This is a genomic window from Streptomyces sp. NPDC059009, from assembly GCF_042740175.1.
Lineage (GTDB): Bacteria > Actinomycetota > Actinomycetes > Streptomycetales > Streptomycetaceae > Streptomyces.
The window spans coordinates 1-52500 of sequence record NZ_JBHYJB010000061.1 but is presented as its reverse complement, the minus strand read 5'-3'; the positions used below and the strand labels follow the sequence as shown (position 1 = coordinate 52500).

Below are 52500 nucleotides of genomic sequence, written 5' to 3'. Positions count from 1 at the left end.
CGGCCGTGAGGGTCAGGGCGGCGGCCGCGATCGGGGCGGCGATCAGACGTGAGCGCTTGCGAAGCATGTACGTACTCCCAAAGTCGTTACTGACGTGCCGTGCTGAGCACCGCAATCGGAATCTCCGCATCGGCACGGATCCGAGCTTGCGGGGTGCGGGGTTCCGATTGCCAGGAAAGTCCGGCAGTTGGGGACACTGGAACGCAAAATGGGCCTCTGACCAGGGGAAACGTAGGCTGCCTGGAACGCGAGGGTGGGACGCTCCGGGCAACTCAGGCAAGCGCCGGGACGGCGTCAAGGGCCGCGGAGGGCACAGTCCGACGCCCCGGACGATCACCAAAGGGCAGTCATGGGGGCGTTCACTTCCGTTGACAGGCAGACCCGGGGCAGCGGGTCCTGCGTACCTCAAGTCAGGTCTTCCGCGCCCGGGCACCCGGCAGGGACGGGTGTGTCATGGATGTGGGCGTGATCGATCTGCCCCGGATCGAGAAGCGAAGCCCGGCCGGGATCGAGAAGCGAAGCCCGACCGGGGTCGAGAAGTGAAGCGCCCACCGACGACACCGGACCTCCCCGGCGCCGCCCGCCCCACGCAAGATCGCGAGTGAGACAGATGACGGTCATGGAAACCCCTCAGGAGCCCGCCTCAAGCATCGACGGCATCTACACCACGTCCCTGGGCCGAGGCGCCCTGCCCAAGAGCAGCTTCCCCGCCGCCCCGGCCGACCCCACCGCCGTCTACCAGCTGATCCACGACGAGTTGGAACTCGACGGGAACGCCTCCCAGAACCTCGCCACCTTCTGCACCACCTGGAGCGAACCCCAGGCGCGGGCGCTGATGGACGAGAGCCTCGGCAAGAACATGATCGACAAGGACGAGTACCCGCAGACCGCCGAGATCGAGCAGCGCTGTGTGCGGATGCTCGCCGACCTGTGGCACGGCCCCGACCCCGAGCATGCGCTCGGCTGCTCCACCACCGGCTCCAGCGAGGCGTGCATGCTGGGCGGCCTGGCCATGAAGTGGCGCTGGCGCAAGGCCCGGCAGGCCGCGGGGCTGCCCACCGACAAGCCGAACATCGTCTGCGGCCCGGTCCAGATCTGCTGGAAGAAGTTCGCCCGCTACTTCGACGTCGAGCTGCGCGAGGTGCCGCTGCTGCCGGGCGCCACCGGCCTGCGCCCCGAGCAACTGCGCTGCCACGTCGACGAGAACACCATCGGCGTCGTCGCCATCCTCGGCGTCACCTTCACCTGCGACTACGAGCCCGTCGCCGCCCTCGCCGCCGAACTCGACGCCATCGAAAAGGACATGGGTCTCGACATCCCCCTCCACGTCGACGCGGCCAGCGGCGGCTTCATCGCGCCGTTCGTCCAGCCCGACCTGGTCTGGGACTTCCGGGTCCCGCGCGTCGCCTCCATCAACACATCGGGTCACAAGTACGGCATGGCCCCGCTCGGCGTCGGCTGGGTGGTGTGGCGCGAGCCCGAGCTCCTGCCCGAGGAACTCGTCTTCCACGTCGACTACCTGGGCGGCGACATGCCGACGTTCGCCCTCAACTTCTCCCGCCCCGGCGGCGAGATCATCGCCCAGTACTACCTCTTCCTGCGCCTGGGCCGCGAAGGCTACCGCCGCACCCAGCAGAACTGCCTGGACACCGCCGCCTACCTCGGCGAAGAGGTCGCAAAGATGGGGCCGTTCACGCTCCTGTACGACGGCCACGGCGGGCTGCCCGGCATCTCGTACACCCTCACCGACCCCGCGCACACGCCGTTCACGCTCTACGACCTCTCGGCCAAGCTGCGCGAGCGCGGCTGGCAGGTGGCCGCGTACCCCCTGCCCACGGGCCGCAAGGACACCGTCATCCACCGCCTCCTGGTGCGCCGCGAGATCAGCCGCGACAAGGCGTCCCTGTTCCTCGACGACATGCGGCGCGCGGTCGCCCGGCTGACCGAGACGCCCCATCGGGCCGCCGCGCCGGTCTCCTTCCACCACTGAGCACCTGGAGATCCGCCATGACGTCATCCGACGGGGCGCCCGGTGCGCCCAGCACGCCGCCGACTCCCGCCAGAACCCGCACGGTTGTGGCCAAGGCCGGCCGGGCCCGGGGGCTGACCGTCCCCGCGGTCGGCCTGATGACGGCCGCGTCCGTCATCACCAGCCTCCGCGGCCTGCCCATGATGGCCAAGGAGGAGATGACGATGTTCGTGTACATCGGCTTCGCCACCCTCCTCTTCCTCCTGCCCGCGGCCCTCGTCTCCGCCGAACTCGGCGGCGCGTTCGCCGGCCGAAAGGGCGGGGTCTACGACTGGGTCGGCGACGCGTTCGGCAAGCGCTCCGGCTTCGTCGCCGTCTGGCTCCAGTGGGTCCAGAACGTCGTCTGGTACCCCACCGGCCTCGGCTTCGCCGCGGCCGCCGTCGCCTTCGCCGTCCGCGACCCGGCCCTCGCCTCGAACCACGTCTTCGTCGGCCTGTTCTGCATCGGCGCGTACTGGCTCGCCACCCTCGTGGCGCTCAGCGGCACCGGCGCCCTCATCAAGATCGCCAAGCGCGGGTTCGTGCTCGGCACGGCCCTGCCCGGCCTGCTGCTGCTCGGTCTCTTCGGCTACTGGATCGCCACCGGCCACCCCATCGGCTGGGAGCACACGACGGCGGCCGCCGTCACGAGCCACGGCCACCCGAGCTTCTTCCCCGCCCTGACCGGACTGAGCACGCTCGCCTTCCTCGCCGGGATCCTGCTGCTCTTCGCGGGAGGTGAGTCGCAGGCCGTGCACGTCTCCGACATGCAGGACCCGGGGCGCGGCTACCCGAAGGCGATGTGGCTCGCCGCGGGGCTCGCTTTCACCATCTTCACGGCCGGGTCGCTCGCGGTCGCGGGCATCCTCCCGTACGGGAAGATCACCCTCACCTCGGGTGTCTTCGACGCCTTCCAGCTGGTCCTCGGCACCGCGCTGCACGTCGGCTGGCTCGTCCCGGTGATCGCCGCCCTGATCGGCTACGGCGCCCTGAGCGGAGCCCTCGCCTGGATCGGGGGCCCCAGCAAGGCGCTCCTGTCCACCGCCCACGACGGCCTGCTGCCGCCCGCCCTGAGGCGCACCAACAAGAAGGGCGCCCAGCGCAACATCCTGCTGACGCAGGGCGTGATCGTCACCCTGATCTCCTCGATCTACCTGGTGACGCCGAACGTGTCCGCCGCGTTCTTCCTGATCTCGGCCATGACGGTGAGCCTCTACATCGTGATGTACCTGATGCTGTACGCGGCGGTCATCCGGCTCCGCTACACCCAGCCCCACCTGCCGCGCAGCTTCCGCATCCCCGGCGGCAAGCCCGGCATCTGGCTGGTCGCGGGCACCGGCTTCGCCGCCGTGGCCTTCGCCCTGCTGCTCTCCTTCGTGCCACCGGCCCAACTGCCCGTGGGCAGCCCCGCGATGTACATCGGCCTGGTCGCCGCCGGCCTCCTGGTCTTCACCGGCGCCCCCGTCTTCATCAGCGCCCTGGCCAAGCCGTCCTGGAGCGACACTCCGCGGGTACGGGACTTCCCGCCCGGGCACGCGGAGGCGACGACAGCCGAGCCTGCGCCCGCATCTGCACCGGCCCGGCACAGGTGGCCGCATCTGCGCCACCACCACTCGCACTGAGCCACTGATCCACCGAGCACAACGGTGAGGGCGGGACCGGGACGACATCCTGGCCCCGCCCTCACTGCACGCGTTACGAGTAACGCGTAACGCGTAACGCGTTACGAGTCACGCGTTGCGAGTTCCGGGCTCCACGAAGGGGCGGAGCAGCAGGCGCACCGGCCGGCTCGACAGCAGCAGCGCCAGGCCGAGCGCGAAGAGCGCGAGAACCGGGGCGGCCGAGGCGCCCAACCGGCCCGCCAGGCCGTCGAGGTCGAGGCGCTCGGCGGTCTGGATCACGAGCCCGTGGGCGAGGAACGGGAACATGGTGACCGCTCCGAGCGCCGTGTACCGCGTGCGGCGGTCGGGCACGAGCGCGAAGAACGCCGCGACGAGCAGGCCGGACAGCGCGAAGAGGACGACCCGCAGCCCGAGATAGGCGGGCATGCTGCTGCCGAGCTCCTCGTAGCTGTACTGCATGTTGAACCAGTCCGGGTCGACCCCGGGAGCCAGCCAGTACGCGCCCGCGAGCGCGGCGAGCAGCACCCCGCCCGCGACGCCGCGCAGGGCCGGCGTGCGCAGCCGGGCGAGGTGCTCCGGGCGCAGCCGCAGGCCGAGGACGAACCACGGCAGGAACATCAGGACGCGCGGCAGCGCCAGGTCGTACGACATCTGGGTGGTCCCCGCAGCGAGGGACACGGCGACGGCGAGGAGCAGGGGACGGCGCACCGCCGTCCACAGCGGCACGCTGACCCGCCACAGGCACAGGGCGGGCAGGAACCACAGGACGTACGTCGGCTGGATGGGGTGGATCTGGAAGGGGCCGCCCGAGATCCAGAGGTCGAGAGCCTGGTAGGCGGTCTGGAACAGCAGATACGGCAGCAGGACCTTGGTCAGCAGCGCGCGCATCTGCGGGCCCGTGCCGCAAAAGTGCCGTGCGAAATAGCCGCAGATGACGATGAACGCCGGCATGTGGAAGAGATACACGACCGTGTAGGCGGCCTTCACCGCCGGAATCTGCGCCTGCAGCGGAGACCAGCTGTGCCCCGCCACCACGAGGACGATGAGCAGGAACTTGGCGTTGTCGAAGAAGGGGTCGCGGGCCTGGGACCGCTCGGCGGGAGTGCCGGTCGTCGTGGGGGTCGGCCGGGAGCGGGTGGCGGGCGCGGTCGAGGTCATCCGGGCACCCTACGCAGTACCCCCGCCGTGACCTGCCGGCCGAAAGTCCCGCACGCCCCGGGCCTTTCGTCCCTCGTGCCGAGAGCAACGAACAGTTGAGCGCTCGGCATGGCGATTCAGCCATCCCGGATGCGGTGCGGAGCACCTGGCGTGCGCCCGGAATCGCCGGGTCCAGGTAGTGATCTTCGCTGGCAGTCCGTGTCTGACCCATCTAACGCGCAGCGAAATCCGTTGTGCGCCCAGGGGTGGCGGAAAGTGCGGCGTGGAGAGGGCGGTCATGTGTCGCTGCGGTTAAAACCGACCTCGCGGTTTGTTACGGTCGCTGGAGGTGATCCGCAGATGACCGGAATCAACCCCTCCGGACCGACGGCCAGTTCAGCGACAAGGGAGCCACGGCATGACCACTCAGTCCAGCATCACGATTTGGGCGGACCCCGAACCGGCGGGCACCTCACTCAGAGAGTCCGACGGGTACGACGGGCCTGAGCGGGGCGCTCACTCCGACACCGAACTCGCCGAGCTGCTGGACGCGGAGGCGAACCACCCGACGCCCGCGCCGGCCGCTGCCGCGCCGTCGCGGCACGCGGACTCCGCCCGGCTCGAGCAGGTGGAACGCCTCGCCGTGGCGCGCGCCACCAAGCTGTTCGGCGCGCGCTATGCGAATGTGCGGCCCCATTCCTGCGCGGCGGCCCACCGTGCGGTCCTGGCCGCGCTGCTGTCGGAGGGAGAGACGGTCCTCGGACCGCACCCGGAGGCCGGCGGCCGAGCGGCGCACGCGACACCGGCACGCGGGACTTCGACGCACGGGACATCGGCAGCCGCGACAGCGACGCACGCAGCGCCGTCGGCGGCGACCGGCCGCGAGCGCCGCACCCTGTACTACGGCCTCGACCGGACCGGCCGCGTCGACTACGCGCAGGTCGAGGAGGTGGCGCGGCGCCACCGTCCCCGGGTGATCGTCGCCGAGGCGGGCGCCTATCCGCGGCGGCTCGACTTCGCGCGGCTGCGCGCGATCGCGGACGCCGCAGGCGCGTATCTGCTCGTCGACATCTCCCACGTCGCCGGTCTGGTGGCGGCGGGGGAGCACCCGAGTCCGGTCGACACCGCCCACATCACGACCACGAACACGCACCAGCAACTGGGCGGTCCCCGCGGCGGCCTGATCCTCAGCGGCCGCGACCACCGCGCCGCCGGTCCCGACGGGTGCACACCGCTGGAGCGGCTGCTGCACCGCGCGGTGCGCGCACAGGCGCACGGCGCGCCGAGCCTCGCGGCGATCACCGCCAAGGAGCGGGCGTTCGCCCTGGCCGCCCGGCCGGAATTCCGGCGCACCGCGCGCCTGATCGTCGAGAACGCCCGGGCGCTCGCCTGGGAACTGGCCGGACTCGGCTACCGCGTACTGGCCGGCGGCACCGACGACCACATGGTGCTGGTCGACATCGTGGGCTCCGGACTGACGGGTGCCGTGGCCGAACGGGCCCTTTCGGAATGCGGGATTCTGGCGCACCGCTACCGCATTCCGGGTGACCTTCCCGGCGACGTTCCGGGCGACGCCATGGCCCCGTCGGTGGCCGTCGGACTGCGGCTCGGCACCAACGCTCTCGCGCAACGCGGCATGGGGCCCGAGGAGATGGCGGAATGCGCCCGCCTCCTGCACACCGTGCTCCAGTCCACCAAGGGCGCCGGCACCGCGGAACACCGCGTTCCGCCGGCGCTCGTGACCAGGGTCCGCGAGGACGTCGCCCGTCTCTGCGCCCGCCACCCGCTGCCCCACCAGCGCACCATCCGTACACCCGCCTTACCGAACGGAGCCCCGCGGTGACCCCCACGACCACCTGGCCACACGTACTGCTGCCCACGGACCGCCCCCGCCGCCCCGACGTCGCCTACGCGCGCACGGCCGTGGTGCGCGCCGCCCTCGACGTGCCGTCGCCCGCGACGGCCGCCGAGCGCGAGCGGCTGCTGCTCGCGGGGTTCGCGGCCCTGCTGTTCCGCTACACCGGGCAGGAACGGATCTCCTTCGCCCACAAGGCGTCCCGGCCGGCTGACGGCGCCCACCCCCTGGGGGCCGCCAACCCGCCCATGACACACGTCCGTTGCCTCGTACACGGCGAGACGACGCTCACCGACCTGGAACCGGCCGCCGAACCCACCACCAGCGACGAGGCGACCGGCCACTGCGAGCTGCACCTCGTCCTCGCCGACCTCGACACCCCCACCCCGGCCGTCGAACTGCACTACACACCCGAGCTGTACGACCGCACGACGCTGCTCCGGCTCCTCGGCCACCACCGCACCCTGGTCGCCGACGCCCTGAGCGCGCCCCGCCGGACCGTCGCACACCTGCGCCTCCTCGGCGACGACGAGCTGCGCCGACAGCTGCTCGACTGGAACGACACCGCCACCGATCTGCCCCACGACAGGTGCCTGCACGCGGCGTTCGAGGCCCGCGTGCGCGAGACGCCCGACGCCGTGGCCGTGGTGCGCGGCACCCGCCGCTGGACCTACGCGGACATCAACACCCGCGCCAACCGGCTCGCCCACCGCCTGCGTTCCCTCGGAGTCGGCCCGGACGTGCGCGTGGGCCTGTGCCTCGACCGCTCCGCCGACCTGCTCGTCGCGGTCCTCGGCATCCTCAAGGCGGGCGGCGCCTATGTGCCACTGGACCCGGCCTACCCGGCCCGGCGCATCGCCACCATGGTCGAAGGCACCTCCTGCGCGGTCATGGTGAGCCGCACGGACCTGCTCGCGCACCTGCCCCACGCCGGAGCCGACGGCGACCGGCCCCTCGTCCTGCTCGACCGCGACGCCGACGCCCTGGCCGCACAGCCCGCCCACGACCCGGCGCCCACCGCCGGTCCCGAGAACCTCTGCTACATCATCCACACCTCGGGCTCCACCGGCGCCCCCAAGCCGATCGCGCTGCGCCACCGCGGCGTGCTGAACAACATCGCCGACCTCAACTCCCGCTTCGGCGTGGGGCTGTGCGATGCCGCGCTCGCCCTGTCGTCACCCAGCTTCGACATGTCGGTGTACGAGTTCCTGGGGATGACCACGGCCGGCGGCACCGTCGTCCTGCCCGACCCCGAGCGCGCCAAGGACCCGGCGCACTGGGCCGAGCTGCTCGCCGACCACGCCGTCACCGTGTGGAACTCCGCACCCGCACTGCTCGGACTGCTCGTCGACCAGCTGGAGCAGACCGGCGCAGAGCCCCTGGCCTGCCTGCGGCTCGCGCTGCTCGGCGGCGACTGGGTGCCTGTCACGCTGCCGGACCGGCTGCGCGCCTTCGCGCCCGACCTGCGCTGCATCGTCATGGGCGGCGCCACCGAGGCGTCCATCCACTCCACGCTGTACGAGGTGCGCGACACGGATCCGGACGCGCCGAGCATCCCGTACGGCAGGCCCATGGCCAACCAGCGCACCTACATCCTGGACGCGGCGCTGCAGCCCGTACCGCCCGGTGTGGCGGGGGAGTTGTACCTCGCGGGCACCGGCCTCGCCCGCGGCTACCTGGACCAGCCCGAGCGGACCGACGAGCGCTTTCACATCTGGTCGCACGGCGGCCTCGTCAGCGACGAGCGCGTGTACCGCACCGGCGACCTGGCCCGGTACGGCCCGGACGGGCTGATCGAGCTCCTGGGCCGCGCCGACTTCCAGGTGAAGATCAACGGCCTGCGGGTCGAACTGGGCGAGATCGAGGCCGTGTTGCGCTCCCGGCCCGACGTCCGGCAGGTGGCCGTCGCCGCCCACGAGGCCCGCACCCTGGTCGCCTACCTCGTGCCGAGCGACCCCGACGCGGGCCTCGACCTCGACGCCGCCCGCGCCCTGGCCGCCGAGCGCCTGCCCGAATTCATGGTCCCGGCCGCCCTGGTGCCGCTGCCGGAACTGCCGTTGACGCCCAACGGCAAGCTGGACCGCACGAACCTGCCCGCCCCCGTCTTCACCGCCACCACGGCCCACCGCGCGCCGACCACCGCCGTCGAGCGTGTTCTCGCCGACGTCTGGGCGGACGTGCTCGGCCGCCAACGCGTCGGCGTGGACGACGACTTCCTGGCCGTCGGCGGTGACAGCATCCGCGCCATCCAGGTCGTCACGCGCGCCCGCACCCACGGCCTGCGGATCACCCCCGGGCAGCTGCTGCACAGCCGCACCATCGCCGCCCTCGCCCCGCTCGCCACCGAGGCCGACGCGACGGCGCCCCTGACGCTCCCCGAGCCGGCCGAGCAGGACCTCGCCGCCTTCCGCCGCCCGTACCCGAACCTCGAAGAGATCTGGCCGCTGACGCCGCTGCAGTCCGGGATGCTCTTCGAGTCGATGCTCCAGGACACCGGCCACGACGCCTACCAGATGCAGACCGTGTTCCATCTGGAAGGCCCGGTGGATCCGGCGCGGATGCGCGCCGCCGCACAGGCGCTGCTCGAACGGCACGCCAACCTGCGGGCCGCCTTCGTCCCGGACACGGCCGGCAACCTCGCCCAGCTGATCCTCGCCGACGTCGAACTCCCCTGGCAGGAAAGGGATCTGCGCCACCTCGACGAGGCCGCGCGCACGGCGGCGTACGACCGCTTCCTCGCCGAGGACCAGGCGGACCGCCTCGACCCGGCCCGGGCACCGCTGCTGCGCATGACCCTCGTCAGGACCGGGCCCGAGCGCGCCGAACTCGTCCTGACCATCCACCACGTCCTCATCGACGGCTGGTCCGAGCAGATCCTCGCGCGCGACCTGGCACGGCTGTACGGGGCCGCGGACAACGCAGCCGCACCCGCTGAATCCGCTGCACCCGCCGCGCCCGCTCACGGCTACCGGGACTTCCTCGCCTGGCTGCACCACCAGGACCACGACGCGACGCTGCGCGTCTGGGCCGAGGAACTCGACGGCGTGAGCGAGCCCACCACCCTCGCCCCCGCCGCCCCGGCCCGCGGGGACCGCGCCGCCGCCCGATCGATCGAGATCGAGCTGACGGCCGCCGAGACCCGACGCCTCGCCGAGCGCGCGACCGACCTCGGCGTCACCCAGAACACCCTGGTCCAGGGCGCCTGGGCGGTCCTGCTCGGCGGGCTGACCGGCCGGCACGACGTGGTGTTCGGGACCACCGTCTCCGGGCGGCCCGCCGGGCTTCCCGGCGTGGAATCGATGGTCGGCCTCTTCATCAACACCCTGCCGGTACGGGTCCGTTCGGCGCCCGGCGACACCCTCGCCGACGTCCTGAAGGACCTGCAGCGCCGACAGGCCGCCCTGCTCGACCACCACCACGCGGGCCTGGGCGCCATCCACCGAGCCGTCGGCGTGGACGCCCTGTTCGACACGCTGGTCGCCTTCCAGTCCTACCCCTCCGGCGTCGAGGACCGGCCTGCGGAGGCGGCCGGGTGCGCGATCACCGGAGTCGACTCGCCGAACGTCACCCACTACCCGGTGACCCTCGTGGCCACACCCGCCGCCGACACCCTGCACCTGCGCTTCGACCACGCCCCGGACCTGATCGACCGCGCCGCCATCGACGCCGTCGCCCGGCGCTACCTCCGCGTCCTGACCGCCATCGCGGACCACCCCGAACTGCCCCTGGCCGAGCTCGACCTGCTCGACGCCGAGGAACGCCGACGCATCCTCGTCGACTGGAACACCCAGGGCGACCCCGTGCCCCCGGCCACCCTGCCCGCCCTGTTCACCGCCCAGGCGGCACGCACACCCGACGCCGTGGCCGTGGAGGGACCGCGGTCCCGGCTCACGTACGCGCAACTGGACGTCCTCACCGACCAGTTGGCGGCCCGTCTGAACCGTCGCGGCATCGGCGCCGAACAGACCGTGGCGCTCCTGCTCGGCCGGTCCGTCGAGTCGGTGATCGGCTCGCTCGCGGTGATGAAGGCAGGCGCCGCCTATCTGCCGATCGACCCCAACTACCCCGCCGAGCGCATCGCGTTCGTCCTCACCGACGCCCGCCCCGCCGCCGTGCTCACCACGCGCCGCCACCTGGCGGACGTGCCCGACGCCGACGCCGCAGCCATGACGCCGCTGCTGCTCGACGAGACGCCACCGGCCGGAGAGGGCGGCGCACAGGGGACGGACGGGACGGAGGTGAAGGGGACCGGTCCGGCATCCGTGGACGCACCCGCGTATCTCATCTACACCTCCGGATCGACCGGCAGGCCCAAGGGAGTTGTGGTCACCCACCGGGGCATCGCCGCCTTCGCGGCCGCCGAGCGCGAGCGGTTCGCGGTGACGCCGCAGAGCCGAGTCCTGCAGTTCTCCTCGCCCAGCTTCGACGCCTCGGTGCTGGAGCTGTGCATGGCGCTGACCTCGGGCGCGGCGCTGATCGCCCCGGACGACGGGCCGCTCGCCGACGAGGCGCTCGCAGAAGTGATCCAGGCCCGAAGGGTGACCCATGCGCTGATCCCGCCGACGGTCCTCGCCGGAGTCCCCGACGCCCGGCTGCCCGGCCTCGCCTCCCTGATCGTGGGCGGCGACGCCACCTCGGCGGACCTGGTCGAGCGCTGGGCGGCCGGGCGGCGCATGGTCAACGCGTACGGGCCGACCGAGGCGACCGTCGCCGTCACCATGAGCGACCCCCTCGACCCGGGCGACGGCACACCCCCGATCGGCAGGCCCGTCCCGGGCACGCGCGCCTACGTCCTGGACGGCGGCCTGCGGCCCGTGCCGCCGGGCGTGGCAGGGGAGTTGTACGTGGCCGGGGCCCAACTCGCCCGTGGCTACCTGCGGCGCGCGCCCCTGACCGCCGAGCGGTTCGTGCCCTGCCCGTTCGGGGCGCCGGGCGAGCGGATGTACCGGACCGGGGACGTGGTGCGCTGGACGTCCGAGGGCGCCCTGGAGTACCTGGGGCGGGCCGACGACCAGGTGAAGATCCGCGGGTTCCGCATCGAACTCGGCGAGATCGAGGCCGTGCTGGCCCGGCACCCGCAGGTCGAGCAGGCGACCGTCGTCGTCCGTGAGGACCGTCCCGGAGACAAGCGCCTCGCCGCGTACGTGGTCACCGCGCGGCCGGTCGCGGGTACGGAGCTGCGCGCCCATCTCGCGGCCACACTGCCCGACCACATGGTCCCGGCGGCGATCGTCTCCCTCGACGCCCTGCCGCTGACCCCGCACGGCAAGCTGGACCGGCGCGCCCTCCCGGTGCCCGACTTCAGCGCGGCGGCGGGCGGCCGCAAGCCCACCACGGCGCAGGAGAGGGAGCTGTGCGCCCTGTTCGCCGAGGTCCTCGGCGTCGACGAAGTGGGCCTGGACGACAGCTTCTTCGAGCTCGGCGGCCACTCGCTCCTCGCCACCCGGCTGATCGCGCGCATCCGGGCCCGCCTCGACGCGGAGCTGAACGTGCGAGCCGTCTTCAAGCACCCCACGGTGGCGGGGCTCACCGGCCAACTCGCCCACGCACGCAGGCCCCGGCGGCCGTCCCTGCGGGCCCGGCGGGCCGGCTAGCAGCACAGCCCCTAGAGCTGGGCGGCCGCTCCACGGGAGCGGCCGCCCTGACCTTGAACGATCCCTGGAACCTAGCGTCGACGGCACGTGAACGTCCCGTCGTAGAGAGGCAGTTGTGATGTCAGTCCAACCAGTGCAGCCGAGAGTCGGCATGCTTCCCTCGCTGACCGGAATGCGTTTCATCGGGGCGTTCCTCGTCTTCGCCCTCCACGCCACCCAGTTCCCCTACATCAGGGGGTCGACAGGAGACTTCCTCGGCGACGTGTTCGCCAACTCCGGCTACTACGGCGTGACGTTCTTCTTCCTGCTGAGCGGTTTCGTGCTGACCTGGGTGGCCAGGCCCGGCGACCGGGCCACGAGCATCTGGCGGCGCAGGGTGGTGAAGGTCTTCCCGAACCACCTGGTCACCCTCGGGCTCACCGCGGTCCTGATGCTGATCGCGTCGGACGTCTTCACGCTCAAGGCGACGCTGGCCAATGTCTTCCTCGTCCAGTCGTGGTTCAGCGACGTGGGGACGTCGCGGACGATGAACACGGTCAGCTGGTCGCTCTCCTGCGAGCTCTTCTTCTACCTCAGCTTCCCGGCGCTGCTCTGGCTCGTGAACCGGGTGCCGTTCCGTCGCCTCTGGGTACTCGCGGGCGGCGTCGCCGCACTCACGTGGGTCGCGCCACTGGTGGGCCAGTACCTGATCAACGGCCCCGCGCTGGGCGTCCCGCCGTACGGCTCGCTCTCCTACGAGCAGATCTGGTTCGTCTATCTCTTCCCGCCGGTGCGGGCCCTGGAGTTCGTCCTCGGCATGGTGATCGCCCGGCTGGTGATGGCCGGAGCGTGGCCTCGCCTCGGACTGGTGCCCGCCGGTCTGATCGCCGTGGGCGGCTACGTGGTCACCCTGCAGCTCCCGTACCTGTTCGGTCTGGGCGGCGGGTCCGTCGTCTGGCTCGTGCCGCTGGTGGCCGCCGGGGCGCTCGCCGATACGCGGGGCGATGCCTCACCGTTCCGCCATCGGGCCCTGGTGTGGCTCGGCGAACGGTCCTTCGCCTTCTACATGGTGCACGCCGTGGTCCTCATGTACTGCTACCGGTGGATCGCGGTCCACTACGAGATGTCGCCGGTCGCCGGGGCCGGGCTGGTCCTCGCCATCTTCGTGTTCTGTCTCGCGCTCTCCCACGCGCTGTTCACGTGGGTGGAGATGCCCTTGGTCCGCCGGTTCAGCCGACCCCGGGCGAAGAACACCGTGCGGGCTGCCCCGGAGAGTGTTCTGGTCTCGGTGAAGGGGGACGACTGAACCCTGATGAGCACGATCACCAAAGGCAGTTGAGTGCGGACGTATGAGTGCACGAGTGCATGAGTGGCTGTGAGCGAGGGCCCTCACGTCGTTCCCTGGCGTGGGGGCCCTCGCCAGGTCAGCGGCCGGTCGAACCGTCGATCAGCTCGCGCAGGATGTCGGCGTGGCCCGCGTGCCGCCCGGTCTCCTCGATCATGTGGGTGAGGGCCCACCGGACGCTGGGGGCGGGTCGGGCCGACTCCGGCCGGGGGACGGGGGCCCCGGGATCGCCGCACGTGTCGAGCACGACGTTCGCGCGCTCGACCGCGTCCTGGTAGCGGGCCACGACCTCGGCCACGCTGTCCGCAGCCGCGGCCGCGAACGTCCCCTGCCAGTCGGCGACGTCCTCCCCGAGGAACATCGAACGCTCCACGAACGTCAGGTGGTTGAGCAGGCCGAGCAGGTTCGTCCCCGACGGCACGGCGGCTGTGCGCACCTGCGGTTCGGGTGCGCCGTCGACCTTCGCGGCCATCGAGGTCCGGAGGTAGTCGAGGAATCCGCGCAGGACCTCGAGCTCGTCGTTCGCGGTCCGGGGCGGAGGGGTGTCGCGGCGGCGGTTGCGGCGGGTGGTGCTGGGCACGGTGAGCTCCTTCGTTGCCGACGGCGGTGCGGGCCGCCGTGTCATCCGGTGCGGCGGACGAGCAGGACGTGATCGGTGACCTCGGTGGTGCGCCCGTCCGGCCCGTTGGCGATCCGGCGGGGCGCGTCGGCCCGCTCGACCGTCCAGGTCCGCGGGTCCAGGTCCATGCCGGCGGCGACCTCCTGGGGGCTCGGGTAGCGGGTCCCGGGATCCTGGTTCCACGACCACGGCGCGGTCGAGCCGTGGTCGACGACCAGCAGCCGCCCGCCCCGGCGCAGCGCAGATGCGGCCGAGCGCAGGACGGACGTCCGGTCCAGGTCGCAGGGGGTGTGCAGATAGTGGGCGCAGATCAAGTCGAAGCTGCCGGCGGGAAAGGACTGGTGCACGTCGTGCCGCACGCCGACGACGCGGTCGCCGAGGCCCCGTGCACGGGCACGATCGTCGCCCCGTCCGACCGCCACAGCCGAGATGTCCACGGCGGTGACGCGCCACCCCTGACCGGCGAGCCACAGCGCGTCGCCGCCCTCACCGCAACCGAGGTCCAATGCGTCGCCCGGCTCCAGGCCCGTCACCGTCTCGGTGAGCCGAGCGTTGGGGGACGGCCCGTCGGGGGACGTCGCGTCGGCCCCGGGCCGGGCCGCGTAGACGCCGTCCCAGAACACGGCAGCATCAGTGGCGCTCATGAAGACTCCCTGCGTAGGAATGCACTCAGTGCCTCGTAATGCACGGGGTGCGTCGGAGTGCCCTCAGTCTCGGCAGGGCCCCCACGGCTTGGCACGGGAACTTGCGGTATTGGCAAAGCACCGCCGAGCACTGCCAAGCACCGCCGAGCACTGCCAAGCACCGCCGAGCGCCGCCAAGCGCCGCCCAGCAGGGCCAGGCGGCGCCCGAGGGGTCCCTGCCGGCCGAAAACCGGATGCGGACCGCCGATGCGGTGAGGTCTGATCAGCGGTATGCGAGGTATGCCGACGGTGATGAGTGAGCCGGGGACCGACGGGCTCGGCGAAGTGGTGGGCGTGCTGCGGGATTGGCAGTACGAGGGGGCGCCGATGCAGTTGCATCCGAGGGACCTGGGCTGGTTCTGGCGAGAGGGCGCGGAGGCGACGGCGGCGGCGGTCCGGACGTGGAGCCGGAACGGACGGGTGCTCGCCGTCGGCCTGCTGGACGGGCCCGGGCTGCTGCGGCTGACCATCGCGCCGGAGGCCCGGCAGGACGGGGAACTGGCGCGGCAGCTGGCCGAGGACGTGACGGTGCCGGAGCGCGGCGTACTGCCCGCCGAGGGGAAGAGGGCCATCGAGTCACCCATGGGGGCAAGGTTCCGCGACCTCCTGGCCGAGCACGGCTGGGACATCGACGAGCCGTGGACGCCACTGCGCCGCGACCTCTCGGAGCCGGTGCCCGACCCGGGCGTGCGGACCGAGGTGGTGAGCGGCCCGGAGGGGACGCAGGCGCGCACCGCCGTCCATCGGTCCGCGTTCGGCAGCACGATGTTCACGGAGGAGCGCTGGCGGGCGATGGCGTCCGGACCGCCCTACGCCGATGCCCGGTGCCTGGTGGCGTACGACGGCCGGGGCGACGCGGTGGCGGCGGTGACGGTGTGGTCGGCCGGACCTGACAGGCCCGGGCTGCTCGAACCGATGGGCGTGCACCGCGAACACCGCGGGCGCGGCTACGGCAGGGCGATCACCGTCGCCGCGGCGGCCGCGCTCCAGGAGCTGGGCTCGTCCAGCGCGCTCGTCTGCACCCCGAGCGCCAATACCGGAGCCGTCGCCACGTACGAGTCGGCGGGGTTCCGGCAACTCCCGGCGATGTACGACCAGTTCCGGGAGGCGTAGGGCACCTCCCCGCACCCGGCGCTGCGCATCCGCTTGCCGCACTCGCTCCCGCCGGGCACCCGCACCTCAGGGCGGGCACCCGTCAGGCGTCGAAGCGGCGGCGCGCGTCCTCGATGTGGCCGAGGTTGCGGTGCGTCCAGCCGCACATGGCGTCGACCGTGGCGAGGAGACCGCGGCCCGGCTCGGTGAGGGTGTACTCGACCCGCGGCGGCACGGTGGGGTGCACCTTCCGGTCGACCAGGCCGTTGCGCTCCAGCATGCGCAGATTCTGGGTGAGCATCTTGTGGCTGACGCCCTCGACCTGGTCGCGCAACTCGCTGAAGCGCAGCGTGCGTTCGCCGAGCGCCTCGATGATCAGCAGGGCCCACTTGTTGGCGACGTCCGAGAAGATCTCCCGTGCGAGGGAGTCCGCGCGCCGCAGATCCGCGTCCGCGGGCAGGCCCTTGAGTTGCTGCTTGGTCCCCATCTGGTTCCTCCGTCACCGATAAGTGTGTCAGCCCGGGTCGGCGCCAACTCTCCTACGGTTCCTGAGCATCCACAAGAGACCATGATCCAGGGCCGTTGTCAGTGCCTCCCCATAGAGTGAATACATCACTCGGGGAACCTCGGAGGGGGAGCACACACGTGTCCGCAAACAGGATTCAGCACAAGGTGAACCACGTCGCTCTGGTCGTGGACAGTTCGGGTTCCATGTATCCGCACCAGAGCCAACTCATCCGCGTCGTCGATGAGTTCGTTGCGGGGCTCAAGGCTGAATCGGACAGCCTCGGGCACGAGACCCGGATCAGCCTCTATTCCTTCGACCACCGGGTGGAGAACCTGGTGTGGGACATGGACGTGAAGCATCTTCCGTCCATGCGCGGCCTGTACAAGGTGAACAATGGCGCGACGGCACTGATCGAGGCTTCTCTCAAGTCCCTGGACGACCTCGGCCATATCTGGGAGGAGTACGGCGAGCACAGCTTCCTCCAGATCGTCGTGACGGACGGTGAGGAGAATGCGTCCGGGGGAGACATACGCCACGACGGCGACATGACGATCCTCGGCCCCTGGCTCGACAAGATCACCGCGAAGATGGGCGGCCTCCCGGGCCACTGGACGTCCGCCATCCTCGTGCCCAACTCCCTGGCCAAGCGCACCGCGCAGAACTACGGCTTCCCGGCCGGCAACATCGCCATCTGGGACGCGGACTCCCAGAAGGGCGTCGAGGAGGCCATCGGCACCGTGCGCGCCGCCGCCACCAGCTTCCTGCGCGGGCGGGAACAGGGCGTGCGCGGCACGAAGAACCTGTTCGCCGTCGGCCAGGACATATCGCTCGACGAGGTGCGGGCGAACCTCGAACCGATTCCGGCGGACAAATACCGGCTCCTGAAGGTCGACAAGGAGGTCGAGATCCGCCCCTTCGTGAACTCGCATCCGGGAGTCACGTATGAACGCGGCGCCTGCTATTACCAGTTGGGCGCCCGCGCCCAGGTCCAGCAGAACAAAGAAGTCATCGTGGTCGACAAGGACACCGACCGCGCTTATACGGGAGACGCGGCGCGCAGCCTCCTCTTCGGTTCGGGAATCCAGGGGACCGTTTCCGTGAAGGCGGGAAACAATCCCAAGTTGGAGGTGTATGTGCAGAGCCGTTCGGTGAACAGGAAGCTCAAGCCGAAGACGCGTCTGCTCATCATGCTCTGACCTTGCAGCGGTAAGGGGAGGCGAGGAGAAGTAAGAAATGGGGTCCGAAGGCGAACTCGCCCTCGGACCCCATTCTTTACGGCTTCGCCTGCTTCACCGACTTCATCGGTATCACCGGCGTCGGCGTCAGGCCGTCCTCAGCGAAGCGCGGAACGTCGCTGTTCTCCTCCCGCATGCCGTTCTTCTCGCGGATCCACTTGCCGGCCAGCGCCGGGATCCACGCCGAGAACTCGCTCTGGGTGAGGTCCTGCGGGACCTTGGCACCGCGCTGGTTGAGGTCCGTGGCGGGCAGCGGCAGGCTCGGGTCGATGCGCTCGGCGGGGGAGTCCGCCATCGTGGTGTCCCACACCTGCAGGGCGAACGTCGTGCAGTTCCTGGCGGGGGACCCGGCCCAGCCGCCGGTCAGCAGGTAGTTCCAGGTGGGCAGCAGCGTGTACTTTTCGTCGGCCTTCTTGCGCCGCTCGATCTCCCGCTCGAAGGCCGATTCCTGGGTGGAGTTGAGGGTCTTGCAGCGGGCGGCGCGCGGCGAGTAGGCCCCGTCGCGGTCCTGCTTGCGGCTCGGCCGGTCCCACTCCACCAGGGGCTTGCCGGGCGCGTTGAAGTCGTAGCCGGTGTAGTTGACGGACATGCCGTCCACCGGGCTGCCGTCGCCGTTGCGGCCGTCGGGGTCCTGCGGCTGGAAGGAGTACGTGTCGTAGCGTGCGGCCTCGCCCCCGGCCAGCTTGCGCTGGAACGCGCCGTCGGAGTTGAAGTGCACCAGCCAGCTGTGGCCGAACACGTGCTGGCTCACGTTCAGTTCGTACAGCAGCTTGTTCATCTGCTCCTTGTAGGAGAGCTGCCCGTACTTGTCCTTGAAGTCCTGGGAGTTCCACACGCTGTAGGCGCGGCTGCCCACGTCCCAGACGTAGCCGCCGGTGGTCTTCTCCGTGGTCTCGGTGCTGTAGATGCACAGGGTGTTGTTCGGTGGTGCGCCGGTCCGGTCGGCGGCGGCCGACGGCTCCGCCGCGGCGGCAGGTCCGGCGACGAGAGCCGTGGCCAAGACCGCCAGGGCGCATGCAGAGGGGAGGGAGGTGCGTAAATTCACCGCTTATGTATACATCCGATGCCGCCATTCATGATCATTTAGGGGTCGCTTTTCGGTCACACCCCGCCCGGTCCCCCTGGCCCCGCCCCGCTCAGCGCACCAGGCAGGGCCGCTTGGCGTCGAACTGCCAGTCGGGGACGAGGAATTGCATGGCAACGCTGTCGTCCCGGGCGCCGAGCGCCTTCTTCAGATAGAGCTCGTGCGCGGCGTGCAGTCGGTCCAGGTCGAGGGTGACGCCCAGGCCGGGGGCGTCGGGAACGGCGATCTCGCCGCCGACGATGCGCGGCGGGGCGGTGGTGAGCCGCTCCTGTCCTTCCTGCCAGATCCAGTGGGTGTCCAGGGCGTTGTACGCGCCGGGCGCCGCGGCGCCGCAGTGAACCACCATGGCCAGCGAGATGTCGAAGTGGTTGTTGGAGTGACAGCCCCAGGTCAGTCCCATCGCATGGCACAGCTGGGCCACGCGGACCGAGCCCTGCAGGGTCCAGAAGTGCGGATCGGCCAACGGGATGGAGACCGACTGCAGGGCCAGCGCGTGCGTCAACTGCCGCCAGTCGGTGGCGATCATGTTGGTCGCCGTCGGCAGCCCCGTCGCCCGGCGGAACTCGGCGAGGACCTCGCGCCCCGAATAGCCGTCCTCGGCGCCGCAGGGGTCCTCGGCGTAGGCGAGCGTGCCGACCAGCGGCGCGCACAGCTCGACGGCCTCGCGCAGCGACCAGGCGCCGTTCGGATCGAGGGTGATGCGGGCCTCGGGGAAGCGGTCCTTGAGGGCGCGTACCGCCCGGACCTCCTCACCGCCCGGCAGGACCCCGCCCTTGAGCTTGAAGTCCTGGAAGCCGTAGTGGTCGTGCGCGGCCTCGGCCTGGCGGACGATCGCCTCGGGGGAGAGGGCCTCCTCGTGCCGGATCCGGTGCCACGCGACCGCGGCGTCGGGCTCACGCGCGTACTCCAGAGAGGTGCGGTCCGGGTCGCCGACATAGAAGAGGTAGCCCAACACGCGTACGGAATCCCGCTGTTGACCGTCCCCGAGGAGCGCCGCGACGGAGACGCCGAGGTGCTGTCCCAGCAGGTCGAGCAGCGCCGACTCGACGGCGGTGACGGCGTGCACCGTGGTGCGCAGGTCGAAGGTCTGCTCGCCCCGCCCGGTGGTGTCGCGGTCGCCGAAGCGGAGCCCGATCTCGCGCAGGACGCGCTTGTAGTCGCCCACCGTCGCGCCGACGACCAGGGGCGCGGCATCGCGCAGCGTCGCCATGATGGCCTCGCCGCCGGGCACCTCGCCGAGGCCGGTACGGCCCTCGGAGTCGGTGAGGACGACGACGTTGCGGGTGAAGTAGGGGCCGTGGGCGCCGGACAGGTTGAGCTCCATGCAGTCGCGCCCGGCCACGGGATAGACGGCGAAGCCGGTCACGGTGGGCTGGGCGGCGGTGCGGGCGGGGGTGTTCATCAAGGCTCCTCGGGGGCCAGGGGATTGCGGTCGTCCAGTCGTCCGGTCATCGGGTCACAGGCTGAGCGCGTCCAGGGCCGCCTCGACGGCGAGCACGCCGCCGAGGCCCAGGACCGCGAGGGTCGTCGTGTAGGTGGTGCGGGCCTTGAGCGCGTCGACGACGGAGAGGTTGAAGTACTCCTTGAACATCCAGAAACCGGGATCGTTCACATGGGAGAACGCGATCGATCCGCAGGAGACGGCGAGCACCATCATCTCCGGGTGCGCCCCGCTGCCCGCGAGCAGCGGCAGGACCACCCCGGACGCGGTGACGACGGCGACGGTCGCGGAGCCGAGCGCCACCCGCAGGATGGCGGCGATCAGCCACGCGAGGACGATCGGTGAGAGGGGCCAGCCGTCCGTCGTGTCCTTGATGTAGTCGGAGATCCCGCCGTCGACGAGCACCTGCTTGAACGCGCCGCCTGCGCCGATCACGAGCAGGATCATCGCCATCGCCGAGGCGGCGGACCGGCAGGACTCGGCGACCTCCGAAAGGCTGCGGCCGACGCGCGGCCCGAACGCCCACAGGGACAGCAGCAGGGTGAGCAGGAGCGCGACGGGCGCGGAACCGAGGAAGGCGATGACGTGCAGGAGCGGCGAGTCGCCGGACGCGGCCATGTCGGTCACGGCGGCCCCGGCGATGAGGACCACGGGGAACAGCGCCACCGTCAACGACCAGGCCAGGCCCGGCATCTCGGCATCGCTGAACACGCGCCCGCCGACCAGCCCCTCGGGCAGGGTGGGGCGCATGCGGCGTACGAAGGGCAGGCGCGGCCACACCAGGGCGATGAGGGCGCCGACGGGCACGGCGATGAACAGGCCGTAGAACAGCGTCAGTCCGGCGGACGCGTGGAAGGCGGCGGCCACGGTGGTGGGGCCCGGGTGCGGCGGCAGGAAGCTGTGCATGGTGGACAGGGCGATCGACATCGGCAGGCCGACCCAGAGCAGATCGGCGCCGGTGACGCGGACCAGCGTGAACGCGACCGGGACGATGATGACGAAGGCGACCTCGTAGAACATGGTCACGCCGATGAGCATGGCCGCCACGACCATCGCCACCTGCACCCAGCGCGGACCGAAGGCGGCAAGCAGCCGGTCGGCGATGCGCTGCGCGGCCCCCGAGTCACCCATGACGCGGCCGGCCATGGCGCCGAGACCGATGGTCAGCATGGTGTCGCCGATCTGGTCGCCGATGCCCTTGGAGAGCACGTCGGGTATCGCCGCCACCGGGATGCCGCGCACCAGGGCCACGCCGACCGCCACGAGCAGCAGCGCGGCGAAGCCGTTGAGTTTCAGCCGGGTCATGAGCAGGAGCAGGGCCACGACGCTGATGCCGACGACGAGCAGGGGCAACGTCAGTTCTCCTTCGACCGCGGCGGACGGCGTCCACAGGGCGTCCATGTATGAGAACTGAAGTTAGAATCGTGAATCGCGTGGGTCAATGGATGTGCACGGGCGGATCGTGTGGAAGGGGTGTGCGGGACGAGTCGGACGGTCGCGCTCAGTCGTCCGACTCGCCCCGCACACAGGGCACTTGTCCGCCGGGGAGGGTCAGTCCGTGTAGACCTCGGCCCGGTCCACGCTCACGAAGGAGCCGCTGGACGAGGAGTTGTGCTCACCGGTGACCCGCACGCGCAGCGTGTGGCGCCCGCTCGCGAGGCGGGGGCTGAGGTACTGGAGGGTCTCGCCGGTGCGGATCGCGCCATGGAAGTCGACGCGCTGCTCGGGGCCGCCGTCGACGCTGATCGCGGCGATGCCGTTGCCGGTGTCCTTCACGGAGAGCAGGGCGATCCGGGTACCGGTGAAGCGATACGTGGCGGTGTTGCCCGCCTTGTCGCTCCAGTGGTCGTCGCTCCAGAAGCACTGGGTGGCACAGCCCGTGCCCGAGTTCCAGGTGCCCGTGTAGGAGACGGTGCCGTCGCCGCTGGACCGGCCGTCGTCGTTGATCCAGTGGTTGCCCGACCCCGGATCGCCGGACGGCAGGTCCTGGGTCGCCCCCAGCGCGAGCGGCCTGCCGAGGTTCGGGCTGCCGTCCGCGTTCCAACTGATCTTCTGGGCGCGGGTGGTGCGGTTCGAGTACGTGTTCACCGCCGTGGTCTTGGCGTGGTAGATCAGCCAGTCCTCCTTGCCGTCGGGGGACTTGAAGAAGGCGTGGTGGCCGGGGCCGTACACGCCGCGGTCGTCGGCGCGCGAGAAGACGGGCCCGGAGTGCTGCTTCCAGTTGCCGGGCACCAGCGGGTCGGCGCCGTCCGGCAGGGACATCATCCACAGCTGGTAGTCGGGCTTGCCGGTGTCGCAGGTCGAATACGTCATCCACGTACGGCCGTTGCGGTGGAGGAACTCCGGGCCCTCGCGGACCTCGGGGCAGCCCCCGGCGCCGTCGAGCGCGACGGCGCCGCCCGAGACGGTGTACGGGTTCGACATCGGCGCGATGTTGAGCCCGTTGTGCTGGTACGGGTTGCGGCCGCTGTAGGCCAGGTAGAGCTTGCCGTTGTGCTGGAAGACGCCCGGGTCGATGGCGAAGTCGTTCGCGTGGTTGGGCGGGGCGAGCTTCGCCTTGAAGTGGTACGGGCCGGCCGGGTCGTCGCCCTGCGACTCCAGGACGTACAGACGGTGGTGCTCGTCGGTGCCGTCGTCGGCGGTGTAGTAGAGGTACCAGTGGTCGCCGAAGCGGTAGAACTCCGGCGCCCAGATGTTCTTGTTGCGCGAGGCGTCGGTGTCCTTCCACACAGTGATGGGGTCGGCGTCGAGCAGCGTGGACATGGACTTCGAACGCCACATCTTGATGCTGTCGCCCTGGGTGGTCGTGAGGTGGTAGGCCCCGTTGGCGTACGCCATGAAAGGATCGGGGCCGGTGTTCAGGGGGTTGCGGAAGGTGCCCGACGCCGCGGCGGGGGCGGGCTTGTCCGCTACGGCCTGCGGCGAGGCGACCAGGCCGATGAGCAGGGCCAGTAAGGCGGTGATCAGGGCTGAGCGGTGCCGGGTGCGCATGGGCGGCTCCTTACATCGATGTAAACCTCATAGCCCCAGGACCGTAGGGAAGAGGCGAAGGGCATGTCAACGGGACGCCTGTCCGCGCGTGTTGACGGTGGGCCCGCTCGGACTCGGTGGGCTGCCCGGGCTCACTGGCCGCCGAGGCCGGTCGTCGCCACCGACTTGACGATGTGCCGCTGGAAGAAGACGAACACCACCACGAGCGGCAGCGCGGCGAGCACCGCCGAGGCCATCGACTGCGCGTACTGGATGCCGTAGGCGTCCTTCACCGACGTGATGCCGACGGGCAGCGTCATCAGGGACGGGTCGGAGGTGGACACGAACGGCCACAGGAAGTTGTTCCACGCCCCGATGAACACGAAGATCGCCACGGCGGCGAGCATCGGACGCGACAGCGGAAGCAGCACCGACCAGAAGATCCGCCAGTGTCCGGCCCCGTCGATCCGGGCCGCCTCCTCCAACTCCCGCGGCAGCGAGTCGAAGTGCTTCTTCAGGATGAACACCATCACCGGCGCCACCGTCTGCGGCAGGATCACCGCCGCGTACGTGTCCAGCAGGTGCAGCGTCAGCATCTGCCGGAACCACGGCACGATCAGGATCTGCGGCGGGACCAGCACGGCCGCGACCGTGAGCGCGAACAGGGAGCGGCGCCCGGCGAACGCCGTACGGGAGAAGGCGTATCCGGCCATCGCGGAGACGAGCACCGTGATCACGGTCACGGCGGCCGAGATCAGCAGGCTGTTGAGCATCCACAGCGGCAGGTCGCCGCGCTCCCAGACGGTGGTGAACCCTTTGAGGGTGAGGCCGTGCCTCGGCCACAGCCAGTGCAGCGGATCGCTGGCGTCCTGCTCGGACTTGAAGGCCGTCAGCAGGGCCCAGGACATCGGCAGCAGCCACACCAGGGCGGCGGCCGTGAGCGCAGTGGTCGCCAGGACGCGGGCGGTGCGGCTCTCCCCGAGCGTCAGGTTGCCGCGGGCGCGCGACGGCCGCCGTGGTGGCCCGGGCGGGCGCACCGGGGGCATTTTCCGGGGTGCGGAGGCGGCGCGGACGGAGGTGTCGGTGGAGGCCATGGTCACTTCTCCCGGCGGCGGAGTGCGGTGAGCTGGAGCGCGGAGGCGAGGATCACGAGGGCGAAGAAGATGTAGCTGATCGCCGAGGCGTAGCCGAGCCGGTAGCCGGTGAAGCCCATGTCGTAGACGTACTCGACGACGGGCCGCGTGGAGTTGTTCGGGCCGCCCTTGGTGAGCAGATAGACCTGGTCGAAGACCTTCAGGGACGCGAGGACCTGCAGCACGGTGATGACGACCGTGATGCGGCCGAGCTGGGGCAGCGTGATCGACCACAGGCGCCGCCACGCCCCGGCCCCGTCGATCGCCGCCGCCTCGTAGAGGTGGTCCGGGATCGACTGCAGCGCGGCCAGGTACAGCAGGAAGTTGAAGCCGACCGTCCACCACAGCGTCGTCAGGGCGATCGCCCACAGGGCCACCGACTCGTCGGTGAGCCAGCCGACCTGACCGAGCCCGAGCCCGTCGAGGAGATGGTTGTAGAGCCCGAGGTCGGGCTGGTACAGCCAGAGCCACAGCAGGCTGACCACGCCGACGGGCAGCAGATACGGCGCGAAGAACGCGAGCCGCCACACCCACTGGCCCGGCAGACCCGTGTGCACGAGCAGCGCCATGCCCAGCGCCACGGCGACGAGCGGGACCGTGGAGATGGCGGTGAACAGGACGGTGTGCCCGAGCGCCCGCCACATCTCTGCGTCCCGGAACGCCTCGGTGAAGTTGTCGACGCCGATGAACGAGGGCGCGTGCGTCGACAGGGACGCGTCCGTCAGGCTCATCCACAGCCCTTGGCCCAGCGGCCAGACCATGAACACCGCGAACAGGGTGAGGAAGGGCAGCGCGAAGAGCAGGCCCGGTGACAGCAGCCGTCGCACCGGCCGGCCCCCGGCCGGGGGCGAGGCGTGCGGAGAGGGCATCGTGGTGCCTCCTGCGAGAGGGGTGGCGGCCGGTCAGGCCGGGCTGGGCTTGGCGAGGAAGGTGTTGAGGCGCCGCACCATCGCGCGCGCCGCACGGCCTGGGGACAGGCCGTCCAGCAGAGCCTGCTGGAGGACCTGCGACATCGCGTTCTGGAAGTCGGAGCCCGCGCCCGCGAACCAGACCGAGGGGTCCAGGACGACATGGTCCTGGGCCGACTTGTAGTGCGCCTGCGGCAGCAGCTCCCCGTACTCCCTGGTCCGGGTCACCGGCCCGTACGCGGGGATGTGACCGGCACCCGCCCAGATCTGACCGGCCTTCAGGAGGGCGGCCACCGCCCGGTGCGTACGGCGCCGGTGCCGCTCGTCGGGTCGGTCGCGGTGGGGGAGCACGAAGGAGTGGGAGTCGGCGTAGACGGCGGGCGTGCCGAAGACGGTGGGGAACGGGGCCGCGCCCACCTTCTTGTCCGCGGCCCGGAAGGTGCCGAGCTCCCACTCGCCCGAAAGGATCATCGCCGTCTGCCGGTTGGAGAATGCGGCGATGCCCGACGCGTAGTCCAGGCGCCGGGGGTTGACCCGCCCGTCGACCAGCTTCGCCATGAAGGCGATCACTTCGGCCATGCGGTCGACGTCCACCTCGGACGGGCCGCCCTCGGGCAGCTCGAACGCGCCGCCCGTCTGCCGGTACAGCCCGTAGAACAGCCGCCAGCCCTGCGCGGGGTCGTTGGCGTACCCGAACGCGATGCCCTGCTTGCCGGACGCCTTCGCCAACTCTTTGCCCGCCGCGAGGAAACGGTCGGGCGAGGAGAACGCGTCCAGGTCGAGCGCGCTCTCCTTGGTGAGCAGACCGGCCTTCTCTGCGTGCTCCGGGTGGAAGAACACGATGAACGGGTGGGTGTCCAGCGGGATCGCGTACGTCTGCCCCTCGTACCGGGTCCGGGACCACACCACCTCGCTGAAGTCGCCCTGGCGGACGCCGTACCGGGCCAGCAGGCCGAGGTCCCAGGGGTCCACGAGGCCGGTGGGCGCGTACCCCGCGAGCCGCGACATGTGCGCGACCGCCACGTCCGGGCCGCGCCCGCCGGCCGAGGCCATCGCGAGCTTCGTGTAGTACGGGGTGCCCCACTCCAGGACCGTGCGGTCGATGTGGGCGCCCGCCATGCCGGGCCGCGCGGCCCGGGCCATGTCGTCGAACAGGGCGCCGTCGGCCCCGCTGAACGGGTCCCACAGCCGGACGGCCGACTCGTCGGCCGCCAGCGCACTGCCGCAGCCGCTGAGCGCCCCGGCGCCGAGGGCCGCGGCTCCGGCGCCGAGCGCGGCCGTCAGCACGCGCCGTCGGCTGGGTGCGGGACGACCGACGGTGGCAGGTATGCCGGTCATGAGGCTCCCTCAAGGTGGTCGGCGGTCCAGGAGGACCGGGCGGGGCCGGGCGGTTACGGCCGGCGGCGGTCCTCGAAGGCCGGGGCGCGCAGCTGTGCGTCCCGCAACAGCGCGGTGTCGACCTTCTCGCTGCGGTCGAAGCGGTAGACGCCGTTGCGCTCCTGGAAGACGTCCGTGAGCTGGGTGTAGCAGTAGCCGAACATGTCCGGGTCCTCCAGCAGCACCCCCGTCAGACCGGTGAACCGGTCGACGAACTCGGCGGCGGTGCGCGGCCGTTCGCCGTACCCCCACGACGCGTCGTGTTCGTCGCCCGCCGTGTCGGCCGCGGCCCGCGGGTCCCACCAGATGCCGCCGAATTCGCTGCAGAAGTACGGCTGCCCCCGGTAGGGCACGGACCAAGGGCGCCCTTCGGGGCCGGAGTTGACGTACGGGGTGTCCTCGGCGAGACCGGACATGATCTTGGCGAAGGCGGCCGGGTCCTGCTCGTAGCAGTGTGAGTCGTACACGTCGGTCTCCGGCACGCGGTGAGCGTACCCGGACGCGTCGATCACCGGACGCGTGGCGTCGGCCTGCTTGGTGGCCAGGAACATCGCCCGCGTCACGTCGTCGAGCTGGGTGATGCGGTCGTGCAGCGGCTGGTACGTCTCGTTGAGCGGGCACCAGCCGACGATCGAGGGGTGCGAGTAGTCCCGCTCGACGGCCTCGAGCCACTGCGCGACGTACGAGGCGTCGGGGCGCTGGTTGTCGTCGCGCACGCCGACCTCGCAGCCCCAGTCGCCGAACTCGCCCCACACCAGGTAGCCGAGCCGGTCCGCGTGGTACAAGTACCGCTCCTCGAAGACCTTCTGGTGCAGCCGGGCCCCGTTGAAGCCCGCCGCGAGGCCGAGTTCGATGTCGCGGACGAGGTCGGCGTCGCTCGGCGCGGTCATCAGGCCGTCCGGGTAGTAGCCCTGGTCCAGGACGAGGCGCTGGAAGAGCGGCTCGCCGTTCAGCAGGAGCCGCTTGCCGTCGATCGAGACCGAGCGCAGCCCCGCGTACGACCGTGCCCGGTCCACCGATCTGCCCTCCGCGTCGACGACTTCGAGCGTGAGGTCGTACAGATGCGGGTCCTGCGGCGACCAGACGCGCAGCCGCTCGGCGGGCACGGCGAGCGCCAGGCGGGGACACAGGCCGAGATCGGCGCGGGCCTCGGCGGTGACGACGGTGCCGTGCTCGTCGGCGAGGGTCGCGCGCACCCGGTGCCCGGACGCGGTGCCGCTCAGCGGGAGTTCGAGGAAGAACGTCCCCGAGGCCAGGTCGGGCGTGATGCGCGGCCGCTGCAGCGCGACGTCGCGGGGCACGGGCTCCAGCCACACGGTCTGCCAGATGCCGGTCGTCCGGGTGTAGTGGCAGTGGGTGTTGGCGTACCAAGTGGCCTGCTTGCCGCGGGCCTGGACGCCGTGGCGGCTGTCGCGGGCCCGCACGACGACCGTCAACTCCTCGCCGGGGCGGGCCACATCGCCCAGGTCGGCGGTGAACGGGGTGAAGCCGCCGCGGTGCCGGGCGACCTCGACGCCGTCCGCCCAGACGGTCGTGTCGTGGTCGACCGCGCCGAAGTGCAACAGCACCCGGGCGTCGCCCCATGAGGCGGGCACGGTCACGGTCCGCCGGTACCAGACGGCCTCCAGGAAGTCCGTCTCGCCGACCCCGGACAGCTCCGACTCCGGGCAGAACGGCACGGTGATGCGGCCGGTCAACGCGCGCTCCCGCAGGCCGCGTTCGAGCCCCGTGTCGGCCCGGTCGAGTTCGAACTGCCACGCGCCGTTGAGGCTGAGCCAGTCCTCGCGGGCGAACTGCGGGCGCGGGTACTCGGGGCGCGGCGGGGCAGGGGGGTGCGGGGCGGGCATGGTGCTCCTTGCTCGTGGGGGAGATGCCAGGCGGTGCGAGAGCCATGGCATCATGCCGATTACATCGATGTAAACATTTCAGCGGCCATGGATGAGGGCCGGAGCGGTTTCGTGATGGTCGGTACGATCACGGGCGCGGCGGACGAAAGGAGTGCACAGCGTGGCGGCCAGGCCCAGGATCAAGGACGTTGCGGAGTACGCGGGGGTCTCGCCCAAGACCGTCTCCAACGTGATCAACAACTTCGAGCACGTCTCGGACCGCACGCGCGAAGCCGTGCGCGAGGCGATCGAAGCACTCGGCTACCGGGTGAACATCGCCGGGCGCCAACTGCGTCAGGGCCGCACCGGCATGATCACCCTGGCCGTCCCCGAACTCGACGTCGCCTACTTCGCCGAACTGGCCAAGCACGTGATGATCGAGGCCGACCGGCGGGGCCGGACCATGCTGCTGCACCAGACCGACGGCGCCCGCGAGCGCGAACTGGCCGCGCTGCACGGCTTCGACGCCCAGTTCTCCGACGGCGTCATCCTCAGCCCGCTCTCCCTGCGCCCCAGCGACCTCGTCACCCGCGACCGCGGGCTGCCCGTGGTCCTGCTCGGCGAGCGCCCCGCCGAGGGGAGCACCGACCATGTGGCCATCGACAACGTACGGGCCGCACGCGAGGCCACCGAACATCTCCTGTCCCGGGGCCGCCGCCGCATCGCCGTGGTGGGCGGCACGGTACGCGGCCGCCAGAGCACCGACCGGCTGCGCACCGACGGCTACCGGGAGGCGCTCCGGGCGGCGGGCATCCCCTTCGACAGCGACCTCGTGGTGCCGGTGGACGCGTTCCACTGGCAGGACGGCGCCCGCGCCGCGGCAGAGCTGATGGACGTCCCGCACCGCCCCGACGCCCTGCTCTGCCTCAACGACCACCTCGCGCTCGGCGCGCTGCGGGCCCTGCACGAACAAGGATGCAGCGTCCCCGGCGACCTGGACGTGGTCGGCTTCGACGACATCGAGGCATCCCGCTTCAGCGTGCCCAGCCTGACCACGGTGGCCCCCGACAAGAAGGAGATCGCCCGCGCCGCGGTGTCCCTGCTCCTGGAGCGCATCGACGATCCCGCCGCAGGGCCGCTGCAGGACCATGTGGTCGGCCACGAGGTCATCGTGCGGGAGAGCACCGGAGGCTGATGGCCCCCCGGCCGCCACCTGCCTCGCCGCCCCTGCCCCTTCTTCTCTTCCCTCCCTCCTCTGACAACGCCTGACAAGACCTGACAGCGCTTGGTCAGTGCGGTGACAGCCCTGCGTCAGGGCGGTCGGCGACCGTCAGGGAACTCGCTTCGACGGAGCGAGCACCCAGAGGGAGGGCCCGATGAACCGCACCGCGCACGACAGCACCACGCAGGACAGCGCCTCGAACGCCGGCACATCGCGTGCCGGCACCCCGAGTGCCTGCTCCTCCTTCGTGCGCTTCGTCGTCTGCGGCGGCGGGGTCGGCCTCGCCTCCAGCGCGCTGGTCGCACTGCTCGCCGACGTAATGCCGTTCGCCCTGGCCAACGCCCTGATCACGGTCGTCTCCACGGTGCTCGCGACGGAGCTGCACGCGCGCTTCACGTTCGGGACGGGACCCTCGCAGGTCCGCACCCGCCGGTGGGGCCTGCGCTGCGGACTGCGCCACCACCTGCAGTCCGCGGGGACCGCGGCGGCCGCGTACGTCGTGACGACGATCGCGGTGCTCGCCCTGCACGCCGTCGTCAGCGCGCCGGGGGTGGCCCTCGAGCAGTCCGTCTACCTCTCGGCCTCGGCCCTGGCGGGCATCGGCCGCTTCCTGGCCCTGCGCCTGTACGTCTTCGCTGCGGGCCGCAGGACGAACGGCGTGGTCGCCGTCGCCCTGCCGACCGCGCCGACGACTCCGGCCCGCCGCGAGCTGCTCACGACGGCTTCGTGAGCAGGCGCCGTCAGAGGTCCGTCAGCGGTCACCGCACGTCTCGCGCACATACCCCTTCTTGCCCGCCGGCACGACATCCAGGTCCCGCCGCACGATGCTCAGCTTCTCGCCCCAGCCGTCGCACGCCTTGTCCAGGCCCCGCTCGGTGTACTCGATGACGAGCACGTGGGCACCGAACGCCTTGGTGTAGGCGCCGCACTCGTCGTACTGGCCGCACTCCTCCACCACGGCGAAGTCGAGGCCGACCTGCTTGCGGTCGCGGACCAGGGGCGAGGTGTTCTTCTGGCCGATGGCCAGGCCCTTCTTGTGGGCGTGCTCGGCGAGGAGGTGCAGGAACGCCTTGGCGTCGGCGGCGGTCAGCAGGCCCTTGGGGGCGCGGGTGTAGCTGTCGTAGTTGTCGGGCTCCACGGCCTTGAATCCCTTGGCCGCGCAGGAGTCGATCCATGCGTCGACCTTCTGAGCGACCCGCTCGCGCTTGACCGGGGTGCTGATGTCCAGGATCGCCTCGTCCCAGTCCTTGTCCATGACGACCTTGCCCGCGTCGTCGCGCAGGAGCAGGTCGTCGTCCCAGTCCCGCTCCGCGCCGGGCTGGGCCTGGAAGGCGTTGACGTAACAGATGCCGTACCGGCCGCGTGCGGGCGCGGCGGTGTGGTCACGGATCACGACGGACACGCCGTCGGGCGGGGTGTAGGGGCCGCCGAGCTGGTAGTCGAAGTCGGCGTGTGCGGGGGGCGGGGTCACGGCGGCGGAGGCGGCGGGCGAGCCATCGGACGTCTCGGGCGTCGTACCGCCCGAGCACGCCGTGGCGAGGAGGGAGAGGACGGCCGCCGCGCTCGCGGCGGCGAGCAGAGACCGGTGCGGGCGAACTCGCTTGGTGCGCATGAGTGGTGGGCTCCGAAGAGGAGAGGGACACGTCCCCGCCTCGGACGCGGACTGCGGTCCTGGCGACTCGGTCCGGGCTTACGGCTCGGGGCCTGGTTCACCGGCTGGGCGTGCCTCTGGGCTGGTGGTCACGCCAGCCGAAAGCGAACGTAATCGATGGAAAACACCACGTCAAACGCATCGGGGCGCTTCAGGCCAGGGTGATCCGTACCCCCGTCTCGGCGATCGCGTCCAGCTCGTCCTCGCAAGCGCAGGCGTTCGTGATGAGCGTGTGCACGGCCGCCGTGGGGCAGATCTTCGCGAAGGTCGCGCGGCCGAGCTTGGTGTGGTCGGCGACCACCACCGTCCTGCTGCTGTGCTGCGCGAAGGCGCGGTCGGTGGCCGCCTCCACCTGGTCGTGCGTGGTGCACCCGTGGGCCGCGCTGATGCCGTCCACACCGAGGAAGGCGATGTCGGTGTGGTGGTCGCCGAGGGTCTTCTCCGCGCTGGGGCCGACCAGTTCGTAGCTCTCCTTGCGCGCCGTCCCGCCGGTCACGGTCAGCGCGACGTCGGGGCGCAGCACGAGAGCGGCCGCGATGTTCACGGCGTTGGTGACGACGGTGACGGGGCCGCGGTCGGCGAGCAGCCGGGCCACCTCGCTGGTGGTGCTCCCGCCGGTCAGGCCGACCACGGCACCGGCGGGCACCAGCTCGGCGGCGGCGCGCGCGATGGCCTGCTTGTGCGGGGAGCGCCGGTCGAGCCGGTGCCGCAGCGGCAGTTCGATGCCGAGGCCGCCGAGCACCGCGCCGCCGTGCGTGCGCTCGAGCAGGCGCCGCTCGCTGAGCTGCCGCAAGTCCCGGCGCACGGTGGCCTGTGAGACGCCCAGGAGCACGGAGAGCCGGTTCACGTCCGCGCTGCCGTGCGCGGCGACATGCTCGAGTATCCGGCTGTGACGGTCGCTTCTCAGCACGCGGCGAGCATAGCCCCGTACCGCCGTCGCGATCACTGAATGCGCATGAAGTGTGCGTGCTTCTGCGCGAGTTGGGTCTTCTCCGCTCGTGTTCGATCTCTTGACATGGCCGATGGTGCTCGATTTACTCCCTGGCACGCCGATGCCGAGCACTCGGCGCAGAGGTACGCCTAGCCGGTAGTTGGCCTTCGCCATGAGCCCGGACTGAGTCGCCAGGGCCGTTCTGGGTCCGAGGCGGGGACGTGCCCTCCACATCTGGAGCTCTCCCATGAGCCTCAATCGTGTGTTGCGCAGGACCATGACCGTGACCGCCGCCCTCGCGGCCGGAGCGGCGGCCTGCCTGCTCGTCCCCTCGTCGGCGTCGGCCGGAGCGAACGCAGACAACACAGGTAGCGCGGGTAACGCTGTCGCTCTGCCGCCCGTCCACGCCGGTTTCGACTACCAGATCGGCGGCGCCTACACCCCGCCGTCCGGAGTGAAGGTCGTCAGCCGGGACCACGGCGCCTCGCCCGCGTCCGGCCTCTACAACATCTGCTACGTCAACGCCTTCCAGGCCCAGCCCGGCGCGGAGGGGGAGTGGGACGACGACCTGCTCCTGCGCGACGGCAACGGGGACGTCGTCTACGACGGGGACTGGGGCGAGGCGGTCCTCGACATCCGCACCGCGGACAAGCGGCAGCGCATCGCCGCCAAGGTGGGCGCCTGGATCAACTCGTGTGCGGACAAGGGGTTCCAGGCCGTCGAGCCGGACAACTACGACACCTTCACCCGCTTCTCCTCGTATCTGACGGCCGGCCAGGCCAAGGCGTACATCTCCCTGCTGGCCGACCGCGCGCACGGCCGGGGCCTGGCCATCGCCCAGAAGAACACCGGGGAACTGGCCGGCGCGGGCAAGGAGACCGGCCTGGACTTCGCCGTCGTCGAGGAGTGCGGCGCCTACGACGAGTGCGGTGACTTCACCGCCGAGTACGGCAACCACGTGGTCGTCGTCGAGTACACCGCGAGCGGGCTGCGCAAGGCGTGCGCGCAGTGGGGCAGCGCGTTGAGCATCGTCCGCCGGGACGTCGGCGTCTCGCCCGCGGGCAGCAGTGGCTACGTGCGCCAGACCTGCTGACACGTCCGCCGGACCCGCGCTGATACGTCCGCCGGACCCGCGCTGCTATGTCCGCCGGACCTGCGCCGATACGTCCGCCGGACCTGCCGAACGGTCGCCGACGCGGAACGCTCCCCTCGTACGGGCGGTGAACCGCCGCCGCCCGCACGGCACTTCATCTCGCGCGTGTTCCCTCAGGGAGGTAGTGATGACCGCAGTACCCCGCGGGCCGGGGGCGCCGACCCGACGCACCGTCCTGCGCACCGGGACGGCCGCGGCGCTCGCGGCGGCGGGCGGAGCGGCCACCGGGTGCGGCCCGGGCGCCGCCGACGGGGTCGGGGCCGACGGAAAGGTCACCATCCAGGTGTGGCACGGGCAGACGGACACCGCCCTGACCGTCATCAAGCGCCTCGTCGCCGCGTTCCACCGCACCCACCCCGGCATCCGCGTCGACCTGGGCGGCGGCGTCCTGGCGGACGCCATGCTGCAGAAGGTCACCGCGGCGCTCGCCTCCGGCGCCTACCCCGACGTGGCGTTCGTCTTCGGCTCGGACCTGGCCAGCGTCGCTCGCAGCCCGCAAGTCGTCGACCTGACCTCGTACGTCCGCAACCGGCCCACACCGTGGGCGAGTTACTGGCCCTCGGCCCGGGAAGCCGTCACGATCAACGGCCGGGTGCGTGCGATGCCAGCGGTCGTCGACTGCCTGGCCGTGGTCTGCAACAAGAAGCTGTTCGCCGAGGCCGGGGTGGAGCTGCCCGAACCCGGCTGGAGCTGGGCCGAGTTCACCGACGTCGCCCGCCGCCTGACCGACCCGGGGAAGGGCCGGTTCGGCACCGGCTGGCCCGGCACCGGCGACGAGGACACCGTGTGGCGGCTGTGGCCGCTGATCTGGGGGCTCGGCGGCGACGTGATCGCCGAGGACGGCAAGCACATCGGCTTCGCGGACGAAGGCGTACGCGCCCTGGAGGTCGTCCGGGACCTGGTGCGCGCGGGGAGCGTCTACGTCGACCCCAAGCCGGGCAGCGAGCAGATGTACAAGGTGTTCCTGTCCGGGCGGATGGCCATGGTGCCGACCGGGCCCTGGGAGCTGCCGGACATCACCCAGGCGAAGCTCGACCACCACGTGGTGCCGCTGCCCACCTTCGACGGCGACCCCGTGACCATCTCGGGCCCCGACACCTGGACGGTGTTCGACAACGGCGAGGCCCGCGCCGAGGCCGCCCGCACCTTCGTCAGCTGGCTCACCCACCCCACCCAGGACAGCCGTTGGGACGTGCAGGCGGGCAGCCTGCCGCTGAGCCGGGGCAGCGAGGACAGCCGGGCCTGGCGCGAGCACGCCACCAGGACCCCCGGCCTGCCGGTGTTCACCCGGGCGCTGCCCTCGGCCCGCGTCCGCCCCGTCCACCCCGCCTACCCCCGCATCTCCCAGGCCCTGGGGGAGGCAGTCGTCTCCGTACTCCTGGACCGCTCCAGCCCGAGAGCCGCCCTCCGCGCCTGCGCCGAAGACGCCAACGCCGCCCTGCTGATCCCGCGTTGAGGACCCGACATGCCCCGACTCCCCGCACCGCTGACGGTGCCGCCCGACCGGTCCGCACCCCGCACCCTGCGCCGGCGCCGCCGCCGCGAGACGGCCACGGCCTGGGCGTTCGTCTCCCCGGCCGTCCTGGTCATCATCGGCCTGAGCGTCGTCCCGGTCCTGTGGTCGCTGCTGCTGTCCTTCCGCGCCAGCGATCTCGTCACCCCCAGCCGCTGGGTGGGCCTGGACAACTACCGCGCCCTGGCCCAGGACCCGCACTTCCACGAGGCCGTCAGCAACACCCTGCTCTACACGCTCCTGTACGTCCCCCTGAGCATCGCCGCAGGGCTGGCCCTCGCCCTGGCCCTGAACCGGCGCATCCGCTTCGTCGGTCTGTACCGCACCCTCTTCTTCGTCCCGTTCGTCGTCTCGGCCACCGCCCAGGGCGTGCTGTTCTCCTTCGTCCTCGACCCCGAGTTCGGCGCCGCCAACTCCGTACTGCACCACCTCGGCGTCTCCGCGCAAGGATTCCTGACCGACCCGTCACAGGCGCTGTACGTGCTCGTCGCCATCTCCCTGTGGAGCGGCACGGGACTGTGCACCGTCGTCTACCTGGCCGCCCTCCAGGACGTACCGCAAGAACTCGTCGAGGCGGCGCGCCTCGACGGAGCGGAGCACCGGCACGTGCTGCGCCATGTGACGCTGCCCGCGCTCGCACCGGTCAGCGTGTTCCTGCTGCTGTGGCAGACCATCCAGGCGCTGCAGGTCTTCGACCTGGTGTACGTGACCACCAAGGGCGGGCCACTCGGCTCCACCACCGTCATCGTCTACTTCATCTGGGAGCAGGCGTTCAAGAACTTCACCGCCGGATACGGGGCCGCCGCCGCGTACGCCCTCGCCCTGGCGCTGCTCGTACCGGCCGTGCTCCTGCGCGCCGTCCGCGGCCGCGGTCGCGAGCGCGAGCGCCGCCCCCGTACGGAAGCAACGGAGGCAGCCGCCTCATGACCACGACGACCCCCCTGCCCAAGGCCACCGGCCGCCCGGTCGCCGAGCGCACCGAAGCCCGGCGCCGCACCCGCCGACTGCCCTTCAGCGCCTGGCATCTGCTGCTCGCACCGCTCGCCGTCCTCTTCGCGCTGCCGCTGCTGTGGCTGCTCGTCAGCTCCGTGATGAGCGACGCCCAGTTCAACCGGTTCCCGCCCGCACTGGTGCCCTCCGGCATCGACCTCGGCGGCTACCGCTATGTGCTCGGCAACGGCATGTTCCCGCGCTGGCTGCTCAACTCGGTGATCGTCTCGACCGTCGCGGTCGCCTCCAACCTCGTCTTCGGCGCGCTGGGCGGCTACGCCTTCGCCCGGATGCGCTTCCGCGGCTCGCGGGCGCTGCTGGCGCTCATGCTGGCCACCATGGCGGTGCCGTTCCAGCTGACGATGATCCCGACCTTCCTGGTGATGAAGAAGCTCGGTCTCATCGACACGCTCGGCGCGCTCGTCGTGCCCTCGCTCGTCACGCCGTTCGCGGTGTTCCTGCTGCGCCAGTTCTTCCTCTCCCTGCCACGGGAACTGGAGGAGGCAGCCTGGATCGACGGCTGCTCCCGACTGCGGGTGCTCCGGTCGATCGTGCTGCCGCTCGCCCGGCCCGCCCTCGCCACGGTGGCCGTGCTGACCTTCCTCACCACGTGGAACGACCTGTCCTGGCCGCTCATCGCGATCAACCACGACACCCAGTACACGCTGCAGCTGGGCCTCACCACCTTCCAGGGCACGCACCACACCCGCTGGTCCGCGGTCATGGCGGGCAACGTCATCACGGTCCTTCCGGTGCTGCTCGCCTTCCTGGCCGCGCAGAAGACCTTCATCCGGTCCCTCACCTCCAGCGGCCTCAAGGGCTGAGCACGCCCGCGCACCACCCGCCCCCGCTTCCCGTACGACTGCGAAGGACCCGCCATGCCGCACCGGTACGACCTGCTCGTCATCGGCGACGCCAACCTCGACGTGATCCTCGGCCCCCTGACCGAACCCCTCGCCTTCGGCCAGCGCGAACAGCTCGTCGGCACCGGCTCCCTGACCCTCGGCGGCTCCGCCGCGATCATGGCCTGCGGGGCCGCACGCCTCGGCCTGAAGGTCGCCTTCGCGGGCCGCGTCGGGGACGACGACGCCGGACACCACGTCCGCGACACCCTGGCCGCGCGCGGCGTGGACACCCGCGCCCTGCACCTGGACCCGACGCTGCCGACCCCGCTGACCGCCGTCCTCACGCAGGACGACGACCGCGCCGTCCTCACCTCGCCCGGCACCCTCACCACGACCAGCGGCGCCGACGTCCCCGACGACCTGCTCGCCGCATCCCGCCACGTGCACAGCGCCTCGTACTTCCTCCAACCCCGCCTGGCCATGGACCTGCCGGCCCTCTTCAAGAGCGCGCGCTCGCACGGCGCGACCACGTCCCTGGACGCCCAGGACGACCCCTCCGGCGCATGGAGCGGACTCGACGCCGTCCTCGCGCAGACCGACATCCTGCTGCCCAACGCCACAGAGGCCCGCCACCTGGCGGGCTCGACGGCGCACCCGGCGCACCCGGCGCACCCGGCGGCGGAGGCGGCCGAACTGCTCGCCGCGCGCGGCCCGTTGACGGTCGTCAAGAACGGCGCGGACGGCGCCCTGCTCCACGACGGCCGCCACCTGCTGACCGCCCCCGGCCCGCCCAGGACGACACCCAAGGACACGGTCGGCGCGGGCGACAGCTTCGACGCCGGTTTCGTCGCCGCCACCCTGGACGGTCAATCGCCGTACGAGGCACTGCAGTTCGCCGTCGTCTGCGGCGCCCTGTCCACCCGGGCCCACGGCGGCACCCCGGCCCAGCCCACCCGGGACGAAGTCCTCGCCCACCTCACCCACACCGGAGCACACGTCTCATGAACCACCCCAAGATCGCCTTCATCGGTGCCGGCAGCGTGGTCTTCACCCAGGGCCTGCTGGCCGACCTGTTCGCCCTGCCCGAGCTGACCGGCGCCCACATCGCCCTGCACGACATCGATCCCGGACGCCTGAGCACCGCCCACGCGGCGGCCACGTACATCGCGGAGCAGCGTAGGGCGAAGCACGCCACGATCACCGCACACCCCGAGCGCCGCGAGGCCCTGGCGGCCGCCGACTTCGTCATCGACATCGTGCAGATCGGCATGGGCGAGGCCACCCGCACCGACTTCGACGTCCCCGCCCGCCACGGGCTGCGCCAGACGATCGGCGACACACTCGGCATCGGCGGCATCTTCCGCGCCCTGCGCACCTTCCCGTTCCTCAAGGCCCTCGGCGAGGACATGTCCGAGCTCTGCCCGGACGCCTGGCTGCTCAACTACACCAACCCCATGGCCATGAACGTCCAGTACGTCACCGCCGCCACCGGCCTGACCCGGGTCGTGGGCCTGTGCCACTCGGTGTACTGGACGATGCAGGACCTGGCCCACCTGGTCGACGTCCCGTACGAGGAGATCACCTACCGTGCCGCCGGGGTCAACCACCAGGCATGGGTGCTGCGCTTCGAGCACGAGGGCCGCGACCTCTACCCCGCCCTCGACGAACTGATCGCGTCCGACGACCAGTTGAGGCGCCGCGTACGCATGGACATGTACCGGCGCCTCGGCCACTACCCGACCGAGACCAGCGAGCACTCCAGCGAATACGTGCCCTGGTATCTGCACCACGACAGCGAGATCGAACGACTGCGCCTGCCGATCGGCGCCTACCTGGGGATCGTCGAGGAGAACACCGCCGAGTACGACCGCACACGAGAGGCCCTGGCGGCGGGCAAGCCCCTCACCGTCGAGGGCACGATGGAATACGCCCCCCAGATCATCCACAGCATCACCACCGGCACCTCGCGCACCGTCTACGGCAACGTCCCCAACCATGGCCTGATCGACAACCTGCCCGCACACGGCGTGGTCGAAGTCCCGTGCCTGGTCGACGCCGCCGGCATCCAGCCCACCCGCATCGGCGCGCTCCCACCCCAACTCGCCGCGCTCAACCGCACCTACCTCAGCACCGCCGACCTCGTCGTCCGCGCCGCCCTCGAGGACGAGCCGCGCCACATCCGGCACGCCGCCATGACCGACCCGGCCACCGCCGCCACCCTGCCCGTCGAGCGGATCTGGGACCTGTGCGACGACATGGTCCGCGCCCACGGCGACCGTCTGCAACCGGGCCTGCGCGCCCTGCTGGGCAGCTGACACCGTCCCTCACGGAAAGGATGCCCCCCACCATGCCGAAGCCCGCCACACCGTCGACGCCACCAGCCCTGTCGCGGACGAGCCACGAGATCACCACACAGCCGCAGTGCTGGGAGCGAGCCGTACGCGAACTGCCCGCCCACAGCGCGGCGTTGCCCGCCAAGGGGGAGCGGGTCGCCGTCATCGGCTGCGGCACTGGGCCGACGAACAATCGGCCGCCCAGACCCACTACCCCACGACCTAACTCGTGCTGCTGCTGGCCCACGTGGGAAAGGACATCGACCGCGCCCACCCCGCCTGCACCCGCTCGCCGAGCCGGTCCTCGCCCAGCGCCTCGCGGTGCGCCTGGCCGAGGACGCGGGCCGCGACCCCGATCGGCCCGCGCATCTGACCCGATCGGTGGTCCTCACCTGACCGCGCCCTGCCTTAGTGGTGGACCGTAGGGGTACTCGGGACGAAGAGGGCCCAGCGCCATGGGGCGTCCGGGCCGGACAGCCGGAGGTGACCCATGGGTGATCTCGACGGACCCGTCGTGCTGCTCGTGATCGCGGGGGTGCTGCTCGTGGCGGCGGCGGGTGTCGCACTCGTCCTGCTCCTGCGGCTCCTGCGTGCCCGGCGGGTCCTGCGTGAGGCGGGTGTCCCGGTGGAGAACAAGCTCGCCTTCTGGGGCGCGCTGATCTATGTGATCTCCCCGGTGGACCTGCTGCCGGACCCCGTCTACCTGGACGACATCGGCGTTCTGCTGCTGGCGCTGCGCGCGCTGCACACGGCGGCCGAACGCTCGGGTCTGCCCGCCGGGCGGCGCACGGGCGCCTGCTGAGTCCTCGTCACTGGTCGGGCGTCGCGACCGTGGTGGTGACCGGTGTGCCCGCCTCGACCGTGCGGCTGACCGTGCAGAGCCGGTCGTGAGAGGTCTTGACCGCCCGGGGCAGGATGGTCCGGGCGCGGTCGCCGGACTCCCCGTCCGGGAACGCCACGGAGAAGGTGACGTCCAGGTCCGTCATGCGGTTGCCCTGCTCGTCCTCGATCTTGTGGCCGGTCACGGTCACGGAGAATTCGGTGGCCTCGGCATGGCGGGTCGTGGCGACGTCGACGTCGGCCGCGGAGCAGCCGCCGATCGCGGCGAGGAAGAGCTCGACCGGGGTGAAGCCGTCGTCGGAGCCGGTGCTGAAGGTCACCGTGCCGCCGCGGGCATTGGTGGCGGTGAACTGGCCGGGGCCGGTGCGCTCGACGGTGACGGAGCGCAGGGAGTTGTCAGTCATGCCCCCGACACTAGAGCGGCCGTCCCGAAAGCGCCCGTGCGACATCGAAACCGCCTACGACCAGGTCGGCACGCGTGCAGGCGGCTACGTCAGGTCCAGGTCGGCGCGCAGCATGTGATGGTCCGAGTACGGGCTGGGATGCACCTGGTGCGAGAGCGAGGTGACTGCGCCGCGCAGGAAGACGTAGTCGAACTTGAGCTGCCAGTCCGTGGTCGGCTCGCAGGCGCCGGAGGACGGGGGACGGCACCGGGCGTCCGTGTCCGTGGCGAGCGCCCACATCCTGGTGAGCTCCGGGGAGTCCGGCACGGCGTTGAAGTCGCCGAGCACGATGGTGCGATCGTGCCGGGCGACTTCCTTGGCGAACACACCGACCTGGCGCGCCCGGACCTCTTCCTGGCGCCGCTGGGCGAGGTGGGTGTTGAAGACCCGCACGGACCGGCCGTCCACCTCGGTGGTGACGGCCATGTACCCGCGGTCCTCGGAACCGCCGTCGGGATACTCCACGCTCACACGGTCCGTCATCGGCGCCGCCGAGAGGATCGCCTGACCGTAGGCCCCCGGGTTCCAGAACCAGCCGCCGCAGCGGCTCCCCTTGCGCAGCACCGACCCGTATGCGACGTGGTAGGTCAGGCCATAGAAGCGCTTCAGGTAGGCGCGGATCCTCTCCACGTCACGCACGCACGCCTCTTGCAGGCCGATGACCTGCGGCGCGTACGTGGCGATCTCCGCAGCCCGGCCCGCGTTGTTGTCGCTGCCGCAGGGATTGCAGATGTTCCACGTCATCACCCGGTTCGGCACGACGGCCTTCTCGGCGCCGGGCGGCAGCTGCTGGGCGACGAGGGCACCGCTGGGAGCGCTGGGGCCGATGAGCACCAAGCAGAGCGCGGCCAGCGCGCCCGCGAACAACCGTGTGCCCCGTCCGACCACCATCGCCTCCTCACAGCGGATGCACGTAGCATCACCTCGCGTCTTCGTGCACGAGGGTATGGGACGGGTCGTCAGGGGACCGTGTGGTGTGGCGGATCGCGCCGCACTCTGCCAGATACGGCTGTGACCAGGCGACCTGCCGGTGCGGCAGCACGGGGACGCGGACGGCAGCCGAAGACCAGAGAGCGATACGCGATACCCGTGACCAGCCAACGAGCGACGACGACCCTGTGGCGCCCCACCGGCCCCGAAGAGCTGGACCTGGTACGGGAGTCGGACTGGCGCGCCTGGCCGCCCCGGCTCCCCGAGCAGCCGATCTTCTACCCGGTCCTGAACGAGGACTACGCCGTCAAGATCGCGCGAGACTGGAACGTCAAGCACGACGGCGCGGGGTTCGTCACCTGCTTCGAGGTCGAGTCGGAGTTCCTGCGCAGATACCCGGTCCAACAGGCGGGCGGACGGACGATTCTCGAACTGTGGGTGCCGGCCGAGGAACTGGACGAGTTCAACGCCCACATCGTCGGCCGGATCCAGGTGGTGCACGAGTTCCGCTGAGAGGGGGGCGGCCCCTGCTCACTTCTCCATCTCGTCCTGGGACAGGTGGAGTTCCTCCGCGTCCAGCCGCCGTTGCAGGCGGCGCAGAACGGTGTCGTCGATGTCGCCCGCGTCGCGCAGACGCACGACCGCCGCCCGGCGTTCGGCCAGCAGCGCCAGGCGCAGGGCCGTGTCGTCGTCCGCCAGCTGCTGGGGGTGGACGGCCGGTGGAGCGGGTGGGGTCCGGCAGCGCTGGGTGACCGCGTCCGCTTGCAGCTGGAGGTAGTGGCGTACGGCCTCGGTCACCTGAGGAGCCGTCCGCAGACGCTCGGCCAGCCCCGGCAGGGCGGCGAGCGCGTCGCCGTAGGACACGGACTCCGCGAGCCACTCCTCCTGGGCCACGGCGGTGTCCGCGGGGATGCGGGCCCAGCGCACCACGTACGGCAGGAGCAGCGCCTGGGCCATCGTCACCACGATCACCACGGCCGTCACGAAGACGATGAGCCGGCGGTCGGGGAAGGGGGAGCCGTCGGAGAGGACGGCGGGGACGCCGAGCGCGGCGGCCAGCGAGATGGCGCCGCGGAACCCCGACAGGGCGCTCACCGTAAGGCGCCGCTTCGAGTACGTGGTGGCGGAGGCGCGCGCCGTGCCCCGGCGGAGCAGGCGGAAGAAACCGGCGACGGCGAAGTAGTACGCGAAGCGCACCGCGATGAGCGTTCCGGCCACCGCGAGCGCGGTCCACAGCGCACGTCGGAGCTCTCCGCCGCCCAGGGTGCGGACGGTGTAGTCGAGTTCCACCCCGATCAGGACGAACAGGGCCCCGTTGAGCAGGAAGGTGGCCACCGCCCAGAAGTTCTGTGCCTGCACCCGCACTTCGGCGCGCATGGTGCGCGGCCACCGCTGACTGAGGATCAGCCCGCACACCACGACGGCCACCACGCCGGACGCGTCCAGGTACTCGGCGACCAGATAGGCGCCGAACGGGGCCAGGAGCAGCAGCGCCTGCTCGTGCAGCGCCGTGGTGTCCGGTCTGCGGCCGTGCAGCCGGTGGACCAGGACGCCGGCACCGAGGCCGATGAGCGCGCCACCCCCGTAACCGAGGGCGAACAGCCAGAGGACATGCGGTGCCGTCACGTGTTCCGTGCCGACCGTGACGCCGACGGCGATGCCGTAGACGACCAGTGCCGTCCCATCGTTGAGCAGGCTCTCCGCGCGCAGCAGCGTGATGTCGCGGCGCGGCAGGAGCGGGGCGACGACGTTCACCGCCGTCGCGTCCGTCGGCGCCACGGCCGCACCCAGCGCCCAGGCGGGCCCCCACTCCAGGCCGAGCGCGTGGGCGACGCAGGCCACCGCGGCGGCCGAGGCGAGCACCAGCAAGGTCGCGGCGAGCGTGACGTCCGTGAGGTGGCGGCGGATCTCGCGCAGCGAGGTGGACAAGCTCTCCCAGAACAGCAGCACCGGCAGGAACAGCAGCAGCACCACCTCGGACGGCAACTGCACGTCGCGCAGCGCCGGAACCAGCCCGACCAGCACGCCCAGCACCAGCAGCACCGCGGGCGGTGCGACGCGCAGCCGTTCCGCCCACACCGAGCCGAGCAGGACGGCGGTTCCCAGCAGAACGACCAGCACCAGCCCCAGCACGCGCACCTCCCGGCCGACGACAGCGGGCGACCGGCCCGCTGATTCCGGATCCCATCACGTGCCCCGCGTGCGCGACGGGATCCGCCGCGCCGTCCCGCAGGGTGAGGACCCCGCACCCTGGTCCGCAACCCGTGCCGTGGCCCCGCGCAAGGCAGGAGCCGGCAGGTCACGTACGGTGCAACCCGCAACCCGCAACCCGCAACCCGTCCCACGCATCTCGTATTTCGTAAGGGCCCCGGAGGACCGAGCTCGTGACTGCCGACCCCGTCGACCCCGTCGACCCCGTCGACGCCGCCGACCCCGTAGGCCCAGTCGACATCGCCGCCTTCACCACCGCGCACCCGGAGCGCCCGCCCGCCCCGGTCGCCGTCGACTGGGCGGCGGTCGAGCGGTGGCTCGGGCTCGCCCTGCCCGATGACTACAAGCGCCTGGCGGACACGCACGGGCCGCTGGACTTCGGCGAGTACCTGTGGATCCACGTGCCGTGCGCCGAAGAGAGCCGCTTCGACTACGGGGAATGGCTGCGCGAGACGCACCGCGAAACCCGTATCGCCGCGCGCCAGCTCCCGGACGCCGAGCGGCCCGTCGTCCACCCCGAGCCGGGCGGGCTGCTCGCCTGGGGCACCAGCCGCGGCGGAGACACGCTGTACTGGGACACCTCCGCGTCCGCCGACCCGAACGCGTGGACGGTGGTGGTGCGCCACCAGGGCGCCATCCCGGGCAGCGGCCTCGAACCCTGGCACCCCTACGAACTCACCCTCACCGGCTATCTGCGCCACACCGTGCGCGACGGCTGGGAACTCCCTTCCCCGCCGGGCCCGTTGCTCGGCCCGCTGCCCGGGAGCGCGGCCCGCACCGCGTTCTTGCCGACCGCCGCGCGCTGGACCCCGCCCGCCCCCACCGAGCCCCGGCTGAACGAGGCGCAGCGCCGCACCGCCCTGGACACCGGCACCGGCCTGGACGCGCTGACCCTCCTGACCGCACCACCCGCCACCCCCTACCTGGGCGGCGGCAGTTGGCAGGAGCTCCACGAGGAGCTGGGCACGTGCCTGCCGCGCGAGTACGTCACGCTCATGGAGCGCTACGGCGCGGGCTGCTGGAGCCACTGGCTGCGCTTCCTCACCCCGCTGCGCACGGTGGACGGCAAGCGCTACGTCGACCACGTCGCGACGACCCGGGACGCGTACAGGCAGCTCAAGTCCGGCTTCCCGGAGTCGTTTCCGCTCGCGGTGTGGCCCGAGCCCGGCGGCTTCCTGCCCTTCGCCAACTCCATCGACGGCGACGAGATCGGCTGGCTCACGCGGGGCGACACCCCCGACGACTGGCCCCTGATCGTGTGGCCCCGCCACGCCGACCAGGGCCCGCCCCTGGAGCAGAGCCTCGTCGACACGCTGCTCGCCTGGCAGCGCGGCACCCTCGACACCGAGGGCCTGCCCGGCCTGGACGAGGACGACGACCCGGTGGAGTGCGCGGTGTTCGAGGCGTGGGACGAGCGCGCCTACTGGTGAGCAGGCGTCAGGGCGGTCGCGAACGCCTCGATCGTGCGGCGGCGCGCGGTGAGGAAGGCGAGCCAGGAGCCGTCCGCGTAGTGGACCCGGAAGCGGGCCATGAGCTGCAGCCGCGGACGGCGCTCCACGTGCGCCACCCAGGAGCGGGGGACCTCCCAGACCGGGGTGCCGTCCAGGTGCTTGACGAGGCCGACCCGCTGGTCCGTCACGCGCAGCAGCAGTGCGCCGGAGGTGGGCGGCATGGCGGCCGCGATGCTCCGGGCGTCGCCGGACTGGGCGCCGTACCGGTGCATCAGATGGTCACCGAGCTGCCCGCCGAGCTTGCCGTGCTTGAGTTTGACACCTTGGGCGCTCTTGACCGGGACGACGATGCCGTAGGAGAGGAGCTGCTCTCCGGGCGCCAACTGGCTCAGGGCGGACTGCTGTTGGACGGATATGACTTCCGGCATGGTGGTGCTGCTCCCCGTGATCTTCGCGACGCTGTCGGGGGATCGTAGCGACCCGCCGTCGGGTCGTGGTGATGCGGGGCATGAGGGTGCCCTTCGTTTTACGTGAAACATCGTGTGGAGTGCTGATTTATCGGCGAGAAAGGGTCAGCCGCGAGGCCGGTTGAAGTACGCGGCGGCGTCCCTGCGCAGGCAGTTGGCGACGACGATGCTGCCGAGGGCGATGCCGGGTCCGGCCATGCCGCCACTGCCCGAGACGAGGTTGATGAGGGCGTTGGCGGCGACGAGTGCGCCGATGGCGATGGCGCCCGCACGGACGCCGTCGCCTCCGCTGCGGAAACGGGCGGCCAGTACGACAGCGGCAGCGGCGAGGGCGACGGAGAGCGCGCCGATGGCGAGCAGGATCCAGGGGGACAACGCGCTCCCGTCCTCGTCGCCATGGGTGTGCGCCGGGGCTGCGGCTCCGGCGACGAGGAGGAAGAGCCCGGTGATGGCGTTGAGCCCGCCGATGGTGAAGAGGAGCACGCGGGCCGTCTTGACGGTGCCGGGCATCGGCATCCCGGGCGCGGGGAACGGGGGCATTCCGGAGTGCGGCTGCATCGGGGTGGGGGAGTGCATGCAAGAGTCCAATGGGGGTGCGGAGGGGGCGAGTTCGGCCCTGGCCAGCCTGGTGTAAGAGATGTGTATGGCTCGCTGGCATTGGTCTCTCACCCGGTGCCGAAAGTCCTGACTCGGGGAGGGCTTCCCCGGCCCGGTCGATGTCACGGTCGTGCTCCGCAGGTGAGCCGTGTCTCACCGGGGCGGCGCCCCTTGTTTATGCAACTCGTTGCATAGAAGGATTCGGGCATGGCGCTCGAGCACGCGATCCTCGTCTCCCTCCTGGAGCAGCCGGGCTCCGGTTACGAGCTGGCCCGGCGCTTCGACCGGTCCATCGGGTACTTCTGGGCCGCCACGCACCAGCAGATCTACCGCGTCCTCAAGCGCATGGAGGGCGACGGGTGGGTGGACGCCCGCGCCGTGGTGCAGCAGGACCGGCCGGACAAGAAGGAGTACTCCGTCGCGGACCCCGGCCGCGCCGCGCTCGCCGCATGGCTGCACGAGCCCATCGAACCCGAGAGGGTCCGGCACGAGCTCGCCGTCAAGATCCGGGGCGCGGCCTTCGACGACCCGGCCGCGCTCATCCGTGAAGTGGAGCGGCACCGCCAGGCGCACGCCGACCGGCTCGCCCACTATCTCGCGGGCGAGCACCGCGACTTCACCGGCCCGGACGCGTCCCGCACCCCCGACGCCGGCCAGGAGCTCCAGCACGTCGTGCTGCGCGGCGGCATCGCGTACGAACGCATGACGATCGACTGGCTCGACGACGTGCTCGCCATGCTGCACCGCCTCGCTCCCGAGCGCTGACCCCTCAAACCCCCAGCCCCAGCCCTCCCAGCCCCGAAAGGCGAACATCCGTGACCGACCCCCTGCTGTTCCACCCGCACACCTACGACCCGGCGCACTTCGACCCGGAGACGCGCAGGCTGCTGCGCGCGACCGTCGACTGGTTCGAGGCGCGCGGCAAGCGCAAGCTGATCGAGGACTACCGCACGCGGGCCTGGCTCGCCGACTTCCTCGAGTTCTCGGCGAAGGAAGGGCTGTTCGCGACCTTCCTCACCCCGGCCGCCGCTGCCGGGCCGGGCGAGGACGACAAGCGCTGGGACACCGCGCGGATCGCCGCCCTCAACGAGATCTTCGGCTTCTACGGGCTCGACTACTGGTACGCGTGGCAGGTCACCATCCTGGGCCTCGGCCCGGTCTGGCAGAGCGACAACGCCGCCGCCCGCACCCGCGCCGCCGAACTCCTCGCCCAGGGTGAGGTGTTCGCCTTCGGCCTGTCGGAGAAGACCCACGGCGCCGACATCTACTCCACCGACATGCTCCTGGAGCCCGACGGTCAGGGCGGCTTCCGCGCCACCGGCTCCAAGTACTACATCGGCAACGGCAACGCCGCCGGGCTCGTCTCCGTCTTCGGCCGCCGCACCGACGTCGAGGGCCCCGACGGCTATGTCTTCTTCGCCGCCGACAGCCGCCACGAGGCGTACCACCTGGTGAAGAACGTCGTGGACTCCTCGAAGTACGTGAGCGAGTTCCGCCTGGAGAACTACCCGGTGGCCGCCGAGGACGTCCTGCACACGGGCCGCGCCGCCTTCGACGCCGCGCTCAACACCGTCAACGTCGGCAAGTTCAACCTGTGCACCGCCTCGATCGGCATCTGCGAGCACGCGATGTACGAGGCCGTGACCCACGCCCACCACCGCGTCCTGTACGGGCGTCCCGTCACCGCCTTCCCGCATGTGCGCCGCGAGCTGACCGACGCCTACGTACGGCTCGTCGGCATGAAGCTGTTCAGCGACCGCGCCGTCGACTACTTCCGCTCGGCCGGACCCGACGACCGCCGCTACCTCCTCTTCAACCCCATGACGAAGATGAAGGTGACCACGGAGGGCGAGAAGGTCATCGACCTGATGTGGGACGTCATCGCCGCCAAGGGCTTCGAGAAGGACAACTACTTCGCGCAGGCGGCCGTGGAGATCCGGGGCCTGCCCAAGCTGGAGGGCACGGTTCACGTCAACCTGGCCCTCATCCTGAAGTTCATGGGCAACCACCTGCTGAACCCGGCCGCGTACCCGCCCGTGCCGACCCGCCTGGACGCGGCCGACGACGACTTCCTCTTCCGCCAGGGCCCCGCCCGCGGCCTCGGAGCCATCCGCTTCCACGACTGGCGCACCGCCTTCGACGCCTACGCCGAGGTGGCCAACGTCGCCCGCTTCCGCGAACAGGCGGACGCCCTGTGCGAGTTCGTCACCACCGCCGCCCCCGACGAGGCGCAGAGCCGCGACCTGGACCTCCTGCTCGCCGTCGGCCAGCTGTTCGCCCTGGTCGTGCACGGTCAGCTGATCCTGGAACAGGCGCGCCTGACGGACCTGGACGAGGACGTCATCGACGAGCTCTTCGCCGTCCTCGTACGCGACTTCTCCGCGCACGCCGTCGAGCTGCACGGCAAGGACTCCGCCACCGCACAGCAGCAGGGCTGGGCGCTGGGCGCGGTCCGCCGGCCGGTCGTCGACGAGGCGCGCTCGGCCCGCGTGTGGGAGCGCGTCGAGGCGTTGGCGGGGACGTACGAGATGGCGCCGTAAGGGTCGGAGAGCCACCGTGTGACGCACCGACCGCCGGGCGCCACCCCTGTGTTCCCAGGGGAGGCGCCCGGCGGTCCGGGCTCTCGTCGGTCTCTCGATGGGTCCTCGAAGGGTCCTCGCTGGGCCCCTTGCCTCAGCCGCGCTGCGATTCCACCAGCTCGCGTGCCTCTTCCCTTGTGGCCACCGAGGGCCCCGAGCCCTCCAGCGGCCGGCGCGCGGTCTCCTTCATGAACGCGACCGCGACGATGCCGACCAGCCCGGCGAGCATCGTGTAGAACGCGGGCATCAGGTCGTTGCCGGTGGCCCCGATGAGCGCGGCGACCACCAGCGGCGTCGTACCGCCGAAGAGCGACACCGACACGTTGAAGCCGATGGACAGCGAGCTGTAGCGGACGTCGGTGGGGAACAGGGCGGGCAGTGACGCCGACATCGCGCCCAGGTAGCAGACCAGGGCGAGGCCCAGGATCAACAGGCCCGTGAAGACCGCCACCTGGCCGCCCTGCTTGATCAGCAGGAACGCGGGCACCGCGAGGACGAAGAAGCCGACCGAGCCCGCCATCAGGACCGGCTTGCGGCCGACGCGGTCGGAGAGACGGCCCACCGAGTTGATGAGCGCCATCAGGATGAGCATCACGACGACGATGGACATCAGCCCGCCGGCCTCGCCGAAGCCGAGCTGCGTCAGATACGTCGGCATGTAGGAGAGCAGCATGTAGTCGGTGATGTTGAACGCGGCGACCAGCGCGATGCACAGCAGCATCGCGCGCCACTGTCCGACGAAGGCGTCCTTGAAGGACTTCTTCTCCCGGGCCTCGGCCGGGCCGCCGCCCTCCTCCAGCTTCTGGAACGCGGGCGACTCGTCGAGCCTGACCCGCAGGTACAGCCCGATCAGACCGAGCGGCGCCGCCACCAGGAACGGGACGCGCCAGCCCCACGACTGCATCGCGTCGGTGCTGAGCAGCGCGGTGAGCGCGGTCACCAGGACCGCCGCGACCGTGTAGCCGATGAGGGTGCCGAACTCCAGGAAGGAGCCCCAGAAGCCGCGGCGCTTGTCCGGCGCGTACTCGGCGATGAACGTCGCCGCGCCCCCGTACTCGCCGCCCGTGGAGAAGCCCTGCACCATGCGGAGCAGCACCAGCAGGATCGGCGCCCACACGCCGATCGCCTGGTAGTTCGGGACCAGGCCGATCGCGAGGGTCGCACTCGACATCATGATCATGGTGAGGGCGAGGACCTTCTTGCGGCCCACCCGGTCGCCGAGCGGACCGAAGACCATGCCGCCGATCGGCCGGACCAGGAAGGCGGCGGCGAACGTCGCCAGCGAGGACAGCGTCTGCGCGGTGGGGTTCCCCGACGGGAAGAACTCCTTGCCGATGATGACCGCGAGGTAGGCGTAGACGCCGAAGTCGTACCACTCCATCGCGTTGCCCAGGGCGGTCGCCTTCACGGCGCGCCTGACCTGTGCTTCCTCGGTGACGGTGATGTCCGACTGGCGAAGCCGGGGGTGCTTCCTGCGGTGGATCGCACGGAACAGCACCCGGTGCCGTGCCACGGCCTCGGGTGACGGTGCCGGCTGCTCTTCCTGTTCGACAGGGGCTTCGGGGGCGCTCACGGCTGGCTCTGACTTTCTCGTTCGGAGGTTGCGGCCGGGCCCACGGCGGCAGGTCCGGCTTCAACAGCGCTCTTGGATCCAAAAGCGCTCTCGGATCAACAGCGCTTTTGGATCAACGGCGCTCTAGGAAGGTGCCAGCCCGCCGGCCCGCCGGGCCCGTGGCGAAAGCCCCGAAGGCAAGGGACCCTCGCCCCCTTCTGCGGGGGCCGAGGGTCCGAAATCCCTGCAAACCAGGGCGACGGCGCGGTCGTCGGGCCGTGCGAGCGCCTACGTTGAGGGCATGTCCGGTCCGGGGTGGTTCGCCGTCGTACGCGCAGGGGCGTTCACCGCCTTGTGCGTGACGCTGTCCACGACGTCCCAGGTGTGGATGTCGCACGCCCCGCTGCCCCCGTCGACGCTCGCCGTCGCGGTGCTCGGCGTGTTCGCGGCGGCGGTTGTCCTGGCTCGCCGCTCGCGCCCCTTCTGGCAGGTCGCCGCGGTGCTCGTGCCCGTGCAGCTCGGACTGGGCGCGGTCTTCACGGCGGGCCAGGCGAGTTGTGCCACCGCGCTCTCCGGTGGCGGTCAGGGTGGCATGCCGTGCGGCGGGGAGTCCCTGGGCGGGGCGTTGGCGGTGCACGGCCCCGAGCCCCTCGGCGGCCCGTGCCTGCTCCTCACCGTGCACCTGCTGATCGGCGTCCTCGCGGCCTGGTGGCTGCACCGGGGCGAGCAGGCCCTCGTGCGCCTCGCCCATGACCTCGCCCCGCCCGGCCTGCGGACCCTGCGCACCCTGCTCCGTCTCCTGTCGGCCGGCGGCACGTACGACGGGCCGCGGCTCGCTCCCGTACGCCCCGTCGCGGCGGACCGTGACCGCCCCAGATCCTTCTCCCCCCGCCACCACGTGGTGCGGCGCGGCCCGCCCGGGACGTGCCCGGCTCTCTGAACGCCTCCCGACCGGAGGCGGGCGAAGGGGCCGGTCGCCTCAGTCATGCCACGCCACCACCACGACGGAATCGGGACATCGGGAAGATGAGCACCAAGAAGAGCAGGAACACGGACAGGAACGCGGACAGGAACGCGGACAGGAACCTGGACAGGAACCTGGAGAAGAAGCGGACGGCCCGTGAACGGCTCCAGGCCGAACGAGCCGCCACGGCCCGGCGCGCGACGATCAGGAAGCGGTTCGTCATCGCAGGCTGCGCCGCCACGGTCCTGGCGTTCGCGGCCGGGATCGGCATCGGCGTCACCAATGGCACCAGCGCCGCCGACGAGTCGGACAAGCCGCTGGTGATCCCCGCGGGCGCCACCGGGACCGACGGCACCGTCATCACGTACGGCAAGCGCGACGCCAAGGCCACCGTGAAGGTCTACGAGGACATGCGCTGCCCGTACTGCGCCAAGTTCGAGCAGCGGCTGGGCCCGACGCTCAAGAACATGGCGGACTCCGGCAAGGCCAAGGTCGAGTTCCACATGGCCGCGTTCCTCGACAAGAGCCTCGGCGGCAAGGGCTCCAAGACGTCGCTCGCGGCCCTGGGTGCCGCGCTCAACGAGAGCCCCGAAAAGTTCAAGGCGTTCCACGACGTGCTGTACGCCAACCACCCCAAGGAAGAGACCGACGACACCTTCGGCAGCACCGCCACGCTGCTCGAACTCGCCGCCAAGGTCCCGGGATTGCGCACCCCTGCCTTCAACAAGGCCGTCAAGGAAGGCACGTACCTGCCCTGGGCCACGAAGGTCGCCGGCGCCTTCTACAAGAGCGACGTCAGCGGCACCCCCACCGTGAAGGTCAATGACAAGAAGCTCAGTGTCATCGGCGAGGACGGCCGGGTCGTGAGCCCGCAGGACTTCACGCGGCAGGTCGACCGGGCCGTCGGGGCGAAGTAGCCGCAGCGGCGGCACGCCTCCACCGAGCCTGGTGGCGAGAGCTCCCAGAGGCGGTGAAGGATGGCTCAGGACGGCCACGAACTCCCGGAAGGAGCAGGTCATGAGCGAGGGGACGGCCCCGTCCGAGGAGCCGACGTGCGAACTGGACCCGATCACCTGGGACGCGCTGGTGACGGGGATGCAGGCGCACGGCGTGACCGACGACGTGATCGGCAAGGTGTGCCACGACGCACTGCGCACGATCAACGCGACCCCGGTCGCCTCGCGGGAGCGGCTGAACGCCGAGGCGGAGGCGAACTTCGCCAAGCGACAGGCCGGACTGCTCTAGCGGCCCCCCGGCCCGCAGCCCCCGGCTCCTGGGTGGGCTGAGCCGGGGCAGAGGGCACGGACAGGTGGTGGTGGGGGGTGGGGGGGGGGGGGGGGCGGCGGAGACCCCCCCCCCCCCCCCCACCCCCCCCCCCGTACCCGCCCACCCCCACCCCGCACACGACCGAG

The 52500-nt window shown here is 71.3% G+C and carries 44 protein-coding genes; 23 read left to right on the top strand and 21 right to left on the bottom strand.

Features of this window, described 5'->3' with window-relative positions; translation table 11 throughout:
• Positions 1 to 610 precede the first annotated feature (610 nt).
• The gene (locus ACFWYM_RS41095) at positions 611 to 1990 is read left to right on the top strand and encodes a glutamate decarboxylase (protein WP_384849555.1); all 1380 of its coding nucleotides are present in this window, start codon (positions 611 to 613) and stop codon (positions 1988 to 1990) included.
• 17 nt (positions 1991 to 2007) lie between these two features.
• Positions 2008 to 3630: an amino acid permease gene (locus ACFWYM_RS41090; protein ID WP_384849552.1), complete on the top strand. Its 1623-nt coding sequence runs from the start codon at positions 2008 to 2010 to the stop codon at positions 3628 to 3630.
• A gap of 108 nt (positions 3631 to 3738) precedes the next feature.
• On the opposite strand, the gene ACFWYM_RS41085 is transcribed toward ACFWYM_RS41090, so the two are convergent.
• Positions 3739 to 4788: an acyltransferase family protein gene (locus tag ACFWYM_RS41085; protein WP_384849549.1), complete on the bottom strand. Its 1050-nt coding sequence runs from the start codon at positions 4786 to 4788 to the stop codon at positions 3739 to 3741.
• Between the two features lie 397 nt (positions 4789 to 5185).
• Between ACFWYM_RS41085 and glyA the strand changes: the two genes are divergently transcribed.
• The 3 genes from glyA (at position 5186) to ACFWYM_RS41070 (ending at position 13501) form a co-directional block, all read left to right on the top strand.
• A complete protein-coding gene (gene glyA, locus ACFWYM_RS41080; RefSeq protein WP_384849546.1) occupies positions 5186 to 6610 on the top strand; it encodes a serine hydroxymethyltransferase in 1425 nt (474 codons plus the stop codon).
• Positions 6607 to 12216, top strand: a complete 5610-nt coding sequence (locus tag ACFWYM_RS41075) for an amino acid adenylation domain-containing protein (RefSeq protein WP_384849542.1) — start codon at positions 6607 to 6609, stop codon at positions 12214 to 12216. Before glyA ends, ACFWYM_RS41075 begins: the two co-directional genes overlap by 4 nt.
• A gap of 172 nt (positions 12217 to 12388) precedes the next feature.
• Complete coding sequence (locus tag ACFWYM_RS41070) at positions 12389 to 13501, top strand: acyltransferase family protein (RefSeq protein WP_384849538.1); 1113 nt, start codon at positions 12389 to 12391, stop codon at positions 13499 to 13501.
• 118 nt (positions 13502 to 13619) lie between these two features.
• Here ACFWYM_RS41070 and ACFWYM_RS41065 read toward each other — a convergent pair whose 3' ends face one another.
• Together ACFWYM_RS41065 and ACFWYM_RS41060 are read right to left on the bottom strand one after the other, a co-directional pair.
• Positions 13620 to 14165 carry a DinB family protein gene (locus ACFWYM_RS41065; protein WP_384849535.1) on the bottom strand — a complete coding sequence of 182 codons (546 nt, stop codon included), beginning with the start codon at positions 14163 to 14165 and terminating at the stop codon, positions 13620 to 13622.
• Positions 14162 to 14803 carry an SAM-dependent methyltransferase gene (locus ACFWYM_RS41060; RefSeq protein WP_384849532.1) on the bottom strand — a complete coding sequence of 214 codons (642 nt, stop codon included), beginning with the start codon at positions 14801 to 14803 and terminating at the stop codon, positions 14162 to 14164. Before ACFWYM_RS41060 ends, ACFWYM_RS41065 begins: the two co-directional genes overlap by 4 nt.
• Before the next feature lie 279 nt (positions 14804 to 15082).
• Between ACFWYM_RS41060 and ACFWYM_RS41055 the strand changes: the two genes are divergently transcribed.
• Positions 15083 to 15955: a GNAT family N-acetyltransferase gene (locus ACFWYM_RS41055; protein WP_384849563.1), complete on the top strand. Its 873-nt coding sequence runs from the start codon at positions 15083 to 15085 to the stop codon at positions 15953 to 15955.
• A gap of 82 nt (positions 15956 to 16037) precedes the next feature.
• Here the strand turns inward: ACFWYM_RS41055 and ACFWYM_RS41050 are convergent, their stop codons facing one another.
• Positions 16038 to 16421: a winged helix-turn-helix transcriptional regulator gene (locus ACFWYM_RS41050; RefSeq protein WP_384849529.1), complete on the bottom strand. Its 384-nt coding sequence runs from the start codon at positions 16419 to 16421 to the stop codon at positions 16038 to 16040.
• A gap of 158 nt (positions 16422 to 16579) precedes the next feature.
• Between ACFWYM_RS41050 and ACFWYM_RS41045 the strand changes: the two genes are divergently transcribed.
• Positions 16580 to 17638, top strand: a complete 1059-nt coding sequence (locus tag ACFWYM_RS41045; protein WP_384849526.1) for a VWA domain-containing protein — start codon at positions 16580 to 16582, stop codon at positions 17636 to 17638.
• 76 nt (positions 17639 to 17714) lie between these two features.
• Here ACFWYM_RS41045 and ACFWYM_RS41040 read toward each other — a convergent pair whose 3' ends face one another.
• From ACFWYM_RS41040 to ACFWYM_RS41005, 8 genes are all read right to left on the bottom strand, one after another.
• The gene (locus tag ACFWYM_RS41040; RefSeq protein ID WP_384849523.1) at positions 17715 to 18677 is read right to left on the bottom strand and encodes a hypothetical protein; all 963 of its coding nucleotides are present in this window, start codon (positions 18675 to 18677) and stop codon (positions 17715 to 17717) included.
• 136 nt (positions 18678 to 18813) lie between these two features.
• Entirely contained in the window at positions 18814 to 20163 is a 1350-nt protein-coding gene (locus ACFWYM_RS41035) for an enolase C-terminal domain-like protein (protein ID WP_384849520.1), read from the bottom strand.
• 54 nt (positions 20164 to 20217) lie between these two features.
• Positions 20218 to 21555, bottom strand: a complete 1338-nt coding sequence (locus ACFWYM_RS41030) for a gluconate:H+ symporter (RefSeq protein WP_384849560.1) — start codon at positions 21553 to 21555, stop codon at positions 20218 to 20220.
• Between the two features lie 198 nt (positions 21556 to 21753).
• Positions 21754 to 23193 (bottom strand): glycoside hydrolase family 43 protein, encoded by a 1440-nt coding sequence (locus tag ACFWYM_RS41025; RefSeq protein WP_384849517.1) that lies wholly within the window; start codon positions 23191 to 23193, stop codon positions 21754 to 21756.
• Positions 23194 to 23324: 131 nt separating this feature from the next.
• A complete protein-coding gene (locus tag ACFWYM_RS41020) occupies positions 23325 to 24266 on the bottom strand; it encodes a carbohydrate ABC transporter permease (protein ID WP_384849515.1) in 942 nt (313 codons plus the stop codon).
• A 2-nt stretch (positions 24267 to 24268) separates the two neighbouring features.
• Positions 24269 to 25174, bottom strand: a complete 906-nt coding sequence (locus ACFWYM_RS41015; protein WP_384849512.1) for a carbohydrate ABC transporter permease — start codon at positions 25172 to 25174, stop codon at positions 24269 to 24271.
• A gap of 33 nt (positions 25175 to 25207) precedes the next feature.
• The gene (locus ACFWYM_RS41010; protein WP_384849509.1) at positions 25208 to 26551 is read right to left on the bottom strand and encodes an extracellular solute-binding protein; all 1344 of its coding nucleotides are present in this window, start codon (positions 26549 to 26551) and stop codon (positions 25208 to 25210) included.
• A gap of 53 nt (positions 26552 to 26604) precedes the next feature.
• On the bottom strand, positions 26605 to 28437 hold the full coding sequence (locus ACFWYM_RS41005; RefSeq protein ID WP_384849506.1) for a glycoside hydrolase family 2 protein: 1833 nt from the start codon (positions 28435 to 28437) through the stop codon (positions 26605 to 26607).
• 160 nt (positions 28438 to 28597) lie between these two features.
• Here ACFWYM_RS41005 and ACFWYM_RS41000 point away from each other — a divergent pair, with 160 nt between their 5' ends.
• Together ACFWYM_RS41000 and ACFWYM_RS40995 are read left to right on the top strand one after the other, a co-directional pair.
• Positions 28598 to 29611 carry a LacI family DNA-binding transcriptional regulator gene (locus ACFWYM_RS41000; protein WP_384849503.1) on the top strand — a complete coding sequence of 338 codons (1014 nt, stop codon included), beginning with the start codon at positions 28598 to 28600 and terminating at the stop codon, positions 29609 to 29611.
• A gap of 181 nt (positions 29612 to 29792) precedes the next feature.
• Entirely contained in the window at positions 29793 to 30368 is a 576-nt protein-coding gene (locus tag ACFWYM_RS40995) for a GtrA family protein (RefSeq protein WP_384849500.1), read from the top strand.
• 21 nt (positions 30369 to 30389) lie between these two features.
• On the opposite strand, the gene ACFWYM_RS40990 is transcribed toward ACFWYM_RS40995, so the two are convergent.
• Positions 30390 to 31250, bottom strand: a complete 861-nt coding sequence (locus tag ACFWYM_RS40990) for an endo alpha-1,4 polygalactosaminidase (RefSeq protein ID WP_384849497.1) — start codon at positions 31248 to 31250, stop codon at positions 30390 to 30392.
• Positions 31251 to 31440: 190 nt separating this feature from the next.
• On the bottom strand, positions 31441 to 32199 hold the full coding sequence (locus ACFWYM_RS40985; protein ID WP_384849494.1) for a DeoR/GlpR family DNA-binding transcription regulator: 759 nt from the start codon (positions 32197 to 32199) through the stop codon (positions 31441 to 31443).
• A 268-nt stretch (positions 32200 to 32467) separates the two neighbouring features.
• On the opposite strand from ACFWYM_RS40985, the gene ACFWYM_RS40980 reads away from it, so the two are divergent.
• The 6 genes from ACFWYM_RS40980 (at position 32468) to ACFWYM_RS40955 (ending at position 39036) form a co-directional block, all read left to right on the top strand.
• A complete protein-coding gene (locus tag ACFWYM_RS40980) occupies positions 32468 to 33313 on the top strand; it encodes an endo alpha-1,4 polygalactosaminidase (protein WP_384849491.1) in 846 nt (281 codons plus the stop codon).
• Positions 33314 to 33500: 187 nt separating this feature from the next.
• Entirely contained in the window at positions 33501 to 34829 is a 1329-nt protein-coding gene (locus ACFWYM_RS40975) for an ABC transporter substrate-binding protein (protein ID WP_384849488.1), read from the top strand.
• Between the two features lie 9 nt (positions 34830 to 34838).
• On the top strand, positions 34839 to 35813 hold the full coding sequence (locus ACFWYM_RS40970; RefSeq protein ID WP_384849485.1) for a carbohydrate ABC transporter permease: 975 nt from the start codon (positions 34839 to 34841) through the stop codon (positions 35811 to 35813).
• On the top strand, positions 35810 to 36700 hold the full coding sequence (locus tag ACFWYM_RS40965; protein ID WP_384849482.1) for a carbohydrate ABC transporter permease: 891 nt from the start codon (positions 35810 to 35812) through the stop codon (positions 36698 to 36700). The genes ACFWYM_RS40970 and ACFWYM_RS40965 overlap by 4 nt, the downstream gene beginning before the upstream one ends.
• Before the next feature lie 54 nt (positions 36701 to 36754).
• Complete coding sequence (locus ACFWYM_RS40960) at positions 36755 to 37726, top strand: carbohydrate kinase family protein (RefSeq protein ID WP_384849479.1); 972 nt, start codon at positions 36755 to 36757, stop codon at positions 37724 to 37726.
• Positions 37723 to 39036 carry an alpha-glucosidase/alpha-galactosidase gene (locus tag ACFWYM_RS40955; RefSeq protein ID WP_384849476.1) on the top strand — a complete coding sequence of 438 codons (1314 nt, stop codon included), beginning with the start codon at positions 37723 to 37725 and terminating at the stop codon, positions 39034 to 39036. The genes ACFWYM_RS40960 and ACFWYM_RS40955 overlap by 4 nt, the downstream gene beginning before the upstream one ends.
• 240 nt (positions 39037 to 39276) lie before the next feature.
• Here ACFWYM_RS40955 and ACFWYM_RS40950 read toward each other — a convergent pair whose 3' ends face one another.
• A complete protein-coding gene (locus ACFWYM_RS40950) occupies positions 39277 to 39423 on the bottom strand; it encodes a hypothetical protein (protein ID WP_384849473.1) in 147 nt (48 codons plus the stop codon).
• Between the two features lie 121 nt (positions 39424 to 39544).
• Here ACFWYM_RS40950 and ACFWYM_RS40945 point away from each other — a divergent pair, with 121 nt between their 5' ends.
• The gene (locus ACFWYM_RS40945) at positions 39545 to 39856 is read left to right on the top strand and encodes a YkvA family protein (RefSeq protein ID WP_384849470.1); all 312 of its coding nucleotides are present in this window, start codon (positions 39545 to 39547) and stop codon (positions 39854 to 39856) included.
• A gap of 7 nt (positions 39857 to 39863) precedes the next feature.
• On the opposite strand, the gene ACFWYM_RS40940 is transcribed toward ACFWYM_RS40945, so the two are convergent.
• Positions 39864 to 40298, bottom strand: coding sequence for an OsmC family protein (locus ACFWYM_RS40940; protein WP_384849467.1), 435 nt, complete (start codon positions 40296 to 40298; stop codon positions 39864 to 39866).
• 84 nt (positions 40299 to 40382) lie between these two features.
• Positions 40383 to 41228 (bottom strand): endonuclease/exonuclease/phosphatase family protein, encoded by an 846-nt coding sequence (locus ACFWYM_RS40935; RefSeq protein ID WP_384849464.1) that lies wholly within the window; start codon positions 41226 to 41228, stop codon positions 40383 to 40385.
• A 192-nt stretch (positions 41229 to 41420) separates the two neighbouring features.
• On the opposite strand from ACFWYM_RS40935, the gene ACFWYM_RS40930 reads away from it, so the two are divergent.
• Positions 41421 to 41780 carry a hypothetical protein gene (locus ACFWYM_RS40930; RefSeq protein WP_384849558.1) on the top strand — a complete coding sequence of 120 codons (360 nt, stop codon included), beginning with the start codon at positions 41421 to 41423 and terminating at the stop codon, positions 41778 to 41780.
• Positions 41781 to 41798: 18 nt separating this feature from the next.
• On the opposite strand, the gene ACFWYM_RS40925 is transcribed toward ACFWYM_RS40930, so the two are convergent.
• Positions 41799 to 43400 (bottom strand): Na+/H+ antiporter, encoded by a 1602-nt coding sequence (locus tag ACFWYM_RS40925; RefSeq protein ID WP_384849461.1) that lies wholly within the window; start codon positions 43398 to 43400, stop codon positions 41799 to 41801.
• A 251-nt stretch (positions 43401 to 43651) separates the two neighbouring features.
• Here ACFWYM_RS40925 and ACFWYM_RS40920 point away from each other — a divergent pair, with 251 nt between their 5' ends.
• Positions 43652 to 44908, top strand: a complete 1257-nt coding sequence (locus ACFWYM_RS40920; RefSeq protein WP_384849458.1) for an SMI1/KNR4 family protein — start codon at positions 43652 to 43654, stop codon at positions 44906 to 44908.
• On the opposite strand, the gene ACFWYM_RS40915 is transcribed toward ACFWYM_RS40920, so the two are convergent.
• Entirely contained in the window at positions 44899 to 45357 is a 459-nt protein-coding gene (locus ACFWYM_RS40915; RefSeq protein ID WP_384849455.1) for a hypothetical protein, read from the bottom strand. The genes ACFWYM_RS40920 and ACFWYM_RS40915 overlap by 10 nt on opposite strands.
• Positions 45358 to 45501: 144 nt before the next feature.
• Complete coding sequence (locus ACFWYM_RS40910; RefSeq protein WP_384849452.1) at positions 45502 to 45972, bottom strand: hypothetical protein; 471 nt, start codon at positions 45970 to 45972, stop codon at positions 45502 to 45504.
• A gap of 228 nt (positions 45973 to 46200) precedes the next feature.
• Between ACFWYM_RS40910 and ACFWYM_RS40905 the strand changes: the two genes are divergently transcribed.
• A complete protein-coding gene (locus ACFWYM_RS40905; RefSeq protein WP_384849449.1) occupies positions 46201 to 46758 on the top strand; it encodes a PadR family transcriptional regulator in 558 nt (185 codons plus the stop codon).
• Between the two features lie 50 nt (positions 46759 to 46808).
• Entirely contained in the window at positions 46809 to 48533 is a 1725-nt protein-coding gene (locus tag ACFWYM_RS40900) for an acyl-CoA dehydrogenase family protein (RefSeq protein ID WP_384849446.1), read from the top strand.
• 133 nt (positions 48534 to 48666) lie between these two features.
• On the opposite strand, the gene ACFWYM_RS40895 is transcribed toward ACFWYM_RS40900, so the two are convergent.
• Positions 48667 to 50145, bottom strand: a complete 1479-nt coding sequence (locus ACFWYM_RS40895) for an MFS transporter (RefSeq protein WP_384849443.1) — start codon at positions 50143 to 50145, stop codon at positions 48667 to 48669.
• Positions 50146 to 50425: 280 nt separating this feature from the next.
• On the opposite strand from ACFWYM_RS40895, the gene ACFWYM_RS40890 reads away from it, so the two are divergent.
• The 3 genes from ACFWYM_RS40890 (at position 50426) to ACFWYM_RS40880 (ending at position 52333) form a co-directional block, all read left to right on the top strand.
• A complete protein-coding gene (locus tag ACFWYM_RS40890) occupies positions 50426 to 51064 on the top strand; it encodes a hypothetical protein (RefSeq protein WP_384849440.1) in 639 nt (212 codons plus the stop codon).
• Between the two features lie 86 nt (positions 51065 to 51150).
• Positions 51151 to 52005 carry a thioredoxin domain-containing protein gene (locus ACFWYM_RS40885; RefSeq protein WP_384849437.1) on the top strand — a complete coding sequence of 285 codons (855 nt, stop codon included), beginning with the start codon at positions 51151 to 51153 and terminating at the stop codon, positions 52003 to 52005.
• Between the two features lie 100 nt (positions 52006 to 52105).
• Complete coding sequence (locus tag ACFWYM_RS40880; protein WP_384849435.1) at positions 52106 to 52333, top strand: hypothetical protein; 228 nt, start codon at positions 52106 to 52108, stop codon at positions 52331 to 52333.
• Positions 52334 to 52500 lie beyond the last annotated feature (167 nt).

Coding starts and splice junctions, on each gene's coding strand:
- ACFWYM_RS41035 (WP_384849520.1), bottom strand. CDS start 20,163: ATGAACACCCCCGCCCGCACCGCCGCCCAGCCCACCGTGACCGGCTTC.
- glyA (WP_384849546.1), top strand. CDS start 5,186: ATGACCACTCAGTCCAGCATCACGATTTGGGCGGACCCCGAACCGGCG.
- ACFWYM_RS40955 (WP_384849476.1), top strand. CDS start 37,723: ATGAACCACCCCAAGATCGCCTTCATCGGTGCCGGCAGCGTGGTCTTC.
- ACFWYM_RS41020 (WP_384849515.1), bottom strand. CDS start 24,266: ATGGCCTCCACCGACACCTCCGTCCGCGCCGCCTCCGCACCCCGGAAA.
- ACFWYM_RS40995 (WP_384849500.1), top strand. CDS start 29,793: ATGAACCGCACCGCGCACGACAGCACCACGCAGGACAGCGCCTCGAAC.
- ACFWYM_RS40905 (WP_384849449.1), top strand. CDS start 46,201: ATGGCGCTCGAGCACGCGATCCTCGTCTCCCTCCTGGAGCAGCCGGGC.
- ACFWYM_RS41005 (WP_384849506.1), bottom strand. CDS start 28,437: ATGCCCGCCCCGCACCCCCCTGCCCCGCCGCGCCCCGAGTACCCGCGC.
- ACFWYM_RS41050 (WP_384849529.1), bottom strand. CDS start 16,421: ATGGGGACCAAGCAGCAACTCAAGGGCCTGCCCGCGGACGCGGATCTG.
- ACFWYM_RS40945 (WP_384849470.1), top strand. CDS start 39,545: ATGGGTGATCTCGACGGACCCGTCGTGCTGCTCGTGATCGCGGGGGTG.
- ACFWYM_RS40940 (WP_384849467.1), bottom strand. CDS start 40,298: ATGACTGACAACTCCCTGCGCTCCGTCACCGTCGAGCGCACCGGCCCC.
- ACFWYM_RS41070 (WP_384849538.1), top strand. CDS start 12,389: ATGCGTTTCATCGGGGCGTTCCTCGTCTTCGCCCTCCACGCCACCCAG.
- ACFWYM_RS41095 (WP_384849555.1), top strand. CDS start 611: ATGACGGTCATGGAAACCCCTCAGGAGCCCGCCTCAAGCATCGACGGC.
- ACFWYM_RS41055 (WP_384849563.1), top strand. CDS start 15,083: ATGCCGACGGTGATGAGTGAGCCGGGGACCGACGGGCTCGGCGAAGTG.
- ACFWYM_RS41015 (WP_384849512.1), bottom strand. CDS start 25,174: ATGCCCTCTCCGCACGCCTCGCCCCCGGCCGGGGGCCGGCCGGTGCGA.
- ACFWYM_RS40975 (WP_384849488.1), top strand. CDS start 33,501: ATGACCGCAGTACCCCGCGGGCCGGGGGCGCCGACCCGACGCACCGTC.
- ACFWYM_RS40960 (WP_384849479.1), top strand. CDS start 36,755: ATGCCGCACCGGTACGACCTGCTCGTCATCGGCGACGCCAACCTCGAC.
- ACFWYM_RS40970 (WP_384849485.1), top strand. CDS start 34,839: ATGCCCCGACTCCCCGCACCGCTGACGGTGCCGCCCGACCGGTCCGCA.
- ACFWYM_RS40935 (WP_384849464.1), bottom strand. CDS start 41,228: ATGGTGGTCGGACGGGGCACACGGTTGTTCGCGGGCGCGCTGGCCGCG.
- ACFWYM_RS41065 (WP_384849535.1), bottom strand. CDS start 14,165: ATGACACGGCGGCCCGCACCGCCGTCGGCAACGAAGGAGCTCACCGTG.
- ACFWYM_RS40965 (WP_384849482.1), top strand. CDS start 35,810: ATGACCACGACGACCCCCCTGCCCAAGGCCACCGGCCGCCCGGTCGCC.
- ACFWYM_RS40990 (WP_384849497.1), bottom strand. CDS start 31,250: ATGCGCACCAAGCGAGTTCGCCCGCACCGGTCTCTGCTCGCCGCCGCG.
- ACFWYM_RS41010 (WP_384849509.1), bottom strand. CDS start 26,551: ATGACCGGCATACCTGCCACCGTCGGTCGTCCCGCACCCAGCCGACGG.
- ACFWYM_RS40950 (WP_384849473.1), bottom strand. CDS start 39,423: ATGCGCGGGCCGATCGGGGTCGCGGCCCGCGTCCTCGGCCAGGCGCAC.
- ACFWYM_RS41060 (WP_384849532.1), bottom strand. CDS start 14,803: ATGAGCGCCACTGATGCTGCCGTGTTCTGGGACGGCGTCTACGCGGCC.
- ACFWYM_RS40885 (WP_384849437.1), top strand. CDS start 51,151: ATGAGCACCAAGAAGAGCAGGAACACGGACAGGAACGCGGACAGGAAC.
- ACFWYM_RS40910 (WP_384849452.1), bottom strand. CDS start 45,972: ATGCACTCCCCCACCCCGATGCAGCCGCACTCCGGAATGCCCCCGTTC.
- ACFWYM_RS40880 (WP_384849435.1), top strand. CDS start 52,106: ATGAGCGAGGGGACGGCCCCGTCCGAGGAGCCGACGTGCGAACTGGAC.
- ACFWYM_RS41085 (WP_384849549.1), bottom strand. CDS start 4,788: ATGACCTCGACCGCGCCCGCCACCCGCTCCCGGCCGACCCCCACGACG.
- ACFWYM_RS41025 (WP_384849517.1), bottom strand. CDS start 23,193: ATGCGCACCCGGCACCGCTCAGCCCTGATCACCGCCTTACTGGCCCTG.
- ACFWYM_RS40980 (WP_384849491.1), top strand. CDS start 32,468: ATGAGCCTCAATCGTGTGTTGCGCAGGACCATGACCGTGACCGCCGCC.
- ACFWYM_RS41090 (WP_384849552.1), top strand. CDS start 2,008: ATGACGTCATCCGACGGGGCGCCCGGTGCGCCCAGCACGCCGCCGACT.
- ACFWYM_RS40890 (WP_384849440.1), top strand. CDS start 50,426: ATGTCCGGTCCGGGGTGGTTCGCCGTCGTACGCGCAGGGGCGTTCACC.
- ACFWYM_RS40915 (WP_384849455.1), bottom strand. CDS start 45,357: ATGCCGGAAGTCATATCCGTCCAACAGCAGTCCGCCCTGAGCCAGTTG.